Origin of the sequence: Flavobacterium sp. JAS, assembly GCF_020991455.1 — a bacterium.
Classification (GTDB): Bacteria; Bacteroidota; Bacteroidia; order Flavobacteriales; family Flavobacteriaceae; genus Flavobacterium.
Genome location: NZ_JAJMOX010000018.1, coordinates 1 through 57,671, shown reverse-complemented (window position 1 = coordinate 57,671; position 57,671 = coordinate 1). Strand labels below are relative to the sequence as shown.

54 protein-coding genes (1 of these 54 running past the window's edge) are annotated in these 57,671 nt (G+C 33.9%); 34 read left to right on the top strand and 20 right to left on the bottom strand.

What is annotated here, in order from left to right; translation table 11 throughout:
* The 6 genes in view from LPB88_RS22320 to LPB88_RS22295 are tightly spaced (at most 53 nt apart) and all read left to right on the top strand, a layout consistent with a single transcriptional unit that may run on beyond the window.
* Positions 1-254, top strand: the final stretch of a protein-coding gene (locus LPB88_RS22320) for a DUF6268 family outer membrane beta-barrel protein (RefSeq protein WP_230717876.1). Its footprint begins 664 nt before the window's first position; 254 of the gene's 918 nt are visible here — the last part of the coding sequence; its start codon lies beyond the left edge, outside the window; its stop codon occupies positions 252-254.
* Between the two features lie 43 nt (positions 255-297).
* A complete protein-coding gene (locus LPB88_RS22315; protein ID WP_230717875.1) occupies positions 298-711 on the top strand; it encodes a DUF2141 domain-containing protein in 414 nt (137 codons plus the stop codon).
* Positions 712-764: 53 nt separating this feature from the next.
* Positions 765-1,487, top strand: coding sequence for an ABC transporter ATP-binding protein (locus LPB88_RS22310; protein WP_230717874.1), 723 nt, complete (start codon positions 765-767; stop codon positions 1,485-1,487).
* 14 nt (positions 1,488-1,501) lie between these two features.
* Entirely contained in the window at positions 1,502-2,437 is a 936-nt protein-coding gene (locus LPB88_RS22305; RefSeq protein ID WP_230717873.1) for an HlyD family secretion protein, read from the top strand.
* A 17-nt stretch (positions 2,438-2,454) separates the two neighbouring features.
* Positions 2,455-3,594: an FtsX-like permease family protein gene (locus LPB88_RS22300; RefSeq protein WP_230717872.1), complete on the top strand. Its 1,140-nt coding sequence runs from the start codon at positions 2,455-2,457 to the stop codon at positions 3,592-3,594.
* Positions 3,595-3,603: 9 nt separating this feature from the next.
* Positions 3,604-4,956: a TolC family protein gene (locus tag LPB88_RS22295; protein ID WP_230717871.1), complete on the top strand. Its 1,353-nt coding sequence runs from the start codon at positions 3,604-3,606 to the stop codon at positions 4,954-4,956.
* A 103-nt stretch (positions 4,957-5,059) separates the two neighbouring features.
* On the opposite strand, the gene LPB88_RS22290 is transcribed toward LPB88_RS22295, so the two are convergent.
* The 6 genes from LPB88_RS22290 to LPB88_RS22265 form a co-directional block, all read right to left on the bottom strand.
* Positions 5,060-6,061 carry an aldo/keto reductase gene (locus tag LPB88_RS22290; RefSeq protein ID WP_230717870.1) on the bottom strand — a complete coding sequence of 334 codons (1,002 nt, stop codon included), beginning with the start codon at positions 6,059-6,061 and terminating at the stop codon, positions 5,060-5,062.
* Positions 6,062-6,151: 90 nt separating this feature from the next.
* Positions 6,152-7,048 (bottom strand): AraC family transcriptional regulator, encoded by an 897-nt coding sequence (locus tag LPB88_RS22285; protein WP_230717869.1) that lies wholly within the window; start codon positions 7,046-7,048, stop codon positions 6,152-6,154.
* 45 nt (positions 7,049-7,093) lie between these two features.
* Entirely contained in the window at positions 7,094-8,167 is a 1,074-nt protein-coding gene (arsB, locus tag LPB88_RS22280; RefSeq protein ID WP_230717868.1) for an ACR3 family arsenite efflux transporter, read from the bottom strand.
* 5 nt (positions 8,168-8,172) lie between these two features.
* Positions 8,173-8,784: a low molecular weight phosphatase family protein gene (locus LPB88_RS22275; protein ID WP_230717867.1), complete on the bottom strand. Its 612-nt coding sequence runs from the start codon at positions 8,782-8,784 to the stop codon at positions 8,173-8,175.
* Positions 8,785-8,831: 47 nt separating this feature from the next.
* Entirely contained in the window at positions 8,832-9,305 is a 474-nt protein-coding gene (locus LPB88_RS22270) for a DUF6428 family protein (RefSeq protein WP_230717866.1), read from the bottom strand.
* Positions 9,306-9,390: 85 nt separating this feature from the next.
* Positions 9,391-9,723, bottom strand: a complete 333-nt coding sequence (locus tag LPB88_RS22265) for a helix-turn-helix transcriptional regulator (protein ID WP_230717865.1) — start codon at positions 9,721-9,723, stop codon at positions 9,391-9,393.
* A 376-nt stretch (positions 9,724-10,099) separates the two neighbouring features.
* Between LPB88_RS22265 and LPB88_RS22260 the strand changes: the two genes are divergently transcribed.
* From LPB88_RS22260 to LPB88_RS22235, 6 genes are all read left to right on the top strand, one after another.
* Complete coding sequence (locus LPB88_RS22260) at positions 10,100-10,798, top strand: DUF1826 domain-containing protein (protein WP_230717864.1); 699 nt, start codon at positions 10,100-10,102, stop codon at positions 10,796-10,798.
* Between the two features lie 157 nt (positions 10,799-10,955).
* Complete coding sequence (locus LPB88_RS22255) at positions 10,956-11,609, top strand: hypothetical protein (RefSeq protein ID WP_230717863.1); 654 nt, start codon at positions 10,956-10,958, stop codon at positions 11,607-11,609.
* Positions 11,610-11,783: 174 nt separating this feature from the next.
* The gene (locus LPB88_RS22250) at positions 11,784-12,488 is read left to right on the top strand and encodes a DUF2225 domain-containing protein (RefSeq protein WP_230717862.1); all 705 of its coding nucleotides are present in this window, start codon (positions 11,784-11,786) and stop codon (positions 12,486-12,488) included.
* An 85-nt stretch (positions 12,489-12,573) separates the two neighbouring features.
* Entirely contained in the window at positions 12,574-12,981 is a 408-nt protein-coding gene (locus tag LPB88_RS22245; protein ID WP_230717861.1) for a hypothetical protein, read from the top strand.
* A gap of 166 nt (positions 12,982-13,147) precedes the next feature.
* Positions 13,148-14,125 (top strand): toxin-antitoxin system YwqK family antitoxin, encoded by a 978-nt coding sequence (locus LPB88_RS22240; protein WP_230717860.1) that lies wholly within the window; start codon positions 13,148-13,150, stop codon positions 14,123-14,125.
* Between the two features lie 325 nt (positions 14,126-14,450).
* Complete coding sequence (locus LPB88_RS22235; protein WP_230717859.1) at positions 14,451-15,875, top strand: amino acid permease; 1,425 nt, start codon at positions 14,451-14,453, stop codon at positions 15,873-15,875.
* Positions 15,876-15,985: 110 nt separating this feature from the next.
* Here the strand turns inward: LPB88_RS22235 and LPB88_RS22230 are convergent, their stop codons facing one another.
* On the bottom strand, positions 15,986-16,609 hold the full coding sequence (locus LPB88_RS22230) for a GNAT family N-acetyltransferase (protein WP_230717858.1): 624 nt from the start codon (positions 16,607-16,609) through the stop codon (positions 15,986-15,988).
* A 262-nt stretch (positions 16,610-16,871) separates the two neighbouring features.
* On the opposite strand from LPB88_RS22230, the gene LPB88_RS22225 reads away from it, so the two are divergent.
* A complete protein-coding gene (locus LPB88_RS22225) occupies positions 16,872-18,074 on the top strand; it encodes a DUF6600 domain-containing protein (RefSeq protein ID WP_230717857.1) in 1,203 nt (400 codons plus the stop codon).
* 220 nt (positions 18,075-18,294) lie between these two features.
* Here LPB88_RS22225 and LPB88_RS22220 read toward each other — a convergent pair whose 3' ends face one another.
* Genes LPB88_RS22220 through LPB88_RS22190 form a run of 7 tightly spaced genes read right to left on the bottom strand, consistent with a single transcriptional unit; the run spans position 18,295 to position 23,689 of the window.
* The gene (locus tag LPB88_RS22220) at positions 18,295-18,816 is read right to left on the bottom strand and encodes a 4'-phosphopantetheinyl transferase superfamily protein (protein ID WP_230717856.1); all 522 of its coding nucleotides are present in this window, start codon (positions 18,814-18,816) and stop codon (positions 18,295-18,297) included.
* Complete coding sequence (locus LPB88_RS22215) at positions 18,813-19,067, bottom strand: acyl carrier protein (protein ID WP_230717855.1); 255 nt, start codon at positions 19,065-19,067, stop codon at positions 18,813-18,815. The genes LPB88_RS22220 and LPB88_RS22215 overlap by 4 nt, the downstream gene beginning before the upstream one ends.
* 4 nt (positions 19,068-19,071) lie before the next feature.
* Entirely contained in the window at positions 19,072-20,346 is a 1,275-nt protein-coding gene (locus LPB88_RS22210) for a beta-ketoacyl synthase (RefSeq protein WP_230717854.1), read from the bottom strand.
* Positions 20,343-20,780 (bottom strand): 3-hydroxyacyl-ACP dehydratase FabZ family protein, encoded by a 438-nt coding sequence (locus LPB88_RS22205; protein ID WP_230717853.1) that lies wholly within the window; start codon positions 20,778-20,780, stop codon positions 20,343-20,345. Before LPB88_RS22205 ends, LPB88_RS22210 begins: the two co-directional genes overlap by 4 nt.
* A gap of 18 nt (positions 20,781-20,798) precedes the next feature.
* A complete protein-coding gene (locus LPB88_RS22200; protein WP_230717852.1) occupies positions 20,799-21,851 on the bottom strand; it encodes a type III polyketide synthase in 1,053 nt (350 codons plus the stop codon).
* Positions 21,848-22,561, bottom strand: coding sequence for a methyltransferase domain-containing protein (locus LPB88_RS22195; protein ID WP_230717851.1), 714 nt, complete (start codon positions 22,559-22,561; stop codon positions 21,848-21,850). Before LPB88_RS22195 ends, LPB88_RS22200 begins: the two co-directional genes overlap by 4 nt.
* Positions 22,562-23,689, bottom strand: coding sequence for an NAD(P)/FAD-dependent oxidoreductase (locus LPB88_RS22190; protein WP_230717850.1), 1,128 nt, complete (start codon positions 23,687-23,689; stop codon positions 22,562-22,564).
* A gap of 519 nt (positions 23,690-24,208) precedes the next feature.
* Between LPB88_RS22190 and LPB88_RS22185 the strand changes: the two genes are divergently transcribed.
* Positions 24,209-24,955, top strand: a complete 747-nt coding sequence (locus LPB88_RS22185) for a YoaK family protein (RefSeq protein ID WP_230717849.1) — start codon at positions 24,209-24,211, stop codon at positions 24,953-24,955.
* Between the two features lie 43 nt (positions 24,956-24,998).
* Here the strand turns inward: LPB88_RS22185 and LPB88_RS22180 are convergent, their stop codons facing one another.
* A complete protein-coding gene (locus LPB88_RS22180; RefSeq protein ID WP_230717848.1) occupies positions 24,999-25,694 on the bottom strand; it encodes a Crp/Fnr family transcriptional regulator in 696 nt (231 codons plus the stop codon).
* A 163-nt stretch (positions 25,695-25,857) separates the two neighbouring features.
* Here LPB88_RS22180 and icd point away from each other — a divergent pair, with 163 nt between their 5' ends.
* From icd to LPB88_RS22160, 4 genes are all read left to right on the top strand, one after another.
* The gene (gene icd, locus LPB88_RS22175; RefSeq protein WP_370635903.1) at positions 25,858-27,090 is read left to right on the top strand and encodes an NADP-dependent isocitrate dehydrogenase; all 1,233 of its coding nucleotides are present in this window, start codon (positions 25,858-25,860) and stop codon (positions 27,088-27,090) included.
* A 189-nt stretch (positions 27,091-27,279) separates the two neighbouring features.
* On the top strand, positions 27,280-27,555 hold the full coding sequence (locus LPB88_RS22170; protein WP_230717846.1) for a DUF983 domain-containing protein: 276 nt from the start codon (positions 27,280-27,282) through the stop codon (positions 27,553-27,555).
* Between the two features lie 309 nt (positions 27,556-27,864).
* Complete coding sequence (locus LPB88_RS22165) at positions 27,865-28,317, top strand: response regulator (RefSeq protein ID WP_230717845.1); 453 nt, start codon at positions 27,865-27,867, stop codon at positions 28,315-28,317.
* 95 nt (positions 28,318-28,412) lie between these two features.
* Entirely contained in the window at positions 28,413-31,766 is a 3,354-nt protein-coding gene (locus LPB88_RS22160; protein WP_230717844.1) for a CheR family methyltransferase, read from the top strand.
* A gap of 296 nt (positions 31,767-32,062) precedes the next feature.
* Here the strand turns inward: LPB88_RS22160 and LPB88_RS22155 are convergent, their stop codons facing one another.
* Together LPB88_RS22155 and LPB88_RS22150 are read right to left on the bottom strand one after the other, a co-directional pair.
* Positions 32,063-32,341: a type II toxin-antitoxin system RelE/ParE family toxin gene (locus LPB88_RS22155; RefSeq protein ID WP_230717843.1), complete on the bottom strand. Its 279-nt coding sequence runs from the start codon at positions 32,339-32,341 to the stop codon at positions 32,063-32,065.
* Positions 32,334-32,579 (bottom strand): CopG family transcriptional regulator, encoded by a 246-nt coding sequence (locus LPB88_RS22150; protein ID WP_230717842.1) that lies wholly within the window; start codon positions 32,577-32,579, stop codon positions 32,334-32,336. Before LPB88_RS22150 ends, LPB88_RS22155 begins: the two co-directional genes overlap by 8 nt.
* 512 nt (positions 32,580-33,091) lie before the next feature.
* On the opposite strand from LPB88_RS22150, the gene LPB88_RS22145 reads away from it, so the two are divergent.
* Positions 33,092-36,175, top strand: a complete 3,084-nt coding sequence (locus LPB88_RS22145; protein ID WP_230717841.1) for a SusC/RagA family TonB-linked outer membrane protein — start codon at positions 33,092-33,094, stop codon at positions 36,173-36,175.
* Between the two features lie 11 nt (positions 36,176-36,186).
* Positions 36,187-37,692: a SusD/RagB family nutrient-binding outer membrane lipoprotein gene (locus tag LPB88_RS22140; RefSeq protein ID WP_230717840.1), complete on the top strand. Its 1,506-nt coding sequence runs from the start codon at positions 36,187-36,189 to the stop codon at positions 37,690-37,692.
* A gap of 250 nt (positions 37,693-37,942) precedes the next feature.
* Here LPB88_RS22140 and LPB88_RS22135 read toward each other — a convergent pair whose 3' ends face one another.
* On the bottom strand, positions 37,943-38,920 hold the full coding sequence (locus LPB88_RS22135) for an NmrA/HSCARG family protein (protein ID WP_230717839.1): 978 nt from the start codon (positions 38,918-38,920) through the stop codon (positions 37,943-37,945).
* Between the two features lie 111 nt (positions 38,921-39,031).
* Between LPB88_RS22135 and LPB88_RS22130 the strand changes: the two genes are divergently transcribed.
* The 6 genes from LPB88_RS22130 (at position 39,032) to LPB88_RS22105 (ending at position 46,058) form a co-directional block, all read left to right on the top strand.
* Positions 39,032-39,427 carry a helix-turn-helix domain-containing protein gene (locus LPB88_RS22130; protein ID WP_230717838.1) on the top strand — a complete coding sequence of 132 codons (396 nt, stop codon included), beginning with the start codon at positions 39,032-39,034 and terminating at the stop codon, positions 39,425-39,427.
* 506 nt (positions 39,428-39,933) lie between these two features.
* Positions 39,934-40,980: a cellulase family glycosylhydrolase gene (locus LPB88_RS22125; RefSeq protein WP_230717837.1), complete on the top strand. Its 1,047-nt coding sequence runs from the start codon at positions 39,934-39,936 to the stop codon at positions 40,978-40,980.
* 779 nt (positions 40,981-41,759) lie between these two features.
* Positions 41,760-42,743 (top strand): AraC family transcriptional regulator, encoded by a 984-nt coding sequence (locus tag LPB88_RS22120; RefSeq protein ID WP_230717836.1) that lies wholly within the window; start codon positions 41,760-41,762, stop codon positions 42,741-42,743.
* 305 nt (positions 42,744-43,048) lie between these two features.
* The gene (locus LPB88_RS22115; protein ID WP_230717835.1) at positions 43,049-43,972 is read left to right on the top strand and encodes an NADP-dependent oxidoreductase; all 924 of its coding nucleotides are present in this window, start codon (positions 43,049-43,051) and stop codon (positions 43,970-43,972) included.
* A 27-nt stretch (positions 43,973-43,999) separates the two neighbouring features.
* Positions 44,000-44,917: an NAD(P)H-binding protein gene (locus LPB88_RS22110; protein WP_230717834.1), complete on the top strand. Its 918-nt coding sequence runs from the start codon at positions 44,000-44,002 to the stop codon at positions 44,915-44,917.
* A gap of 61 nt (positions 44,918-44,978) precedes the next feature.
* Entirely contained in the window at positions 44,979-46,058 is a 1,080-nt protein-coding gene (locus LPB88_RS22105) for an alkene reductase (protein ID WP_230717833.1), read from the top strand.
* 640 nt (positions 46,059-46,698) lie between these two features.
* Here the strand turns inward: LPB88_RS22105 and LPB88_RS22100 are convergent.
* Together LPB88_RS22100 and LPB88_RS22095 are read right to left on the bottom strand one after the other, a co-directional pair.
* Positions 46,699-48,306, bottom strand: coding sequence for a M48 family metallopeptidase (locus LPB88_RS22100; protein ID WP_230717832.1), 1,608 nt, complete (start codon positions 48,304-48,306; stop codon positions 46,699-46,701).
* Positions 48,307-48,465: 159 nt separating this feature from the next.
* Positions 48,466-49,341: a class I SAM-dependent methyltransferase gene (locus tag LPB88_RS22095; RefSeq protein ID WP_230717831.1), complete on the bottom strand. Its 876-nt coding sequence runs from the start codon at positions 49,339-49,341 to the stop codon at positions 48,466-48,468.
* A 457-nt stretch (positions 49,342-49,798) separates the two neighbouring features.
* On the opposite strand from LPB88_RS22095, the gene LPB88_RS22090 reads away from it, so the two are divergent.
* The 8 genes from LPB88_RS22090 to LPB88_RS22055 form a co-directional block, all read left to right on the top strand.
* Complete coding sequence (locus tag LPB88_RS22090) at positions 49,799-50,587, top strand: SDR family oxidoreductase (protein ID WP_230717830.1); 789 nt, start codon at positions 49,799-49,801, stop codon at positions 50,585-50,587.
* 224 nt (positions 50,588-50,811) lie between these two features.
* Positions 50,812-51,618, top strand: coding sequence for a phytanoyl-CoA dioxygenase family protein (locus tag LPB88_RS22085; protein WP_230717829.1), 807 nt, complete (start codon positions 50,812-50,814; stop codon positions 51,616-51,618).
* Between the two features lie 153 nt (positions 51,619-51,771).
* Positions 51,772-52,458 carry a CDP-alcohol phosphatidyltransferase family protein gene (locus LPB88_RS22080; RefSeq protein ID WP_230717828.1) on the top strand — a complete coding sequence of 229 codons (687 nt, stop codon included), beginning with the start codon at positions 51,772-51,774 and terminating at the stop codon, positions 52,456-52,458.
* Position 52,459: 1 nt separating this feature from the next.
* Positions 52,460-52,891 carry a GtrA family protein gene (locus tag LPB88_RS22075; RefSeq protein ID WP_230717827.1) on the top strand — a complete coding sequence of 144 codons (432 nt, stop codon included), beginning with the start codon at positions 52,460-52,462 and terminating at the stop codon, positions 52,889-52,891.
* A 210-nt stretch (positions 52,892-53,101) separates the two neighbouring features.
* Positions 53,102-53,680: a DUF4833 domain-containing protein gene (locus LPB88_RS22070; protein WP_230717826.1), complete on the top strand. Its 579-nt coding sequence runs from the start codon at positions 53,102-53,104 to the stop codon at positions 53,678-53,680.
* A gap of 149 nt (positions 53,681-53,829) precedes the next feature.
* Positions 53,830-54,252 (top strand): GNAT family N-acetyltransferase, encoded by a 423-nt coding sequence (locus LPB88_RS22065; protein WP_370635900.1) that lies wholly within the window; start codon positions 53,830-53,832, stop codon positions 54,250-54,252.
* Positions 54,253-54,617: 365 nt separating this feature from the next.
* Positions 54,618-55,370 carry an MBL fold metallo-hydrolase gene (locus LPB88_RS22060; RefSeq protein WP_230717825.1) on the top strand — a complete coding sequence of 251 codons (753 nt, stop codon included), beginning with the start codon at positions 54,618-54,620 and terminating at the stop codon, positions 55,368-55,370.
* 900 nt (positions 55,371-56,270) lie between these two features.
* Positions 56,271-57,671: immunoglobulin domain-containing protein (locus LPB88_RS22055; protein ID WP_230717824.1), on the top strand; the 1,401-nt coding region annotated here is incomplete at its 3' end.

Below are 57,671 nucleotides of genomic sequence, written 5' to 3'. Positions count from 1 at the left end.
GGACGCTTCATAATTTACAAAACTACAAGAACTATGAGGGAGCAGAGGTTGATTATGCTCAATTTTCGGCTATTCATGGTGGGGTACAAATTAACCAACGTCTTTTTGATGTTTTTTGGTTTCAGTTGCAAGGAGGGCTTGGTTTTGCAAATAAGTACACATTGTATAATTCTAACAATGATACCATTAGTAACTACAAAGCAAAAGAAATGCCTTATGTAAAAATGATGCTAACCTACCGTTTTGGAAAATAAAAATCTAAAAAAACAATTCAATAATAATTTAAAAAAAGAGAAAATGAAAAAAATGATTCTAAGTGGTATGGTATTAATGGTATCGTATTTTGTTAATGCACAACAGGTAAAAATGAATGTTGAAGTGGCTAATATTCAAAAGGGTAAAGGTGCTATAGTACTGAATGTATATGACAAAAAAGAGAACTTTCTTAAAAAAGTGTATTTGACTAAAAATCAAAAGGCAAACCAGGAAAGTTTAAAATTTCAAATTGATTTGCCAAGAGGAACTTATGCGATTACCGCTTTTCAGGATTTAGATAGTAATGGAAAGTTAAACAGTAATTGGTTTGGAATGCCCAAAGAGCCAGTAGGAAACAGTACCAATTTTAAGCCGGATGGAGGAGCGCCAACATTCAATGATTGCTCAATTTATGTTTTGAAAAATGACGCTACAATTACAATAGACCTCTATTAGGAATTTGAAAACGACTTTAAGAAAAACCTAAACTTTAATCATGACATTAAATTATGAAAGAGGCAGCTTTGAAAAATAGAGTTATTGCAGAAGTAAGAGGTGCATGCAAAGAATATCAAACAGGTGATACATTGATTACTGCTTTAAGACCCACAACTGTTCAGTTTAAAACTGGTGAACTCACATTAATAATAGGGCCTTCGGGTTCAGGAAAAACCACATTGTTGTCCTTATTAGGTTGTGTCATTTATCCAACAAAAGGAAATGTTTTTATAGATGGTCAGCAAGTAAATACACTTTCGGCTAAACAATTATCGACTTTGAGGTTGAGCAAAATTGGTTTCGTGTTTCAAAGTTTTAACCTTTTGGCACCACTTAACTCTTTAGAAAATGTAATGATGCCGTTGCAACTTATGAATTTAAGTGATACTGAAGCAAAAATAAAAGCCGAAAAAGCACTGGAATTGGTAGGGATGAAAGATAGAATGAAAAACTTGCCAAAAATGCTGAGTGGTGGTCAGCAACAACGAGTTTCTATTGCACGGGCATTGGTAACAAATCCACCAATTATGCTTTGTGACGAACCAACGGCTGCATTAGACATTAAGAGTGTTGGTTTGGTAATGGATGAATTAAAAGCACTTGCCCAAAATGGTAAGAGTGTAATTGTGGTTACACATGATATGCGACTTAAACAATTTGCAGATAGAATTATTTATGTAGATAATGGAATCGCAACCGAGAATGAAAATGTAACTTTTTTAGAGAATCATTAATAAAATTATAAAGAATGAAATATACCATAATTTATCTAATAGCCTTAATTTTTAGTAGTTGTAGTAAGAAAGAAGAAAAAAAACCGGATCAGGTATCGGCTCTAAAAGAAGTTATTTCATCGGGTATTGTGGGACTCGGACGGATAGAACCTGATGAAAAATTGTCTTCATTGGCAACAGAAGTAGGCGGTATTGTCGTTGCTATTCATAAAAAGGAAAATGATATAATTGCCAAAGGTGATTTAATTATCGAATTGGATCATTCTGTTCAAGATGCCAAAAAAGTACAAATTAAGAGTAGAATTGAAACACAAAGAATCGAAATAAATATTGCACAACTAAAATTAAAGGAGAACAAAATAAACCTGGTTAACAAACAAATAGAGTTACAGCGATTGAAAAACTTACATGAAAATGGAGCAGAAACAAGACAAAATGTTGATAATCTGGAAACAGAAACGAAAATTTTTCAAGCCAATGTGGAGCAACTACAAAGTCGGGTTATGATGGAAAATTCCAGACTTGAAGAAGTTAAACAAGAGTTAGAAGTTTCAAATAAGGAATTACAACAGTATTGGATAAAAGCATTAAGCGATGGGCAAATTATGACAATGAATGCAACAAAAGGAGCCGCATTGTCGCCAAACCAAGCATTTGCAGATTTTATTCCGAAAAGCAAATTGGTTGCTACTTGTGAAATTGATGAGCTGTTTGCAGATAAAATTAAAAAAGGACAAAAAGCAATTATTCGTCAAATTGGTTCTAATAAAACTGTCGGTTCGGGTGTTGTAATCTTTGCTTCATCTGCACTTAAACGCAAATCGCTTTTTTCTGAAAAAGCAGGTGATCAGGAAGATAGAAGAGTTAGGGAAATAAAAATCCTATTGGCAAACCAAACGCAATACTTAATCAATTCCCGAATTGAATGTGTTATTGAAACCATCAATTAAGAACAAATGAACAAGACATGAAATCTATTATTAAAACTGCCTGGAAGTTTATTCGTTTTGATAAAACTAAAAGCATAGGTGTGGTTGTTGGAATTGTAATAAGCACTTTTCTTATTGGTCAGCAAATAGGAACATTCAATTTTTTGACAGGATTAATGAGTGTGTTGGTAAAAAATACAACAACAGATATTTGGGTTGTTGATAATAAAACGACTGATGCTAATCAACTTAGTTTGATAGACAGGAGAAAAGAAAAAGAAATTAAGAGTTTGGCAGGAGTTAAAGAAGCATTTCCTATTGTTGTAACAAATAGTAAAGCAAAATTTCCTAATGGAACCAGCGCTATTGTAAACATTATCGGGAGCGAATATCCTTATTTTAAAGCGGGCCCGGATAGCTCGAAAATAATACAGGGGAAACTACCGGATTTACTGCAAGAGGCAGGCGTATCTGCTGATTACTTTGATCGAAGTAATTTTGGAGGTTCGTCAAATGTTGGAACCTATTTTGAAATAAACGGGAAAAGAGCCGTTATTACGCTACAAACTAAAGGAATACGAGGTTGGGGCGGTTATTTAATGTACACTACAGTAGATAGGGCAAGATATTATGGTAATATTTCTTCGACTAATATAAGTGCTTTAATGGTAAATGTAAAAGATGGGGAAGACGTAGATCGTGTTGTTGCTCAAATCAATAATTCAGTTTATGGAGTAAGAGCCTGGCGTACATCATCTTTAAGCTCATCGACTATAAAGAGTGTTTTGGCTTCTACAGGTTTAGGCGCCAGCACAGGATCTCTGGTTGGGTTTGCCATTATTGCAGGTTTCTTTATTATTGGTCTTACGATGTATTCGTCGGCACTTGACAGGATTAAGGATTATGGAACTTTAAAAGCAATAGGTGCTACCGATTCTTATATTAGAAATCTGATACTTACTCAGGCTACTTTATTTGCTATTGTTGGATTTATCGTTGCCCTTGTTTTCTTAATGGGTTTTAAAAACGGAATGTATCAAACTGGAATATTGATAGATTTTAGCCCAATAATACTCTTCTTGATTCTAATTGTTACTTTTTCTATTTCGCTTTTTGGAGCCGTGTTCGCTATTAGAAGAATAAAAAATGTAGAACCCGCTTCAGTATTTAGAGGCTAAAAAGTTATTATGATGAAGAATAATTCAATGAATATAGGTTTTATAGGATGTCTTATACTGTTTTGTCTTTTTAAAATGAATGCACAAAGCCCGGTATGGACATTAAGTAAAGCAATCGAAGAAGCACAAAAGAACAGAAAATTACTGGCTTCGTTGGCAACAGAATCAAAAATCAATCAGTTAAAAACAAAAGAGTTAAATGCAAAGTATTTGCCCAGAGTATCATTAAATTACAACTACCAGTATAATCCTATTATTGCCACAAGTGTTTTACCTGCAAATGCATTTAATTCTGGAGTCTCCTCAGATGTTATGATTCCCATAAAATTAGGGGCCAATTATACCCAAAATGCTGGTGTTTTGTTGCAACAGCCTTTACTGGATATCTCTATTTCAAAGTTAATTACTGAGTCTAAGTTACAAGAAAAACTAGCAAACTTAAATGAAAAAGAGGCTAGGATAGAGCTTACTTACGAAGTCTCAAAGGCCTATTTTAATACATTGGTAGGGCAACAGCAAGTAAAAGAAGCTATTGGTGATACTGCCCGCACGGCTTTAAGTATGAATACTATAAACCAAAAATACAGTAATAAAAGAGTTTTGAAAGTTGATGCAAACGATGCTAAGGTAACGCACAATAATGCTGTACAAAAATATCATAATGCTGTAAATAATGTTTTGGTTTTAAAGCAATACCTTTTATATATTACTGGAAATGAATCTTTACTTGCTGCTTCAATCGTATTAGAAAAGTATAATATGGATGGAAATATTACTGATCTTGATGAAGATCTAATTCATACATTACCCCAAATAGAAATTTTGAAAACACAAAATGAAATTTTAGAAAATAAAAAGAAACTGGAAAGAGCAAAACACAGTCCAATGATTAATATCAACGGTTATTTAGGAGCAGATCAGTTTACGGCAAATATGAATCCTTTTCAGCAAGATAGCTGGTACGGAAATAGTTATATTGGAGTATCATTAAAATTACCTCTTTTCTTTGGTGAAAATACAGCAAAAAGAATAGAGCAATTAAAATTTGAGCAAGAACAAAATGATAACCAAATCATAGAGGATATTAATAAAAATAAATACAATGCGTTGAATGCTACTATTGCTTATAATAATGTCTTGCAACAGTTAAAAACGGTGTATGAAAATACCCGGCTCACTCAGGAGATTGTAATGGTTTACCAAGAACGATATAAGTTTGATCAAATATCGTTTAATGAACTAAACGATAAAGAGATTCAATTGCAAAATTTAGAATTAGTATATAATGAACTTCAACAGCAATTGATAGTGTCATGGCTTGATTGGAAGAAAGCTGCGGGAAAACTAGTTTTACAATATTGAAGTTATGGATTTTACTCCAAGAGTAATCAAGAGTACCACAAAAAAAATACAAGCCTCCAAAGTCATTTGATTTTGGAGGCTTGTTTATTAGGACCTTGCTATTTTAATGATTGACCATTTTCATAGCCTCTTCACTATATCGATCGCCTATGATAGGATATTGCTTAAGGAGTTTGTCAATTGTCATCAGATCGTCATTTGTTATGTTGACGTCAACTGCCATTGCATTCTCTTGCAGGTATTTTCTTTTTTTGGTGCCTGGTATTGGGATAATATCATCACCCTGAGCTAATACCCATGCAAGGGCTAGCTGTGCCGGCGTGCATTCTTTATTCTGGGCCATTGCAGCAAACTCACGCACTAGAATATTGTTGTTATTTATATTCTCTTGTTGGTAGCGCGGTAAGGTTCTTCTAAAATCATTATCGGCAAAAGTGTCTACATTAAGCTCATTAGTAACCAAACCTCGGGCTAAGGGAGAATAGGGCACCAGTGAGATTCCAAGTTCACGGGTAGTTTGTAATATCTCTGTTTCAACATCTCTGGTTAGTAACGAATACTCACTTTGGAGAGCAGCAATTGGATGTACAGCATGCGCCTTGCGGATCGAGGCTGGTGAGGCCTCACTCAGACCAAGATAACGTACCTTTCCTTCTTTTACCAAATCTGACATTGCACCAACAGTTTCCTCAATTGGAATATTTGGATCAACACGGTGTACATAATATAGATCAATAGTGTCTGTTTTCAGACGTTTCAGACTGTTTTCGACTGCAACTTTCATCCAGGCAGGCGAACCGTCAAAGTAGGTACCAACTGCACTGCTGGGTCCTGCAATACCGTCTTTAAAACGGAATCCGAATTTCGTTGCGATAAATATCTTATCGCGGTTGGGTACCAGTACCTTTGATATAAGTTCTTCATTGGCGCCATTAGCGTACATATCGGCTGTGTCCCAAAAGTTGATTCCCAGATCAAGGGCTTTTTCCAGCGTAGCTAAACTTTCTTTATCATCTGTAGGTCCGTAAGCGAAGCTCATACCCATGCACCCCAAACCAAGTGCAGATAGGCGTTCGTCAGTTTTTCCAAGTTTTCTGTATTTCATTTTATATCTTATTTTGTTTCAACAAATTTAGATTAGCAAACTCAGTAGAATTTATAATGATCAAACTGATAGTTATAATATTCAAACAGACTACCTCAGCTGTGAGGGTGTCAGACCTGTATGCTTTTTAAAAAAAAGAGTAAAATAGGAAGGATATTCAAAGCCAAGGCTGTAGGCAATATCGGCTATGTTCCAGTTAGTATGTCGTAATAATGCCTTTGCCTCTTTTATAATGCGTGCAGTGATATGCTCAGTTGTCGTCTTACCGCTTACTTGTTTTACCGCACGATTAAGGTGATTGATGTGAACCGATAAGGCAGCAGCATAATCTGCAGGAGTTTTCAGTTTGAGTACAAGTGCTGGCGAATCAATTGGAAACTGTCTTTCGAGCAATTCCAAAAATAAAGTACAAACCCTTGATGAAGCATTAGTGTAGGTATGAAAATTGGTTGCAGGATTATTTTTCATGGCCTCATGAATTATCAGGTGCAGATAGCTGCGAAGTACATCATACTTATGTGGATAAGTGGAGAGCATTTCGGCCTGCATCTTCATATATAGAGACGAAAGTTCCTTCAATTGAATAGCATCGGGAAAGAATATAGGGTTGCAGCCAATTTTGAATAAAGGGGAATCCTGTAAACTGCCCAGGCGTTCGCTATGCTGAATAAAATCTTCAGTAAACAAGCAATACCAGCCTGATTGCTGTTCAGACTCTGCTTCCCAGGAATATGGTACTACAGGATTGGAAAAAAGTAGTGCTGGTTGGTCGATCTGTATCCATTTATCGGCATAATAAATTTTACCCTTGCCAATAATCAGGGAAACTTTATAAAAATCCCGGCGGCTGTAAGGACTTACTACCGCGCAGCTATCTCTGCTGAATATATTAATATGTCCGATGCCCGCATTATTAAGTGGTACACGTGCTGGTGCATGGCTAGGAAGTCGTTTATAAAAATCGCTAACGCTTTCGGCTTGTTTCATAGCGTAAATTTATAAAAATAAAACAGACCTCAGATATGAATATTTTTATAAGGTTTGAAAACTATAGTATTTTTTTCTAAACCAAAAAGCTACGTTTACAAGTGCAATTAAGGCGGGTACTTCTACCAAAGGACCAATAACTCCTGCAAATGCCTGACCGCTGTTTATTCCAAAGACGCCAATCGCTACTGCTATAGCCAGCTCAAAATTGTTTCCTGTTGCCGTAAAAGCTATTGCTGTTGCTTTTGAATAGTCAGCACCAAAGTATTTTCCAACAAAAAAACTAATGATAAACATGATGATAAAGTATATTACCAATGGAATTGCAATGCGCACAACATCCATAGGAATCTGAACAATCAACTCTCCCTTAAGGCTGAACATCACTATGATAGTAAAAAGTAATGATATTAGTGTAATGGGAGAAATAAACGGTACATATTTAGTCTCAAACCATTCAGTTCCTTTTATTGCAATTAGGGTATAGCGGCTTACAATTCCTAGTGCAAAAGGAATTCCCAAATATATCCCCACACTTTCGGCGATCTGACCAATACTTATGTTAACTTCAAATCCATTATAGCCGAAATAAGGAGGAAGAATCGTTATAAAGATATAAGCATATACGCTGTAAAGTAAAACCTGAAAAATGCTATTAAGAGCAATAAGACCTGCAGCATATTCCCTGTTTCCGTCAGCCAAATCATTCCAAACCACAACCATTGCAATACAGCGCGCCAAACCTATCAAAATGACACCAATCATATATTCGGGATAACCATTTAAAAAGAGCAGAGCCAAAGAAAACATTAAAATAGGACCAACAATCCAATTTAAAAATAGAGAAGCACCCAGGATTTTTGTGTTTCTAAAAACCTGTCCCATCTGCTCGTATTTCACTTTGGCAAGTGGCGGGTACATCATAAGAATAAGTCCCACAGCTAAGGGAATATTAGTTGTTCCGCTTGAGAATGAATTTATAAAATTACCACTCGACGGAATGAAATATCCTATCGCCACACCAAGAGCCATAGCCAGAAAAATCCAGAGCGTTAAAAATCGATCCAGGAAACCTAATTTCTTACGTCCCACAGCAGGCGCACAGTTATTTACTGACATTTTTATTATTTGATTTGTGAGAATACATAAAACATTTCAGTTCCAATTTGAAGGCTACGTTCCTTGTAAACTTCCTTTTGCTGAGGCGTGCCGTCTGAAACCTTTGGATCTTCAAAAGTAATAGGTACACGCTTTTCTGCCCCGGCAATAAAAGGACAACCTCCATCAGCCTGTGAACAAGTCATTATAGCAACAAATTCACTCTCAGGATTAAAGTCATCATCATAGGTTTTAGAAAAGCCAATAACGGGTAGTTCATTTGCAGCAAATTTTATAGAATAAACAGGGTTTTGACCTTCTGAAATAGTTTTAACTTTAAATCCGGAGCCTTGCAGGGTTTCAGCCACCATTGGAAAAAGGGCAGTAGCTTCTGTACCTCCTGAATAACAGGTAACATTTTGTACCTTATAATGTGCAGCAGCAGTTTGCGCCCAAACCTGAGACAAGTGGCTTCTTCTGGAATTATGAGTACAGATAAGATTAAGTCTAATCTGGAGTTTGTTATCGACTTTATTCTGAATATAATCTACTAATGGCTGCAGGATAGTTTTGCGTTCTTCAGAGATCTGATTAAAATCAAATGAGTTAATGGTGTTTTTAATTTCAGTAAATAACATAGTTTTTGTCGGGTATTTAGAATAGATGTTTAATTGTCATTTAAAAATTAACAACAACCTGAACCAGGTGTACATGAATTTGCACTATCAGCATTTAACTGAGATAATTTTATTTTCGATTTATCTGAAGGTATTCCGCATTGTTCCTGAGCAAGACAAGCAGTCTGTTTGTTTAATAGAATAAAATTTTCACCATTAAAATCTAAATCATATTTACCAATGGTAGTATCTTGATATTCAACTTCAATTTCATGATCTTCGATACCAAGAACCTTTTCTGAAAGTTCAATAATATGAATCAGTTTTTGTGGTTTCAATCTATGCTCATAATCATTAGCATCCCAAAGCTGAAAGTTTACAACAGTTTCTTTTCTTACTGTTCCACCGCAATCAATGAAGTTTTTTGTGATCAGACCAACTTCTGTTACATGGAAATATTCAGGAACAAAATTTCCGTTTGGCAATTCAAAATTTACAGCTTCAACTGTTTTTAGTACTTCTTTAATTTCTGAAAGTTTCATAATTTCTGTGTTTTAGTTTTTTTTATGTGCTTACCACTACGACCAATCCGTATCTAATAGTTTTCTGATTTTCATATTGGTTACTTTAACAGCATTCGTTTCTCTTTTTTTCTAAATGAGCAGTGATATGTTCGAAAAAACCTTTTATTTTTTCTAATCCCGGTTCATTGATACAGTAACAAATAGAGTTACCGTCAATGCTTCCTTTTATTAAACCAGCATTTTTAAGTTCTTTAAGATGCTGGGATACCGTTGGCTGAGATAGCGGCAATTCGTTAACTATATCTCCGCAGATACAGGTATCTACTTTTAGTAGATATTCCATAATAGCGATTCGGGCTGGATGACCCAAAGCCTTAGCTAAAACCGCAAGTTCGTTTTGATTGTCTGTAAAATGATCTGTTTTTGTAGCTCCCATCGTTTTATATTTATATTGCAATATTACGATATAGTTTTGAATAATGAAGAAAAAAAGTAATTTTTTTTTCGAAGATAGAATATTGTTTTTTTGAAAGAGGAGAAAGTTCAGAAGGGTAAAGTGTTGTATATAAGTTTTTTGGTAAATAAAGTGTAAAAGTATGGACGATTGTTTTATTTAGTTTTAAAATGATTTTGCAATAAAACAGGATTAGATAATTTGTAATTTATTTACTTAAAGTAAAAAGAGACTGCCTTAACTTTTTGCGGTAAAAAAGATAGTAGCTACAAAAGTTTATAGCGATAAAAATGCCGCAACTGATTACTATTACATAATTTTGCAACGCACGAAGTAACTGGCTTCGTAATATTATACTATGAGCAATACATTTTCTGACAGCAGCCAAATTGGAACAGTATCTACTTTCTCTGAGCTTGTGCATACCGATTTCAAGGGAGAAATGAATGCGCTATGCTGGTACAGAAATTTGGGTGGCGATTTTAACGAGATTGTGACCAAATTATGTCTAAAAGAAAATGTAACTGAAGTTTCTCCTGAAGATCTAATCGCACTCCAACTATCTGAAAAGGGGAGTATAGCAAGGGAAATAATCTTAAATGATTTACAATTATTAACTGATTTTGGAGCTTCGCCATCGCTTAATTTGCTGAAGTGTTATGAGCGTGATGATGAATTTGATTTCATATCGACAGATGTGTATTCGTTTCATGTTGATCGTTCGCCCATTGCAACTGATACTTATTTATGTACCTATCACGGAGCAGCAAGTGATATTGTTTCTAATTCGCAGGCGGAGCAAAAAATTCTAATTCCAGAAATCCGAACAAAGCTAAAAGAGCTGCATGATGGGTCATCGGAAGAATTCGAAGATTTTTTAAAAGAAAATTATTTTGATTTACATTATCAGACACATGCGGATGCAGAGCCTATTAATTTAGGATTGGGACATCTTTGGCGACTTGCCGTAGATCATCCAAAACAACAAGTGCTGCCCTGTATTCATAGAGCTCCAATAGAAAATGAAGGTGAATATCGGTTGTTGTTGATTTGTTAAGGGAATTGTTGGAACAATGTAGTTGAGGGAAGATTTTTTTAATCTTTGAAAACCGAATTAAGTCCATCACCGAAGAGTCCTTTTGGAAAGCTGTGCGAATATCTCCTGACTTCGCACCCACAATCTTGATCAGGTGAACAAAAATAATTCTGAATTTATGGGAAACCGTAATGCCTATTTCTTTTTTTTATTTAGTATTGTATCAAAAATGAAGCAACTAAATATCATAATTATATTTTTGACTTTCATCTTTTTTGGATGTGAAAAAAAAGTCTCTGAATTGGAATTTGAGCAAAGCGTCTTTGACGAAGTATTCGTAAAGATTGTAGATTCAACTTACATCGACAAAAGGCTTTATACCTGTTTTCCAGAACAAGGAAAACCTATCTATGACAAAAAGGGTAAGTGGATAGGATTAGATTCAATTGGACACAAGCAAAGAGATATAGAGTGTGAAATAAAAAGGACAGCACTGAAAAAAGACACACTAAATCTTGTAATTGTAATTGGAAATGAGGGCATAATAAACAGCCAAACTAACATAGAAAAATACAACAATAAAAAATTTATTTTTAAGCATTTTACTGAACTTCCAAAAGTTGAAGAGTATATAAATTGGGAATCTAAATATCCGAAATTTGCTGGCGCTATGTCTTTTTCTCATATTAAATTTGATGCTAAAAAAGAATCAGGTATTTTAGAAGTCAGTTATAGTTGCGGCGGAAAATGTGGCTTAGGATATTCAGTAGTCATAAAAAAAATAAAAGGAAAATGGATTATTGCTAAAGTTAAAGAAACCTGGATTTCATAAAGATAAAACTGCTAATAGCCACTACAACGAATTTGAACAAGTAGAAAGTTGGTTTTGTATCTAGGATGATTTGGCAAATCTTAAGAATGGCTTAATTTTAGTCCCATACCCGCTGTAGTCCCAGAACGTTGGCAGACAGCTTAAAAAATAGACCTTCAATAATATAAAGTAAACATGAAAAATTTAATTTTAATAGTAGTAATCATTTTAGTAGGACAAAATTTTGCAAATGCGCATACTTGTGAAAATGAAACTGTAAAATGTCCAATAGATGGAAAAAACGTAACATTTTGTGTAACAATGAGTATGACAACTTTTGGTTCTTTTAAAGATTTTCAAAAGCAAGGTGCAATTGGAGATCATTACGAAGAACTAATAAATACTTGTCCGAAATGTCATTTTTCGGGTTATATTGATGATTTCAAAGAAAAAATAAGTGAAGAAGAAAAAATCAAGATTAAAGAATATCTAACAAAATTTGATAACACGAAAATTGATGATGCAAAACAATGTTTGATTGCAGGCGAAATTAAAGAATTGCAAAAGAAATCAAATAAAGAAATTGCCTTTTGCTATGTTACAGGTTCGTATTTATTACGTAGCAATGATAAACAAGTTGAATTTAGAAAAGAACTCCAATCAAAAGCTAAAGATTATTTGATTTCTGCTTTAGATAAAAATGAATATGAAGACAAATCAGTAATTGCAAACATTAATTATTTAATTGCTGAAATGGAAAGAAGAATTGGAAATTTTGACGAAGCAATAAAACATTATGATTTAGCAATTAACGATTCAAATAAAAAAGATTGGGTCGAAGAAGTTGCTAAGGAGCAAAAAGAATTAGCAGTAAAGAAAGATGAAAACAATAAAATATAAAAGCCATCTGCCAACAGTTACTACAACGGATTTGGACAATTGGCTTGTATTAACAGAACGTTATTAGCAAATTTAAAAAACGAAAGTGAAAGAACTTATCAAAAGAATATTCAGAAAATCAACATCAGAAGAATTTCTGAATGTCGAAATTGAATTAACCGAAAATTGGATCAAATACAACAATGGAAATTCAATTGGAAAGAAAGGTTCTGAGGGAGGTAAGATTTTAAACGATCAAGAGAATATAAATGGTGCGAGAATAACGATTGAAGCCAATGGTGGAAGTATTCCCTTTGCAATTACATTTGGAATTTATGGACTAATGTTTCACACAGAATTCTTTAGTGAAATAGAAATTGCTATTGAATATTTCAAAAGGAAAAAAATAGAGATCGACAGATTTCTAAATATGTTTGAAATTCCAGAAGATAATCAAAATACAGAATGGGAAAATAAAAAAGATGAGTACTTAGAAAAATTAATGTATGAATAAAGTCTGCTAGTAACAGTTGCTACAACTGATTTGTGCAATTGACTTAATGGAAAGTTAGTTTTGTATTTGGGATGATTTGGCAAATCCGGAAATAGGAATTAATTTAGCTCTAAACCCGCTGGAGTACTAGAACGTTAGCGGTAATTATACCTAGGATGAAAACCATATGACAAAAAAACTAATTATAATATTTATTTCAATTTTAATTTATGGCTGTAATAATACTGACATCAACGATAAAGACAAAAGAAATGAAAATTGGGTATATTGGATGGACACAAAGACTGGTGAAGCATCTTGGGTTCCCGTTGGACATGAAACAACAATAAAAGATGGAAATTTTACATCATTTTATAATAATGGGAATATTTATCAAAAAGGTAAACTGAAAAACGGTAAGCGTATTGACATAATATATGATTATGATCTCAATAATAATCTTATAGAATATGAAATCCTTAAAGCTGATACTTTACTTCATTATTACATTAATGATGGACCTTACATTTCATATCTTCAGAACGGAAAAATTCTAGAAAAGGGAAATGTCGAAAATCATAAGATTGGTAACGAATGGACGAAATATTATGACAACGATAAAATCGAGTGGACTAAAAAGCTTATACATGGAACTGGTTGGTACCGTTGGTATTATGATAATGGACAAATATCAGATATTAATTATCATCTAAACGGGAAAACACACGGTGAAGTTAAAACCTGGTACAGAAACGGCCAAATTAAAGAAATTTCACATTGGAACAATGGCTTACAAAATGGTTTATTTAAATTTTTTTATGAAAATGGAAAACTAGAAGAAAGAACAATTTGGTTGATTGGTAAACCCGAGAAAGCCGAAAGTTGGTATGAGAATGGTCAAATTAAAAACATTAAACTTTATAAAGCGGGACTCATTAATGGAATTTATATGCAATGGTATCCTAGTGGTAATGTTCAAATAAATGCAAATTATTCTTCGGGAAAAAAAAATGGAAAAGCAACTATATACTACGAAAATGGAAATCTTCAAGCTGAACAATATTATAAAAATGATCAACGAAACGGAGTTTGTATTTGGTATGATGAAAATGGAAAAATGATAAAAAAACAAACTTACGTTGACGGAAAAATTGTCAATGAGTAAAAATAACTACCGTTAAAAGCTACTACAAGCGATTTGGATGAATGGCTTAATAGGAAGTTGGTTTTGCATTTAGGATGATTTGGCAAATCCAAATAACATGCTTAATAATGTTCCAAAACAAAATAAAGAGACTTTCGAGTCTCTTTGTGAAATTATATATCTTACATAAATGACTATTTATTGAATAATTTTTCAAGTCTTGACATCCTGTAACGAAATAAAATATCCCTTTAGCATAACGCATGTTTTGTACGATTCCTTTTTTAACTTATCTTCGCTGTTTATACATTTGTGAGTACATTCTACTCCTTTAAAAATCTAATTTGTGAAAGAAATACAGGAAGACGCACGAGAGAATCAGCTTAAACGTGGGCTGACTAACCGCCACATTCAGTTAATTGCCTTAGGCGGATCAATAGGAACAGGTCTTTTCCTAGGTATTGGTCCAGCGGCTGTATTAGCAGGGCCATCGGTTATTTTAGGATATGCTGTTGCCGGAATTATCGCTTTTTTTATTATGAGACAACTTGGCGAAATGGTTGTCGAAGAACCTGTATCAGGAAGCTTTAGTCACTTTGCCTATAAGTATTGTGGTTCTTTTGCAGGTTTTGCATCAGGCTGGAATTATTGGATTTTATATATTTTGGTTAGTATGGCTGAACTTACAGCCATTGGGGTTTATGTGCAGTTTTGGTGGCCTGAAATTCCGCTGTGGGCATCCAGTTTATTTTTCTTCCTGGTTATTAATGCTTTGAATTTTGCCTCTGTAAAAGTTTACGGAGAAACTGAATTTTGGTTTTCAATCATTAAAGTTGTCGCAATTATTGCAATGATCCTCTTTGGTACTTATTTGCTAATAAGTGGTACAGGAGGAGAACATGCTACAATTCATAACTTATATAACGATGGAGGTTTCTTTCCAAAAGGTTTCTTTGAAAAGACTTCAACTGGTGATTTTCAAGGTTTACTAACGGCAATGGCTTTAATTATGTTCTCCTTTGGTGGTTTAGAACTCATTGGAATTACCGCTGCTGAGGCAGAAAATCCGGAAAAAAACATTCCAAAAGCAACAAATCAGGTCATCTATAGAATCCTTATATTTTATGTTGGTGCATTGGTAATTTTATTTGCTTTGTCACCTTGGCGACAAATTACGACAGATAGTAGTCCATTTGTAATGGTTTTTCAAAATTTAAACGGAATGGAATTTGAGTTGTTTGGCAACAAAATATTTTTTACAAGCCTTATTGCCAATGTGCTTAATTTAATTGTATTAACCGCAGCTTTATCCGTATATAATAGTAGTGTATATAGCAACTCACGTATGTTATATGGTTTAGCAGATCAAGGCAATGCTCCTAAGTTTTTAATGAAGCTAAACAAACAATCGGTACCAATTAATGCCATTTTAATTTCTTCATGCTTTGCAGCTATCTGTATTTTAGTAAATAAAGTAATTCCAGAAGAGGCCTTTAGTATTTTAATGTCCTTAGTGGTGTCTTGTTTAGTGATTAACTGGGTTATGATTTCGTATACGCATCTAAGATTTAGACGTTCGAAAGACAAGGAAAACGTAAAAACGAAGTTTGCTTCATTGTTTTATCCGTTAAGTAATTACATCTGTTTTGTGTTTTTATTGGGTATTTTATCCATCATGTGGATGACTAATATGAAGTTATCCGTAGAATTAATTCCTATTTGGTTGGGTATTCTTTTTGTATGTTATAAAGTTTTTAAAACAAAAAAATAAGTAGTTTTTACTACATCATTCATTACCAGGCATTGATTGTCAACATATAGTTGATTTTCAATGCCTTTTTTGATACTATGGTTTTGTTTTTAGTGCCAACAGAAGGTCAATTAATAATTGTAATCAGAGTGGCTGGCTTTTATCTCAATTTGTTTTTTAATACTTTGTCTTACATTTTCCCAATCATTATCCAGAATACTATAAAAAGCAGTATTTCTAGGTATTCCATTTGGTTCTATTTTATCTTTTCTCAAAATTCCTTCAAAAACGCCTCCAATTTTTTCAATTGCTTTTCTTGAGCGTAAATTATTATCTTTTGCTCTAAATTGAACTCTGTTACTTTTTAAAGTCTCAAAACAATAGTTAAGTAATAATAATTTGCACTCCAGATTTACAGTTGTCCCCCAATATTCTTTCATTATCCAGGTAACTCCTATTTCAACTTTTCTGTCATTGGGATATATTTCAAGAAGTCTTGTAGTGCCAATAATTTTGTTTGATTGTTTATGAACTATAACAAAAGGGTACACAGTTCCTTTTTCTCTATCATTGATTGCATTATTGAAATTTGGATAAAATATTTCTTCAACTGAATAGTCTACAGATGTGAGTTCCCATATTTCTTTGTTAGATGCGGCAAGAAATAAATCTTTTAAATGTTCTTTTTCCAAAGGAAGTAGTTCAATTTGATCTCCTTTCAATAGTATAGGATGATTAATCCAATTGTTTTTCATAATTCTATTTTTGTTCAGTACTGATTATTTTATGACAATCAAAAATAGTTAATATGGACTGAGTTGCATTTGGTTTTTATGTTAAAAATTGGCTTTAGTTTGATCGAATATCATGGTTGTTTTTATTAGAAAAGTGAGTCATCTATGAAGTCGCTTATTTTAAAAATTACTTAACATTTTTTGGTTATAAAATGCTTACCTTTAATGAGATACGATATTAGTTGTGTTTTTTAAATCAACTGATAATTAAACAATTACTATTATGAAAGCAACGGCTAAATTTTTTATTCTGCTCCTTGCTGTCAATTTAGTTATTTTGATAGCACCTCAAAGAGCAACTGCACAGGTATCCATCAATTTCCAGATCTTTTATGATGATTTAAGTCCATACGGAGACTGGATTAATAGCCCTGAATATGGATACGCTTGGGTTCCCGGTATGTCCTCTGCTTTTATCCCTTATAGAACTAACGGTCATTGGGTATTTACCAATGTAGGTTGGACTTGGGTTTCTAATTATTCATGGGGATGGGCGCCTTTTCATTATGGGCGTTGGTACTATGATTCTTATTATGGATGGATATGGGTCCCGGGTTATGAGTGGAGTCCAGCATGGGTGATCTGGAGAAGATCCGAAGGCTATTATGGATGGGCACCTATAGGACCAGGTATTAGCATCACTATTGCCTATGGCAGTGGTTATCGTCTGCCTTATAATTATTGGACATGTGTAAGAGACAGAGATTTTGGAAGAACGGACATTTATAATCATTATGTTTCTTCTTCAAATAATGTTACAATCATTAAGAATTCGACAGTAATTAATAATATGAGGAGTGACAATGCAACCCGGGTTAGATACAATGCAGGACCTGATAGAACTGAGGTGCAAAAAAGAACCGGTAGAACAATTTCCTCAGTAACTCTAAGAGAAAGAAAGAGTCCAGGTCAGAATCTAAACAAGAAAGAATTGCAGCTCTATAGACCACAGGTAGAAAAAAACAGAACTACCGGACGAGAACCAGCTCCGTCTAAAGTGACGCAATTGAAAGATGTGAAACCTGATGTGCAAAGAAATGCCAGAACTCAGCCGCAGAGAGAAAATCAACCAGTAAGACAGCAGCAACCTCAACAGCAACGCAATGATCAGCAACGACAACAAAATGATCAACCAGTGAAACAACAGCAACGCAATGATCAGCAACGACAACGCAATGATCAACAAGTGAAACAACAACAGCAACAGCAAGCAAGAGAACAGCAGGGAAGACAACAACAGCAACAACAGCAACAGCAAGCAAGAGAACAACAGCAACAACAGCAGGGAAGAGAACAGCAGGGAAGACAACAACAACAGCAAGCAAGAGAACAGCAGGGAAGACAACAGCAACAACAACAACAACAACAAGCAAGACAACAGCAACAACATCGAGATAATCCACAATCGCAACAAAAACAGAAATGAGATAATTAGCGGAAATCAATAGCAAAATTAAAAATCAATCATTTTTGATTTATTGCTTGTTTCAATGAAAGCTTGTTATTATAATAGTGTTTCAGATTAGATATAAACATAAAAAAAACTCCTTAAAAATTAAGGAGTTTTTTTGGTTGTTCTTAATTTGCAACTATTTATAATTTAATATGCTAATGATTTTGGTACAAAAAAAGAGTAGCATTTTGTGTCAAAAAAAGGCAGGAACTCCAAGATCTAATGTTACCACTTTTTCAAATCTGCCGTGATGACTAATAGAAACATCCTGAAATGTATTAGATAGAGAATTATATAAGTGTGGAATACCATTATTGTCTTTAATAATGCCTTTTTTTTGGATCTCAATTACATTTTTTAAGTCATCTAAAGAATTAGCTGCTAAAGTATGGATGCCTTCTTGTAAGAGAATTGTTTTAGTATGATAAATATTTTGGGCATAATTCACTTTCCCGATAATATAATTGTTGTCTTGTGATACTATAGAACAAACTAACTTTTTAGGAATATATTCTCTTTGTTTTGTTTGCCTGTTGTAAATTTTATAAGCAGCTTCTTTCATACTCCAAAACAACCAGACCATGATTTCAGGATCTAATGCATTTGAGATCATTAATTGCTCGCTGGCAGTAAAGAGTTTTTGTATGAAACCTTTGCGCTGCCAATTGCTTTCACAGCGAGATTGAATGATATCTATGACATCGTTCCCGATCATTTTTCGGTAAGTTTTGTCTCTATAATTTCTACCGCAGCTTTAACATTAAGCATACGTTCCATATCTGTATTATCAATTACAATGTTAAAAGTTTCTTCGATATCAAGTACAATATCTACTAGATTAGCTGAATTAATAGCAAGATCATTAATGAAATCAGTGTTTTCTGTAAGATTGTCATAAGCTTCAGTATTTGTTGTATACGGCTTTATGATCAATTTTAGTTTAGATATAAGTTCTTCTTTGTTCATAGTATTATTTTTGAAATTTTTTAAAGATGATACAAGCATTTACATCACCAAAACCAAAACTTGCTTTGGCAATTATATTTGGGTTGCTGTTAATTGTTTTTAGAGGCACTTTTAAGGGATCAATAAGTGCAGTTATTTCAGGGTGAAGATCATTACAGTTTGTGTTTCCAAATACAAAACCTTCATGAAGCTGTAAAACTGCAGCAATACTTTCAACACTTCCGGCAGCGCCCAGACAATGACCGGTCATGCTTTTTAAAGAGTTGATATATGGAAAATCAGTGCCACTTCTTCCTAGTGCTTTAGTCCAGTTTTCGATTTCGAGACTATCTTTTGTAGTTGCAGTAAGATGACCGTTTATGGCATCAATATCATTTGCTGAAATACTGGAATTATGAATAGCACTACTAATACATCGTTGTACAGCAATACTATTTGGTGCTGTCATACTACCGTTTCCGCGCTGTCCGCCGGAGTTTACATTTCCGCCTAATATTTCGGCATAAATGGTGGCACCTCTTTCCAGAGCAGTTTCTAAATCTTCTATAACCAATGCTCCGGCACCACTACCTGGTACAAATCCTGCTGCGGAGGCACTCATTGGGCGAGAGCCATTTTCCGGATTATCATTATATTTAGAACTGCAAACACGTAAAGCATCAAATCCGCCCCAAATATAAGGCCCGCTATCACTAGTACTTCCGGCCAGTATTCGTTTCGCTTGTCCGGATTGTATGCGGTCGTAAGCCATTAAAATTGCTTCTGTACCAGTTGTACAGGCTGACGAATTTGTGGTAACTTGATTCCCTAAACCTAGTTTGCCGCCAAGATAAGCGCTTACACCACTGTTCATGGTTTGTGCTACAACAGTGCTGCCAAGTTTTCGAACTTGTAATTCGTCTATTTTATAAATGCTTTCGCGAAATTTATCGATGCCGGAAGTGCCCGATCCAAAAATAGTTCCGCTGTCCCAATCGGGTTCCTCATTTAGTTCTATGGATAGTCCGGCATTTTTCCAGGCTTCCATACCTGCAATAACACCATATAAAATACCGGTACTATTGAAACCCCGTAATTCAAGTTCTGTAAAATATTGAGAAATAAGTTCCTCCGTTAATTGTGGTTTACCAGCTATTTGACAAGAAAATTGTAATTCCTGCAATTGCGCATCATACCGAATTCCTGATTCTCCATTTTTTATAGCTCTGGTAAACGCAGGAATTCCCACTCCGTTTGGAGCCACAACACCTAAACCTGTTATTACAATTCTTTTGCTCATAATTTTGTAGTAATCATACCTGCTAAAATGCCTTTGCAAACTTCCTGACCGGCTTCGTTTTTCATAATTACATCACACTTGAGTTTACCAAATCTGAAAAATGATTTTTGAGCAGTTACCGTTACTTTTTCATTAGGATATACGGGTTTTAAAAACTGCATATCTGCCGATGTAAAAGCTATCACGGTATCTTTATTAAATTTATCACCCAATAAATAAATTCCAAGGCAAACCATACCAATCTGTGCCATGGTTTCGGTCAGGATTACGCCTGGAGTTACAGGGTTATCTTTAAAATGGCCTTTATAAAAATCAAGATCTTCATTAAAAGTATAGGTTCCGCTAACACTATTTTCATCTACATGCAACAATTCATCTACAAATAAAAATGGTTTGGTGTAAGGCAGCTGCGCTATAATATCGGTCAATTTCATATTTTATTTATTTAAAAATTACCATTGTAACAAAACCCGTTGTGCCGAAAATCCCGGACCAAAACTAAGCATCAATCCTTTTTCTCCCAACTTTGGATTGTTGTCCATAATACGTTCTAGAACGTACAAAACGGTAGCGCTCGACATATTACCATATTGTTTGAGAACTTCTTTAGTGTCGTCAATATTTTTGCCTAATCCCAAGAAAAGTGATTCTACTGTTGTGACTATTTTTTTTCCACCGGGATGAAATATCATATGGTCGATATCTTGAATTTCTAAATTGTTTTTTTGTAGAAAAGGATGAATAATATCTCCAAAATGTGATGCAATAGTATCGGGAACTTCAATGTCTAATACCATTTGTAAACCTGTATTGGTGAGTTTAAATCCCATCATATGTTCTGCATCATAAAAATGATACATTTGTTCGTCGAGTATCTCAGGGCCATTATCTTCTTCATACGATGATAAAAGACAGCAGGCAGCACCATCGCCAAAAATAGCAGCGCTTACAATATTTGGCATCGAAAAATCATTCAGCTGAAATGTTGCTGTAGGCGATTCAATTGCTATTACTGCAGCACGTTTTTCGGGATTAGCCTTAAGAAAGTTTTTAGCGTATATAATACCCGATATTCCAGCGGCACAGCCCATTTCGGTTACCGGAAGGCGTACGATGTCTTGTCTTAATTTCATTTTATTGATAAGATAAGCATCTAATGACGGTATCATAATTCCTGTACAACTTACCGTGATAATATAGTCCAGTGTTTGTGGGTCCCAGTTTGTTTTGGCTAGTGCTTTCTCTAATACTTGTTCGCCCAGAATAATTACTTCCCGACTATAAATATCATTTTTGTCTTCAAAAGAGGTCGCGGTAAAGACTTCAGCAGGATCCATGATAGAGTAGCGTTTGTCTACAGCTGCACCTTCGAATATTTTTTTTACTTTTTTGATAAAGCGCTCGTCTTGTCCGTGCAGCCATCCTCTCAACATTGGGAGTATTTCTGCCGTTGTACGTGAATATTTTGGTAGTTGCTTGGCAACAGTTATGATTTTTACACTCATGTTTTGGCGATTACCCACTGATAACGAAAAGCCCATTTCCAGTTTATGGTATAGTTTTTTAAATTTACTTTATTTGAAAAGCTTTCTAATTCTTTTTTCTTAAATCCTCTCAAAATAGATACAAGTCCATCCTCGCGTGACATTTTATTTAGATTAAAAACAATACTAATCATTTTAAAAAGCCGATACGCTAATTTACTGCGATGCAAATCGTTAATGATAATACCAACTTGGGCATTATTATTAAAGATAGTGATTAAATTTAATATTTCCTCATTTGTAAAATGGTGTAGGGTAAGAGTACATAAAACAATATCATATTTAATAGCGGTAAACTCATCGCTAAAAATATCCACACATACATACTCAATATTTGGGTATTCAGTTGAGAGTTTTTTAGCATAATTTATTGTAAAGGTATTTGCATCTATACCTATAAGTTTAAAATTAAGATTGTTCCTTTGACCGTATTTTGCCAGCATGCGCAACATATCTCCATTGCCACAACCTGTATCCGCAATTACTATTGTTTTATGAGTATTGGATTTCTTTAATAATGTTTTTATACCGTGAAGGGTAAGTTTATTACCTCCTAACAACTGATTGATATTGGCAATTTGATCCAATGCACCTTGTAATTCTTTCCCTTCAAGAGAAAAATCATCCATTATTTCTGGATCTAATGTCCTAAATTTAGTGCTTATTCCCATTTAATTGATTGCTAAAGATTTACCGTGAGTTTGTTTAATTATCCTTGACATTAATCCCGGAAAAGATGCTACTATTGCAACAAGTATATTAGTAATGGTTTTATTGGTTAAGATTCTCGCCAGAATCCTGCCCATAAATAATCTCTTGCTAAAATGTTTATTCCATTGATTTGTATAGGCTCTTTCTAATAATTCGCGTGAGATTATTTTGCCTGAATAATAATCAATTATTAATTCTGACGCTATTTTTGCACTGTGAATCGCCATAGCCATTCCGTTGCCACAAAGCGGATGAATTAGCCCGGCTGTATCACCAATCATTAATAAATGGTTTTCTACAGGTTGCTTTTTATCAAAAGAGATCTGACTTATGGTTATTGGTTTATCAAAAAGAAGTTTACTATTTTCAAAAACAGATTTTAAGTGCTTGTTTTTATAGAGAATATTCTGCTGATAATCCTCTATGTTTTTATATTGTTTAAAGGTGGCATAATCAGCCAGATAACAAATATTTATAATGTCATTCTCTACTTTAGAAACACCACAATAACCACCATTAAAGTTATGTAAAGCAACAAGATTATTATCTAAATCACCTGAATAATGCGCCTTAACAGCCAGCCAAGGTGATTTTTTAGAGATAAAATTACGGGCTAAAACCTGATCGATGTTAGACCGTTTACCAAAAGCACCCAATACAATTTTGGCCGATAAAATTTGGTTTGGAGTGGTAATTGTAAAGACATCATTGCAAAAAGAAAGATCAGTAACGTTTTCTTTAATAATGGCGCAATTGTTTGCTAATGCTTTTTGGTATAAAAAATTGTCAAGCACATAGCGGCTAATGCCAAAGCCTCCTAACGGAAGTTTTGCAGTTACAATTTTTCCATTACTTGATGTAAATTCAAACTTAGAGATATTGGTGGGATGCAGTTCTGAAACATCTACACCAAGTGATAACAAATAGGGCAGAATCTCATTAGAAATATACTCTCCGCAGACTTTATGCTTGGGATAGTCTGATTTCTCGATTAGTATTACTTTTAATCCTTTTTGAGATAGATCAATAGCCGCTGTCAATCCGGCAAGTCCGCCACCAACAATTATTACATCTGTATCTGTTTTCATTCTAGTAATTTAGATATAAAATTTTGGATATGCAAACAGAAAAGATATAAAAAAAATCCCATTTAGTAAGAAATTGGATTTTAGTTTTGTGACCTTTTCTGAACAATTTACAAACCATTTTTGAATGTTTAAATTATTCTGTAAATTGGCGGGTTAGCTTTTAAATTACTTAAACTCTTATATTTGATTCTCACAGATGCGACAGAACCAACAAACCCAACTATAAATTAAATTTTAATTTCTAAGAGATATATTCAAATTATACGTATTTTGTATCAGGGTGATAAATTCTATATCAATTTTTTTGAAACACTGGTGAAGTATGAGAGTTTATTGCAGCATTTATCAATAAAGAAAATCTAACAGATACTATTACATTTTTGGCTAATAATTGAGACCAATAGATCGTTTATCTGTGATCCCATTTTTTGCTGATGGTTTTTATCTTAACTTAGTGTAAGGCGGATCTTATAGTTCAAGAATAATTATAATTTAAGGATTATAAAATACTAAAACACAATGTTCAAACATCAGGGAAACAAAAGGAATCTAAGACATAATCTTAAAATTGCCTCTTTATTATCGTTTGTGGCCGGACTGGTAAATGTAGCGGGTTTTTTAGCAGTTCAAAAATTAACAACCAATGTTACAGGGCACTTTGCTTTTTTTGTAGATGAGATTTTTAAACTTAATTTCAAGCAGGGATTTATTTACTTTTTATATATTTTCTTCTTTTTTCTGGGATCTTTTTTTTCAAGTTTACTGGTAGAGTTTCTCTTGCGAAGAAATGAAAAATACAGTTATGTAATTCCAACAGCAATTGAAAGCATAATTTTGTTCGGGATTGCTGTCTTTGGAGACCATTTAATTACACAGAACCCTGATTTTATAGCCTATACCTTATTGTTTGCAATGGGTTTACAGAATTCTTTGGTAACAAAAATATCTAATGCTACTGTAAGAACAACACACCTAACAGGGCTTTTTACAGATCTGGGAATCGAATTGTCCCAACTGTTTTTTTATCATGAAGATTCCTTTAGAGAAAAGCTGTTTGTATCGATAAAACTACGAATGACCATTATCAGTTTTTTCTTTGTAGGCGGAATAACAGGTGGAATTTTTTATTCGAATATGGGATTACAAGTTTTATTAATTGGAGTCATGGCTTTGCTTTTGGGACTCTTATATGACAGAATCAGGTTTAATGCTGTTTTATTGGAAAGGAAGTACAGAAGGCGTATAATACAGTTTAAAAGCAAATAGTTTTAGTGTATGGTATCAGGTTTAACGGTACTGCAAGTAAAAATCAGTCTATTTTTACTTGCAGCAATTGTTCTAATTGCTTTTTGTCTTTAATATAAATATTTCTTTTATCTATTTCAATACAGCCTTGTTCTTTAAACTGTTTAAGGCTTCTGCCCAGGCTTTCTTGTGATGTTCCGATAAGGTTAGCCAGGTCATCACGTGTTAAGTCAATGCCTTTCATTATTGTAGAATTTCGATTGAATCTGTTTTCTAAAAGCAGTAAAAATAGAGCCAGTCGCGCATTTTGATTCTTTTGCGCCAATACGGTAATAAGGTTTGCCAGTACACCAAATTCATGACCTATGTTTTTAATAAGTGTTTGCTGTAAAGCAGGAATTTCTTTGAGCAGTGTCAAAAAGTCCTCCTTGGCAATAAAGTTCACTTTTGAGTCTTCCAGAGCTTCACAGGAGTCTTGATATCTTTCTTGTCCAAGCAAGGCGTGATATCCCAGTACATCATCTTGTGTATAGATATAAAATATTTGCTCATCACCGGTAAAACCGCGTTTGAATTTTTTGGCTTTACCACTTTTTATTTGATAAATACCTGTAGGTATGCCGCCTTCAAAAAAAAGCATACTTCCTTTTTTAATACTAAGGGGTTCCATAACGTTTTGAATTGCCTGATTTTCTGATTCAGTCAGGTTCTCAAAAAGCAGATTGCTTTGGAAATCAAATTGAGAAAAGAAATCTATCATAAAACAAATATAACATTTATTAATTAAATATATAACATTTGTTATATATTTGTAAAACTACTTTGTATATTCTTTTAAAAAAAAAGGAAAAGAAAATAGTAGAGGTTAAGTAACGAAAATTATGTTGAATCAAGGAAAGTCTGCGTGAAACTTTTTTTCAAAAATTTACAAAATGATGAACGAAAATAAAATAAGTATTCAAAACGGAAGGCTTATTGTGCCTTCTCACCCTATAATTCCTTTTATTGAAGGAGATGGTATAGGGGAGGATATTTGGAAAGCTTCGAGATTAGTTTTTGATGCTGCGGTTCAAAAGGCATATGGTCAGAGTAGAAAGATCCAGTGGAAGGAAGTATATGCTGGTGAAAAGGCTTTTGAAAAAACAGGAAATTGGCTTCCGGATCAAACCGTTAGAGATATTGAGGAATTTTTAGTTGCCATTAAAGGGCCATTAACCACTCCTGTTGGCGGTGGGATGAGATCACTGAATGTTGCTCTGAGACAAAAATTGGATTTATATGTCTGTGTCAGACCTGTAAAATGGTTTAAAGGAGTTCCTTCTCCGGTTAAAGCACCCGAAAAAGTGGATATGATTATTTTTAGAGAAAATACAGAAGATATTTACGCCGGTATAGAATGGATGGCAGGAACACCAGAACTCGAGAAGGTAAAAGATTTTCTTATTGGTGAGATGGGGGTTAAAAACATTAGATTTCCCAATACGGTATCCATTGGAATAAAACCAGTTTCCAAAGAAGGAAGCCAGCGGCTTATCAGAGCGGCTTTCAAACACGCCATTGATTTCAGGAAAGATTCTGTGACTATTGTACACAAGGGAAATATCATGAAATTTACCGAAGGACAATTTAAAGAATGGGGATATGAGCTGGCCAGAGAAGAATTTGGGGCCAAAGAGTATGAGGGAGGCCCATGGCTGGTAATGGAAAAATACGGACATAAGGTGATTATAAAAGATGTAATAGCAGATGCGTTTTTACAGCAAATTATCCTAAGACCTGAACAATATGATGTGATTGCTACACTAAATCTTAATGGGGATTACATTTCAGATGCCTTGGCAGCTATAGTGGGAGGAATTGGAATAGCACCAGGAGCCAACATTAATTACGTGACAGGAGTTTCTATTTTTGAAGCTACCCACGGTACGGCTCCTAAGTATAAAGATCTGGATAAAGTAAATCCATCTTCTGAAATCCTTTCAGGGGTAATGATGCTCGAATATATGGGATGGCAGGATGCTGCCGATCTTATTGTAAAAGGTTTAAAGGGGGCTATTCGCAATAAAACCGTAACGTATGATTTTGAGCGTTTAATGGAAGAAGCGACTCTGGTTAAGTGTTCGGAATTTGGTCAGGCTGTGGTTGATAATATGTAGTATGTTTCATTAGTTGCTTAATCCAGGCAATCCGACTATTAGGATTGTTTGGATTAAATTATAATAATTATCTTATCGATGAAAAAAACAACAAAATTGTATAACATTTTTTCACTAAAATGTCCACGATGTTATAAAGGGAATTTATTTACCAATCCAGGGCTTTTTGTGTTTAAATCCATTTTAAAAATGCCAGAGAGATGCTCACATTGTCATCAGGATTTCAGAATTGAGCCAGGGTTTTATTCGGCTTCATTATGGATAAGTTATCCAATAGTGTTAGTTTTACTCGTGCCCCTGATTTTTTTCGGGTTTATTTTAAAAGAAACTTATGCGCTTTCGTTTGAAATAGTAATAGGGTTATTTATAGTTATTTGTTTGGCATTACAAATTCCGATAATGCGTATTTCCAGAGCTCTTTTACTCCATTTAACGATTCATTATATGGGTGGCGGTAACAGATAAATGACTTTAAAACGGATATAATAATTATAAGCCAATCTTATTGATTTTACTGCAGCTGGGAAAAGCTTTTTTTTAAAGAATAATTATATCTATTTTAAAGATTTTAAGTAGCTAAAAGACTATTTAATTTTTAATTTTCCAAAAATAGCTGTCATTGAAATAGAATTATTATTATCAATGATACTACGTATTTAAATTGTTCTTTTTTAAATATAAAAATAATCTTATTAAAACAAAACGAATAAATCACTTTGTTTGTCTCTCAATGTCTATATAAAACGTACATTTGAAGTAAATGGTAAATTACTAATGAATAATAGACAGAATATAAGGGTTTTATTAACGGATGATGATGAAGATGATAGAGATTTTTTTGCTGATGCAATAGCTGATCTTCAACTCAATTTTCCCGTCGAATTTTGTAAAAATGGTTTAGAGCTTTTAAATCGTCTTTACGATAAAAATCTTCATGTTCCGGATATTATTTTTTTAGATCTTAATATGCCGGTAATGTCGGGTTTTGAAACTTTGCAACAAATTCGAGAGGATGTACAGTTTAAAAATATTCCGGTCATTGCTATTTACTCAACCTCAGCAACTTCAGATAGTATAAAAAGTACTTTTGGTTTAGGTGCCAACGCCTACGTAGTAAAACCTATCTCTTTTGATGATTTAAAGAAATTATTAAAAAAGGTAATTGAAATGGATTGGAATGGAAAATTGAGTAATTCTCAGATTGAATCTTTTATTATTACAATTTAGATTAAAAAAGACTACGCATTTGTATTACAATAACTTTTGATAGTGACGTATTGATTTACTTCAAATTGTACTATTAAATGCAAACAAAAGAAATCATGCTTACGAAAAAAAACATCCTGCCGTTGGCTACACGCCAAGACTTTCCTATTGTAGGTATTGGTGCTTCGGCTGGAGGTCTTGAAGCCTTTAAGGAGTTTATAGATGCAATTCCGGATAATTCTGATATGGCTTACGTCATCGTTCAGCATTTACATCCTATGCATGATAGTATGCTTACAGAACTTCTTTCAGGTGTTGCCAAAATTCCAATTAATGAAATCAGTGATGATATTCATTTGGCTCCGAACACCATTTATGTAATCCCTGAAAATAAAATGCTTACTTCTTTTGATGGCGTTTTAAAATTAAGACCTCGCATAAAAGACACAAAAAATCAGGCAATAGACATTTTTTTTACCTCATTAGCAGAAGTTCATTTTGATCTGGCTTATGGTGTATTACTCTCAGGAAATGGATCTGATGGAACAGTTGGTTTAAGAGCAATAAAAAAATACGGTGGAGTTACTTTTGCACAAAACCTCGATGCTTCTAATAATGAAATGCCACAAAATGCTATTAATGCAAATGTTGTTGATTATGTCATGTCTCCAACTAAAATAGTAGAAAAACTCGTTGAGATATCTAAAGCCAGGAATAATAGTAATGCAAATGATGAACAAATATTTAAAGAAATAATTAAAATTCTTCATCATCATAGTGGAGTTGATTTTAGTTATTATAAGCAAACTACCATTCGCAGACGTATTGCCAGAAGAATGGCATTAAACAAAATCATTAATCTAAGGGATTATCTTAAAGTATTGCAAGGGGATAAATTAGCACCCGAAGATTTATTTAATGATATGCTGATACCAGTGACGGAGTTTTTTAGAGATACTAAAATATTTCAAACCTTGCGAGAGAAAGTATATCCATTATTAAGTAAAAGAGTAACCGAAGGTTGCGCAATACGAGTATGGATCGCGGGATGTTCTACTGGCGAAGAGGCTTACTCGCTGGCTATTTCGCTTCATGAATTTTTAGGAGAAAATCTCGAAGGAAAAGAGATTCAGATTTTTGCTTCTGATATTTCAGAAGTAGCTATTGCAAAAGCAAGAATTGGATTTTATAGAAAAGCTCAGATGAAAAACGTATCTGAAACGATTCTAACCAAATATTTTACAGTAAATACAAATGGGTATAAAATTAAAAGACAGATAAGAGATTTGTGCATTTTTGCAGTTCATAATTTTTTGACCGACCCTCCCTTTGCAAAAATGGATTTAATTAGCTGTAGAAATGTATTTATTTATATGGATTCATTTTTACAAAGAAAATCACTCACTACTTTTCATTATGCCTTAAAAGAGAATGGTTTTTTACTTTTAGGAAAATCTGAAACCGCCGTTCCTGCCGGTGAGCTTTTTCAGCCATTTGAAAAAGCAGGTAAAATTTATTCACGTAAACAAGTTTCAGGCAGGTTTGTACATTCAGGTATGGGATCAAATGATAAGTCTACAAATTCACGAACAGATATTCAAAGGAAAGAAGTTATTAAAGAAGATTTCAGAAAAAGTGCCGAATCAGTTTTGCTTTCGAAATATACACCAGCGAGTGTCATCGTAAATGACCAAATGGATATTGTACATATTAACGGTTCTATTGCAGAATTTATTGAACTTTCGCAGGGAAAACCAACCTTTAATCTTCTAAAAATGGCACGTGACGGGCTCGCTTTTGAGCTTCGTAATGCATTTCATAAAGCAAAAGACATCTCATCACTTATTATAAAAGAGGGGATTCAGATTAAAAATAAAGGGGATATAAGTGAAATTACGATTGAAGTGCAACCTCTACCAGATACTTTAGAACCTTATTTTTTAGTAGTATTTTACAAGACGATCATTCAAAAGCAAAATATATTCTCAAATGAATTTACTGCCGAGGAATTGCATGATAATATCAATCTAAGAAGAGTATCGCAACTCGAAAGGGAACTGGCAAAAATCCACGATGACGTAAATGCCATTAGCGAAGAGCAGGAAACATCTAAAGAAGAATTACAAAGTGCCAATGAAGAATTATTAAGTGGGAGCGAAGAGCTACAAAGTCTTAATGAAGAATTGGAGACTTCTAAAGAAGAATTACAGTCCAGTAACGAAGAGCTTTTGCAAATAAATCAGGAACTTTTAAATAAACAACAGCAAATAAATATTTCAAAAAATTATACTGAAGCTATTGTGGCTACACTTCGGGAACCTATTGTAGTTCTGGATACCAATCTAAGAATAAAAAATATCAACAGGGCTTTCTCAAAAAAATATAATATTGAGAAAGAAGAAGCTACAGGTAAACTAATTTATGAAATTCAAAACCATCTTTTTGATAATATCCCCATGCGTGCGATGCTTGAAAAGGTACTTCCAGAGAAAACACAGCTTGACGATTATCAGATATCAGTAAATCTTTTGCCTTATGGAGAAAGTATAATGCTGCTTAACGCCAGACAAGTAACCAATGAAACCAGTAAAGAACAATTAATTTTGCTGGCGATTGAAGATATTACAGAGCGAAGAATTATTGAAAAAAGATTGCAGGTACTCTCAGATGGTTTTGAGGCTAAAGTTCAGGAGCGTACCGCCGATTTGTTAAGTGCTAATATTGAACTGGAGGCTTCTGTTAAAGATTTGCATTATGCCAATGTTCAATTACAAGAATATGCCTATGTGGCAAGTCATGATTTACAAGAACCTTTACGTAAGATATTAATGTTTATTAGCCGAATCTTAGGAATGGATGAGAAAATTTCGGATGAAGCGCTTAATATGCTTGAGAAAATCAGTAAATCATCGATAAGAATGAATACACTTATCAAAGATTTACTAGCCTATTCGTATCTTAATAATCTAGATGCACAATTTGTCAGTACAGATTTAAATGTAATCCTTGAGAATATTCTTTTTGATTTTGAATTACTGATTGAGGAGCGAAAACTTAATATTAAACTCGGAAAATTACCTGTTATCAATGCTATTCCGTTGCAAATGAATCAGCTTTTTTATAATTTGATTAGCAATGCTCTCAAGTTTTGCAAAAATGATGGTTCGGTATCTAAAATAGAGATAAATTCACGTAAACTTACAGCAGCACAGATTAAAAAGTATCCATCTTTAGACCCAGCTTCGTCTTATTGTGAAATAGTTATTAAGGACAATGGTATTGGTTTTGACGAACAATACAAAAACAAAATTTTTACAATTTTTCAACGACTTCATAATAATGAGATTTACACAGGTACCGGTATTGGGTTGTCTATTGGTAAAAAAATTGTGGAAAATCATAAAGGGATTATCTTCTCGAAAGCAGAAGAAAATGTAGGAGCAGAGTTTCATGTTATACTACCGCTATAGTAAGTTGTTTTGCAGTCTTAAGAGTAATATTTTTGTACTAGTTGATCTGTAGGGTTCTGTCGCATATGTAGTTAAGTTTTACCTTCGCCTTCTTTTAAATTCTAAAATGGCTTATATATACTTGAATGTTCCAATAAATTTTTTAATTAATTTGAGTTTGTGAATATCATATTATTATTAACTCCATTGGATATACCCTAATTAGAAACTAAGCTTTGAATCTTTTTTTAGTTAGTGTATTCAAGTATATAATTATCTAAATTATTTTTATTACGAAAAACTAAATTTAACTGCTACTAAAAGTCTTGCCTTCCAATAATGGTAATAATCTCTATCCGTTTATCTCCATTGATTTGATAGTAAATAGTATCAACACCACAAACACAATAACGGTATCCTTTTTTAATGTGGTCGGCTGATGGAAATAAAAAAGGATTGCTTTCTATTTTATCAAAACAATCATAAAACATATTAAAATAGTCATCCCCTTGATTGATGTCAAACTTACTAACACCATAATAATAAATTCTTCTTAAATCTTCTTTGGCTTCGCTACTTAAATAATAGCTATACATTAGGCAAATCTTTTTTAAATTCTGCTAACATTTCTTCTCTAGTTTGTTTTTTTGCAAAACCACTTTTTTCTCCTTTATCTATTTTAGCTCTCACAAACTCATAATATTCTTCTTGTGAACGAGCTTGCTTAATCAAATAATTAATAGCTTCACTTTTACTACTAAACTCTTCTGTGTTAACCTGATTTTTCAACCACTCTTCATTAGGAGCAGTTAATGATATACTTTGGCGTGTCATAATAATTAAATTTTACTTTGGTGTAAATTTACACCAAAATTTTAAAATGAAAAGCCTATTTCGAGATGAAATAGATTTTTTTTAATTGTTTGATAAGTTTTATTTTATAAATATTTAATGATTGGTAAATTCCATGTACGGGAACAGGACTCGATCTGTTAACGAAAAAAAAGAACTAAAATAAAAACAGCGTATAATATATTTTGAACCAAACTGCTGTATCTCCCATCAATACTGGATTTCTAATTTTGAAAATAAGAATGTGCTACGATTTTGCCAAAAAACTTTTGAGTATTTTTATAAATATTAAAAGTGCCATAAAACAAAAAACCTAGTGGCAATTTAAATTGAAAATCAGTGTTTGATACATGATTTTTACATATTTAACATTAATTTGATAAAACAATAAAGGCTTGTTAAAGATTTCTTAAAATCAAAAAGTTTACTAATGGTAAATTTCACATCACATTTGTGGCTTGAAAATTTACTAATAGTAATTATTTAATCAGCCGATGAAAAAAGTCAAAACTTTAATGATCTTATTGATGATGTTCGTATCATCGTTAATCGTTGCCCAAACTTCTACTTTTAAAGGAAAAGTACTAGATGAACTAAATGAACCATTACCTGGAGTATCGGTCCTTATTAAAGGAACAACTTCTGTAGTTACAACAGATCTTAATGGAAGTTTTGAAATTGAATTACCAAAAGGTAATGAGCAGCTTGTCATTTCTTATATGGGATATGTAACAATTAATTTTAATCCGCGAAGCAAAAAATCAGATATGATTTTTTTAAAACCAGATTCTCAAAATTTAGATGAAGTTGTTGTAACTGCTCTTGGTATTAAAAAAGAAAAGAAAAAATTAAGTTATTCAGTTCAGGAAGTGCAGGGCGATTTAACCAAAGGAAGAGATGCGAATGTTATGAATTCTCTATCGGGTAAAGTTTCTGGATTGGTAGTGGCAGCATCGCCAGAGTTTTTTAGCAGTCCGAACTTGTACCTGAGAGGTAAAAAGCCTTTAATTGTAGTAGATGGTGTGCCTTTGGGTACTGATACCTGGAATATAAGTCCTGATGATATCCAGAGTATAAATGTATTGAAAGGAGCAAATGCTGCTGCACTTTACGGATCTGTTGGAGGAAACGGTGCTATTCAGATTACTACAAAAAGAGGCACACAAAATAAAAAAAATTATGTAGTAGAATTTAATCATAACACCATGTTTCAGGGAGGTTACAATGCGATACCAAAAACACAAAATGCTTATGGTCCGGGTTCTTACGGAAATTATGCTTTTGTCGATGGTAAAGGTGGCGGTATCAATGATGCTGATTATGATCAATGGGGCCCAAGATTTGACGGTCAGTTAATTACGCAATACGATAGTCCATTAGACGCTAACGGAAAATTAATTGCAACTCCGTGGGTAGCTAGAGGAAAAGACAATTTTAAAAATTTCATGGAAACCGGTCTTTTAACGACCAATAACTTAGCACTCGCCTCAAACTTCGAAAAAGGAAATATAAGATTTTCACTTTCAAATACCTATCAGGAAGGAGTCAACCCAAATACAAAATTAAATATCTACAATTTTAATTTAAGCGGAAGATACAACCTAAGCGACAACACGTGGGTCGATGCAAGTTCTAATTTTAGCTTTCAAACTTCTCCAAACAATCCAAATGTGCAATATGGACCTAATAGTTACATCTATAATATGCTAATATGGGGAGGTGCTGATTATGACATTAGAGATTTAAGAGACTATTGGCAGAAAGGAAAAGAAGGCATTCAACAAAAGAATTTTGAATATACTCGTTATAATAATCCTTATTTCATGGCTTACGAATGGTTAAGAGGATATTATAAAAATGATTATTCAGGACAAATAAGCCTTAATCACAAATTTAGCAGTGACTTTGATATGATGATAAGAACCAATATGGCTGTAACGAATTTGTTTGAAAATGAAAAATTCCCGTATTCGATGACTACTTATAACAGAGAAAAAGCGCAGGGAGATTATAAAGAAGAATACAACTACGGATTCAAAAATTATTCTGATTTAATGGTAAATTACCACAAAACAATCAACAATTTTGAGGTAAAAGCAACTCTTGGTGCTAACATTAATATTGATAAAGCCCGTAATTCTACTGCTTCTACAAATTATTTGATCATACCGGGATTATACAATTTAAGCAATTCTCAAACTCCGGTACAGCCTACAAATTTCAACAATCATTTTCAGACTTACAGCTGGTATGGTTCTATGGATTTGTCTTATAAATCATTTTTATTCTTAGGCGCAACAGGAAGGTTTGATACAGATTCAAGACTTCCATCGCAAAACAATACTTTCTTTTATCCATCAGTTGGTTTAAGTGCTGTTTTAAGCGAAGTAGTAAAAATTCCGTTAGTAGATTTCTTAAAAGTAAGAACCTCTTATGCAAAAGTGGGCGGATCACTGGATATCTACAGCAATTTAGACACTTACAAGCTTAGAGATCCTTTTACAGTAGGAGGAAAAACGTATAATGCAGCTTATGTTTCTGAAATTTTATCGAATAAAAATTTAGAGCCTGCCTTTAACTCATCAGTAGAATTTGGTATGGAAACCAGAATGCTTAAAAACAGATTTGGTTTTGATGTTACCTATTACGAAAATACAAACGGACCGCAGATTTTTGACTTAAAATACTCAGAGACTTCAGGATATAAAGGAAGTAAGCAAAACGGAATTACTACAAAAACAAAAGGTATTGAAGTTTCATTATTTGTAAAACCTATAAAAAGCAATTCTTTCAACTGGGATTTTAACGTGAACTGGTCAACTTATAAAGAATACCTGAAAGAAGTTTATAAAGGAATAGAGAACAACGGAAGAATTAAAATAGGAGAGCGAGTAGATGCTTTTTATATTAATGATTTCATGAGAACAAATGACGGTAAACTTATCGTAGGAAATGACGGAAAACCGCTTATAAATCCGTATCAGACAAAAGTGGGTTACAAAGCTCCAGACTGGTCAATGGGTATCACAAATAATGTGAGTTACAAAAATGTAGCGCTTAATTTTACTTTTGACGGAAGATACGGAGGTAAAATTGAAAACTATGTAAACCAAAAAATGTGGCAAAGTGGTAGACATGAAGACAGTAATACTCCAGAACGTGCCAATGATGTTATTGGTGTAAAATCATATATAACAGACGCTGTGGTAATAACAGGTGGAGAATTGATTACAGACGGACAAGGAAACACGATTAGCGATACTAGAACTTTTGCTCAAAATACGACTAAAATGTATTATCAGGATTATGCAAAATCATATCACGGTAATTATGCAGCCAATATTATCGATAAAACTTTCTTTAAGCTAAGAGAAATAAGCTTAACGTATACTTTGCCAGCCTCTTTCACAAAACAATCGTTTATAGAAAATGCTTCTATCTCGTTAGTTGGCAGAGATTTACTTTATTTCTCTAAACACAAAAACATCGATTTAGATCAGTTTTTAAACGAGAGCGAATCGCCGCTTCAAACTCCAACCGTAAAAAGTTATGGTATCAACTTAAACTTAAAATTTTAATACCAGTAAAAATGAAAACAATAAAACTATATAAAGTTATGTTGATTGTTGCAATGCTTTTTATTGCAGGATCTTGTACGAATTTTGACAATTTAGCCGATGATCCAAACAAAGCTACGAGTGTCCCCCCTTCAATGCTTTTAACTGAGACTTTAAGAGGAATGAATAATCTTGATGAAGAAGGGCCGTGGTCGGGTGCACAAAGAGACAATCAGTTTTGGGCAATATCGTTTGATTATTATGGAGAACAGGATTATAACTGGAAATCAGATTCTTTGCGTTATACCACTTTATCGAATGTTAAGGCAATGGACAAAGAAGTTGCAAAACTGGATACTAAAAATAAATACGGTGCATTATCAAAGTTTTTCAAGGCTTATTTCTTCGACTATATGTCAAAAAGAGTGGGAGATATTCCAATGTCAGAAGCATTAAAAGCAAATAGCAGCACACCTGTTACACAGCCAAAATACGATACTCAGAAAGACGTGTACATTGAAGTTCTAAAACTTCTAAATGAGGCTAACGATCAAATTACAGCAGCAAAGGCCGAAGTTGGAACCGGTAATGTTGAAGGCGATTTTCTATACAATGGAGATCTGGACAAATGGCAAAAAGCAATCAATGTTTTTCATTTAAGAGTATTAATAAGCTTAAGCAAAAAAACAGATGAAATAAACGTTGCCAATGAATTGAAGCAAATGATCGAAAATCCGTCTAAATACCCTTTAATGACAGGAATTGAGGATGATATGAAACGAAATTTTTCAGATGAAAACTTAAACAATTTCCCATTAAATCCAGGAAATTTTGGTCGTAACAGAAACAGAAATATTATGGGCGGAACTTATTTGAACATCTTAAAAGCAAATAATGATCCAAGGATATATAAAGTTGCAGACCCTGCTGCTTTTTATTTTAACAGCGCAGATCCTCAAAACATCAATGCTTATAAAGGTGCCAATACAGGCGATGAGCAAGGGCCAATGCAAGTAGCATCAGATCAGGGAAAATTGTCTTATCCTAGCGAAAAAAGATATTACAGCTCTTATGTTGGAGAATCTTATACCTTAATTGGTTATGCAGAACAACAGTTTATCATTGCAGAAGCCATAAACAGAGGATGGCTTGCTGGTGATGCTGCAGATTTTTATAACAAAGGAATAAAAGCTTCAATGGATTTTTACGGGGTAAGCAGTACAGATCTTACAACTTTCTTAGCTAGTCCAAATGTGGCTTATAAAGGAAATAATGCAAACGGTTTAGAACAAATCTTAACGCAGAAGTACGTAGCCTTTTTTCAAAATTCTGAAAGAGAAGCTTACTTCAATTTCAGAAGAACAGGAATTCCTGCTTTTAATGTTGGTCCGGCTAATAAAAACGGTGGAAAAATTCCGTTGAGATGGAAATATCCTCAAGGAGAATTTGATAACAACTCCGAAAACGTAAAAGCAGCATTAGCCAGACAATACGGAGGAACAGATGATATTAACGCTGTCATGTGGCTTCTAAAATAAAAGCAGAATGAAACATACCAAAAACAAAACCATAGCGAGAATATCGCTATGGTTTTGTTTTTCTCAAAATAAAAAAAAACGTTATTGATTTTGGAAGTTTTTTCATTTCATGCTAAAGACTTATTATTTTTATTTCAATTTCTTTAATTGATTCATTTTCATGAAATGCAACCAAATAGCATTGTTTGTAATAATAGAACACGATTAATTTTCTTTTTTATTGAAAATCCTACCATAATATTTTCAACGGTCAGTACGAAAGCTTTTCTCCTTTCCAGCCAGTAGTACGTAAAAACTGTTCCCAAGTGAGTGTATTGGGATTTGTTTGCCTGCTCCACGTCAGGTTATGTTCTTTTCTGAAATACCCATATTCAACGGCATACTCTGCCATCCCTATAATCTCACGTACTAAAGTTTCATTTGAACCAAATTCGGGGAAATGCTTAATTAATTCCTCTTGTGAAAATGCAGAACTGTAAATAGCCTTTTTACCTGTTACTTCAATAAACGTATCCACCATTTCCTGCGGTGAGATAATGTCCCCAATCACAGGCAATGATTTGCCCGCATACTTACTTGGATTTGAGAAAATTTCCAAAACAGCGGGGCCTGTTGCAGTAAGAGGATCAACAAATGGCGCACGGAAATCCTTTGGCAAATAAATCGGAAATACAAGTGTATCGCCTTTCATAACAGGTGTATAAAATTCTATCAGATTGGTATAAAAGAAAGACATGTAAATAAATGAACTTGTGATAGGGAGTGTCCGAATATATTCTTCGACTTTGGCTTTGTCAGTAAAATGGGGAGCGAACTTTTTCCCTGATGTAATTTTATCCACATTTTCCAAACTGCTAAATACAATATGCCGTACTTCTGCCTCAACGGCAGCATCTGCTAATTCTTTGCCTAGTTCCATCTCGTGAGTTGCAGGCGGAGCAATACTGGGTGTCATCATAAAAACGCCATCTGAACCACGAAAAGCTTTTACATAATCTTTCTTATATCCAAGGTCAAGTGGTAAACTCACAAGTTCGAGCCCTTGTTTAGCCAAATTAATCGCTTCTGGTGAATTAATACGTCGGGTAATGCCCTGTACTCGATAACGTCCGCTTCCTAACAGGCTGCGGGCAACACTAAGACCTTGCTTACCCAAAACCCCAACAATAGTGATCAGTGGTCTATCATCCTTTGTTTCGCTCTGATTCTCTTTTAAATTTGATGCCATTTTTTTTTATTTAGTAAATTTATAAACTATAATTATTATAGTTGCAAAACTAATTTTAGGAGATTACTTTTGCAATAACTATCAAAATGGATAGGTTCAAAAACTTGAAATATGAGAACAGAGTGTCTTGGTGATTTTGTAAAACTAAATGAAAAAACTTACCCTTGTACCGTAAGCCTTACAATGGATTTAGTGGGTGGAAAATGGAAAGCTGTGATCCTTTATCATCTAAAAGATGAGCCAAAAAGATATAGCGAACTTCGTAAAGAAATACCGTCTGTCACTGAAATGACTTTGAGTTTACAATTAAAACAATTAGAGAAAGACGGTCTTGTGTCAAGAAAAGTATACGGCAAAAAACCGCCTATTAAAGTTGTTTACAGCTTAACTGATTTGGGTAAAAGTTTTACTCCTGTTTTAGAAGCTATTACTAAATGGGGAAATCAGATTGTTAGCGAAAAAGGAGAGTTTGTTTCTTCCGAAAAAGAACCTAATCAAACATCTTAGTCCTGATTTGACTTTTCGAGAAGTTTAAAATTATAATTTAAATACTTGTTTTTATACTACCTTGATATAATAACTGATGATTTGATAATTATTTAGTACGTAAAAAATAATATATTTTATTGTGTATTAAATTTTATTTATCTTAAAAAAATATCAAATTACCATTATGACCACCTATTTTTTCCAATTTGTCCCTGTTTAAACATGTAGGATAAGCATTACTTTGTGTTATCGTTACGAATAATACATTATTATCATGCGATACTTATTTACTAACTAAAAACCATAAACCGATGAACAGACCTTATGATTAATGGTGGGGAAATGCTTTTATATTGCAAATAGAATCTCAATTAATCTTAGAAGAAAAAAAGCAAAGAAGATTCTAATTATTGTAATTGCATTTTTTGACGATTACCCAAAATACATTAAAAATAAATTTTATAATGCATAACACCCCCTAGTAGGAACAATATTCAAAATATTAATTTAACAATCTTATATCAATGAAAAAAAGATATTTACTGATGTTAAGCATCATTGTATGTGCATGTTCAAAAGATGAAGTTATTGAAGTTAATCAGACAAGTGCGGTAGAAAAAGAAGCCGTCATCGAAAATAATACCTCTACTGCTAAAGTTGGAGCCGCATCGATTGCGGGACTAAATTGGGCAGACGGGCGAGATAATTTTGTAGATGGCTGGGTTATTCCATCAGGTTTAGAAGCGGGTGATAATTATGCTACAGTTGTGGCAAAAACAGATGCAGTATTAAATGGTTTTGCAAGTAAAATAAATGGAGTAAATACGATACGTATTCCAATTAATCCGCCTTCAGTTTCAGAGAGTTGGTGGGCTAGTTATCAAGGTGTGATAGATAAGGCGACCAGTAAGGGATGGAAAGTAATTATTGCCTGTTGGGAATCTTCATCATCAAAAGATGGTATGATTGATAATACGACAGCTTTTTGGACGATGTGGACTACAGTTGTAAATAAATATCAAGGTAACGCCAATGTATATTTTGAACCGTTTAATGAGCCTCACGGATATTCTTTAGCTCAGCTAACAACTATTTATGCTCAGTTTCTTTCTACTTATCCGAGTGTTCCAAAAGGACGAATAATCTTGGGCGGAACAGGATATTCGGAAAATGTTACCGGAGTTGGAGCAGATACTCGTTTTAATGGCTGTTTGCTTGGATTGCATAATTATGCTTTTTGGGCTACTAGAACTGTGACCCAGTGGAGAGCCGACTGGCGCAGCCGAATAGGAAGTTATGGTAGTCGTACAGTGATAACTGAATTTGGGGCTACAATGAACTCAGGGAAAGATTATCAAAATGGTAATCAGTCTGATAATGAAATTGCCTATATTGTGGCCACCAGTGATGTATGTAGAACAGACAATATTGCCAGTGTATATTGGCCAGGTCTAAGAGATGGAGATTCTTATAGTTTATTTACCAGAGGAGGAAGCGGAACAAATATTACTATTAACACCGTTAACAGTTCTGGTGTATTTCGTATAAGATACGGCTGGGGTGAGAATTAATTTAAAAATAAAATAAACTTTAGTCTAGAAGAAGGTCGTTAATGACCTTCTTTTTTTATTTGTAATTTCAATAGTTTTATGATATTTGAGTCCGTAATTGTTGCAAATATGGACTTTCATAAACTCTTTTAAGAACTAGAATAAGAGGTTCTATAATCTGGATATTCATGGGGATTTATCAGATAAAAGAAGCCTGATTAGTTTAATTTATCCTGAAAATTTCCCGATTCAAGAAAATAAAATACAAATCGCTAGAGTGAACAAAATTGTAGAATCTATTTGTTTGATTAATATTGAGTTAAAATAAAGCATAAAAAAAACGGGACAAAAGATAATTTTTATCTTTTGTCCCGTAGAGTGACCTCGACGGGACAAATTTCGCATCATTTTATGGAAAATTTGAAGAGATTGGCGTATTATATTTAGTATCTGTCTTTCATTGACTTTGTAAATTTGGTTTGGATGTCCTGTTGAGGATTGGTGTAAAATTTGTATCTAATTTTTTTTGATATGATAGCTTATATAATAGGAACCTAGACCTCATTGTCAATAATTTACTAAATTTTTAATTGTTCAAAATACCTGTGCCACGATTCCGTCACAAAAGTTAGAAGGTGAAATATCTTTAAAAACCGCCTTAACCTTTTGCGGCAATATGGGAGGCAGCTCCAGTCGCATTAGTATAGATATTTTTTCAAGTTATTGTATAAAAAACAGATCTGTGAAATCTTTTTATTGCAGTTTTGCAGTAATTTAGTAATTAAATATATTTTACTGAAATGATCTTCGAATTTACAACAGCTTTCGGTTTTGATTTTATTACATTTTTTGCAAAACATATTAATGGTACTGTAAGAGATAATTTCATGGAAATCCCAAATTCATTGGGAGAAGGCTATGTGCGTAAAGTTGGATTTGGAAGCGATTTTAAATTAACGATACATCGTTATACATTAAAGGAAGATTTAATTATCAAGCGGAATCCCTCTCCAGAGACAAGCAGTGTGCGCACTTTTTTCTTTTATAATACCATACAGGATCTTGAAGTAAAATATGAGGATGAAGAGAATATACCATTTTCTCAAAAGAATGATGCTTCCATACTGTTATCTACAAATGACTTGAGGACAGAAATACATTTTCCGGCCAACATTAGTATTCAATATGTCGTAGTCGCGATTGCTGCTGATAGACTGCGTGCCATTCTATCTATTGAAAACCCCAATAGCACGATAAAAACTATCACAGCGGAAAATGCCTCATTTCTTTTTTTCGAAAACCTGGATACTGAAATGCAATTGCTTTTGAAAAATATTGTATCTGTTGATATGAATAACTCTATGAATAATTTCTATGTCCAAATTAAGGTACAGGAATTAATGTATCTGCTTTTCAGTAAGCTGTCACTTAGGGAGAATACAACTTTTAAAAGTATAAATAGTAACGATGCAGAGAAGCTACTGAATGTTCGCAACGAAATATTGAAAGACCTCAGCACACCACCTGTTTTGAATCAATTAGCTACTATTGCTTCAATGAGCGAGACAAAACTTAAACAGCTCTTTAAGCAGACCTTTGGAGATACAATCTATAATTATTACCAAAAGGCAAGAATGGAAGAAGCTGCTTTTTTACTAAAACAGGCAAAACATTCCGTTTCAGAGGTTGGCTACGAACTAGGATTTTCTAACCTTAGCCACTTCAGCAGACTGTTCGAGAAGCAGTATGGTATCACGCCTAAAAAATTCTCATACACTTCATGAAAATTCTTTTCTATAAATTTATAACTGTCGGATAGGACTATTTTTGTGTCTTTTATGGTTATTTTACCTATTGAATAGCTTTTAAATTTGTCCATGTAATTAAGCATGACAAAATGAGAAAGATATTTATCCACATTACCTAAGGCTTCTGAAAATTAATAAAGTATCTGGTGATGGCACTCATAACCAGAAAGCGGCTTTGTTGACTATTTCGAAAAAATATTTTCCTCAATCATTTTGACAGCAGCACATTGTATTCTTTAAAAAAGAAGACTACACTATTTATTCAATTTATAATTAAAATAATGAAAGCAATCCAATACAGAACTTATGGAAGTTCAGATGTTATCGAACAGGTTGAAGTTCCAATTCCTTTGATACAAAGTGAAAATGACGTTTTAATCAAGGTTAAGGCAGTAGGTATAAATCCAATAGATATGAAAATACGCATGGGATTTATGAAGCAGATCCGTCCCGTTGAGATGCCCTTTGTACCTGGCGGTGAAGCTTCAGGAATAATTGCTGCAGTTGGCGCGGGCGTTACAAAATTTAAGTTAGGTGATGAGGTGATCGCCTTTACAAAGAAAAATTCATATGCGCAATATGTGACTGCGAACGAGAATTTCGTTTTGCTTAAACCTGAGGATTTGTCCTTTGAAGAAGCAGCTTCAATAGGTGTCAACATAGGCACAGCACAATCTGTCCTGTTTTCAGAAGGAAAATTAGAAAAAGGTCAAAAAGTTTTAATCCAGGGTGGTGGCGGCGCTGTTGGCGGTGCCATGGTACAGATGGCAAAAGCTGCTGGTGCATATGTTATTGCTACAGCGTCAGGTGAAGGTGTGGCTTTGGCAAAAAAACTAGGTGCTGACGAAGTGATCGATTATAAATTAAATGATATAGCTACTATAGCTAAAGATATTGACTTGGTAGCAGATACAGCCGGGGGTGACGCTCAGGTAAAGCTTTTTCAGGTTTTAAAGCCAGGGGGAAAGCTCCTCAGTATCGCCACACAGCCATCACAGGATCTGGCGGGACAGTACAATGTGATGGCCTATTTTGTAGCTTCGGATATATCGCCGGAAAATTTAAAGCAGGGGATTGACCTTATAGAGGCTGGTAAATTTGTTCCGATTGTTTCGAAAACATTTAAACTGGAGCATGCAGCAACAGCACAGAATTTTTTGGCGGCCGGAGGTGTGAATGGTAAGGTTGTTCTTTTGGTTGAATAACAGTATTAATAATTTAAACATATAAAAATGAATACTAAAAAAGTAATCGTTGCCGGGGCAACAGGATTTCTGGGCAGTCAGATTGTGAAAGAGTTGCTTGTGCAGGGAGCAGAAGTTACTGCTATGGTTAGAGCCAGTAGCAATAGAAGTGAACTTACCAAAATGGGAGTTAAAAATTTTGTAGTGGGAGATATGATGGATGCGGCCTCTTTAAGGCAGGCTCTTTCTCCTAAGCATGGTTTTGATGTAATAGTTGCCAGCGCAGCAGGTTATACACGTCGTAAAAAAAGTGACAGTGCAGCAACAGATACAATCGGTTATCAAAATTTGGTTGATGCGACCAAGGAAGCAGGCATTCCCCGTTTCGTGCTAATCTCTATTCTTGAATCTGATAAGGCGAGATCGGTACCTCACTTTCACAATAAATACCTGATCGAGCAATATCTTAAAAAGAAAAATCAGCCTTTTATAGCGCTCAGGCCAGGTGCATTTCTTGATCAGACGCCTGATTTTATAATCAATAAAATCAAAAAAGGAATACTGCCAACTTTCCTAAGCGGAAGCTATGGAATTATTTACACACCACAATTAGCCAGATATACAGCTTTGGCTGCAGTTGTTTTATCCAATTCAGAATTGAACACTTTCATAGATGTTGGTTGGGACAGACCAGTAAACGAGCAGATACTGGCAGCAGCCTTTTCAAGTGTTCTTAAAAAAGAAATTAAAACTGAGCCGGTTATCCCTGCATTCGTACTGAAATTTATTCTTCCGTTAGTGGCACGTTTTAATGACAACATTAAAGACATGGTTGAAATGATAAAGTGGATCGATAAAGGTATTTACATAAGCACAAATCCGCAAAGGCAAAAAGAACTTTTCGGCGAGCTGCCAACTCCTGAGCAAAGCGTAAGAGAATACTGCCGTGACAAAGGATTGATCTAAAGAAAGATATTTTCAACATGATAAAGTACACTGTACATCTAATATTAAAAAATAATACACTATGAAATTACTAGAAAAGGTAACATTAGGAAAACAAACATTAAAAAATGCAATGGCGATGGCGCCTATGACCCGCAGCAGAGCTAACAGCGCAGGTGTAGTATCAGACCTGACTGTATTGTATTACACACAGCGTGCGAGCGCCGGATTGTTGCTGACCGAGGCTATAAATATTTCGGAGCAGGCTTTGGGCAGTCCACTGACACCAAGCCTCTATAATCAAGAGCAAATCGATGCATGGAAGAAAGTAACCAAGTCAGTTCATGATAACGGAGGAGTAATCTATGCGCAGCTTTGGCATACCGGTCGTGTCGGACATTCAGTGGATAGAGACGGAAAACTTCCTGTAGCACCATCGGCGATTGGAATAAAAGGGCAGCAGCATTTCACTTCTCAGGGAATGAAAGATTATGAAACTCCTCAGGAGCTGACTATATTAGAGATCAAACAGATTGTAAAAGATTACGGTCAGGCCGCCAAAAATGCAATCGAAGCGGGTTTTGATGGTATCGAACTGCATGCCGCATTTGGATATCTGCCTAACCAATTTTTATCTGAAAGTGCAAACCTTAGAACTGATGATTATGGTGGGAGTGTAGAGAACAGGAACCGTTTTGTGCTGGAAGTAATGCATGAATTAGTTGCTGCTATCGGAAGCGATAAAGTTGGTATAAAGCTATCGCCAACTGTTTATTACAATAATATTGAGAACAGTGATCCTGAGGCACAATTCAAACCATTAATAGAAGCCTTGAATGCATTACCACTGTCATATATTCATGTTATGAATGGGATGCTGCCGCTGGATAATCATCCAAACTATCCTAAAAACGCAGTGGAAACTTTTGGAAGTATAAGCAAACATCTGGTAATTGCAAATGCAGGGTTCAATAAGGAAACCGGGGAGGCAGAACTTGAAAAAGGAATTGCTAAAATAATTGCGTATGGTTCACTTTTTCTTGCCAATCCTGATCTGCCAAGAAGATTTGAATTAAATGCAGAGTTTAATCAACTTGATCACGCGACAATGTACGGTGGAAGTGAGCACGGATACACAGATTATCCGCATCTGAAAGATTGAACCTTAAGCTGCCCATCACCAAGTGGCAGTTACGAGGAGATTTTAAAAGAATAAAATCAATTGGATATTCTGGAATGGCGCTCACGCCTTAGGCGGTGTGAATCCATTTTAGCTTTTATTGCTTTAATCCAAATAAAGAGATAGTATGGCTTTCTTCAAATTTCATTAAGTAAACTTTTATTAAGATAGAAGTAAGAAAACTCAATAAGGTTTCTAAATTGTTAGTATTTACAGGCTGAAACTAATTAAATTGGCATAGAAAAAACATAAAAAAATCCCATTTCGTAATGAAATGGGATTTTAGTTTTGTGACCTCAACGGGGCAAATTTCTAGAAATTTTATGGAAGATTTGAAGAGATTGGCGTATTTTATCGCAAAATCATTTAAAACTAAATAAATTTTTCTATCAATCCCCCAACAGCACATCCAAACCAAATTCATAAAGCCAATGAAAGACAAACACTAAATATAATTAGATAATTTATTTACATGATTTAAATTGCACCTTTAAAAAATAATTATAGCTAACTAGTTTTTAGAATTCACTTACTGTGAGTAATTTAAAATTAACTAGCTCACTTTGACAGTTTTTGACAGATTATTTTTGTAATACTCATCTCTTTTTATCGGAATTTATTTTTACAATATTCTTGAAGAAGTAATTTTAATATCAGCATATTTCCAGGCATTATTAAAGCGAATTGTTACTTCTTTAGATTTTTTCTTGTCATCTAACTTTTCGAAAGCATTAATGAGTCCTTTCAATGCCCAGCCGTTATTGGGGAAGTTTTTTAAATCATCCTCATATATTTTTACAGCATCTTTATATTTTCCTGCACTAATCAAAACAGCACCTAAATGATGACGTACAGAAAAAAACCAATCTGGCGGCTCATTATAATTTAGGGCATCTTCTTTTGCTACAGCTTCTTTCAAAAGTAGAATTGCCTGATTATATTTTTTTTCTTTGGCATAAATTTCTCCTTCCAAAGTTTTCGAGGCAATTTCACATAAATCATATACGCTGTTGATACCCCAAATTGTCAAATCTTTTATTTTAGGATCGGTCATTATTTCTCTCATAGAGGCAAGGTGTTTTTTTGCTTCGACTGTTTGACTTTTAGATAACATTGCCATTCCTTGTGCATAATGCCAAATTACTGATGGGTATTTTAACTCTTTTTCAGGCGGAGGAGCATTTAGGATCTCTTGCCATAAACCAAGTTTTACCTGAACATACCAAGGTATAGCGTAATAATGTTGTAAAGTGGACCATGCAGGGTCGCGAAGTAGTTTTTTATGGGCATGATTAGCCGTCGCAAATGCTCCTTTTATGGCAAGTTTACTTTCTCCGCTTAGTGTGGCACAAGCCGAAAGAAAATGATAGTTATGTGGATAATAGGCAAGGGGATATGCTCCCTGAGCATGGCATGCATCAATGTACAGGCTGTCAATTTCAACTGCTTTTTGATTAGCAGTGACACCATCATGGTAACGTCCGGTTCTTATATAAATATGCGATGGCATATGTACCAAATGTCCAGAACCTGGAACTAAATTACAAAGTAAATCGGCACTGATTTCTGCATTTTCAGGGTGTTGAGACATTTCTTCAGCATGTATATAAAGATGGTTTGCGCCAGCATGTTTTGGTTCTATTATCATGCATTCTTTGAGAACTGTTATTATTTCTGGTGTCCAAGGCCGCGGTTTTCCGTCTTTATTCCATAAATCCCAGGGATGTTGATCCATTAAGGATTCTGCAAAAAGAGCACCTATCATAACATCTTTAGGGTATTTTTTATGTACTTTTCGCATGGCGGCAGCATAAGATGAATCAAGTACGGATCGTACAATTGTCGTGTCTTTAGAATAGCGATGTGTTAAAGCATCAATCAAATCTTTTTCTTTTTCAGTACAAGATGCCGAATATACTTTTGCTTTTTTTACAGCGTCGAAAGCCCGTGTAAAATTATCTTTTTCCATGCCGGCATTGTAATTTGGGCCAAGAACATAGGCATAACCCCACCATCCCATCGCGCACTGAGGTTCCTGACGTGTAATCTCAAAAAAAGAACGCGCTGCTTCGGCATGATTAAACCCAAAGGAAAGCATTAATCCTTGATTGAAATATTTTTGGACTTCTGTATTTTTTGTAGATATTAGAAAATTAAATCCATCTAGCCCTCTAAACAAAGGTGCTTTTTTACCTGATGAGTACCAACTTTTGTCTGAAACTTCGGGCATGCTGCAGTTGTAATTAGTGGTTATTCTACTGGCTTTAGTGGTTTTGTTTTTTGCATCCCGATTGCATGAACAGCAAATTAAAATTGAACAAAATAAAAAGAAGATGTTTCGCATGATTTTATTTTTTAAGTTCTTGAATTTATAAAAGACTACTAAGAATTAATAATTCATTTTTTTTTCTCCCATTGCCACAATCATTTCACAAGGGCCAATAAAACGGTTATCGGATTCAAAACTTTTAAGTTCATTCTCGATCTCAAGCCATACAGATTCTTTCTCCGTATCTGATAAACTGCTTAACATTTGATGCAAGGCGCCAAAAGATTCTTTTTCAAACTGTACACATTCAGCGGCAGAAGATAAATGTAATGGTGAATCAACAAGCTCAGATCTTACATTAATAAATCCGGCATCACTAAATGCTTTCTCTATAACACCTTCAGAACCTAAACTAAAAGGGCCAGGTTGACCTAATAGTGGTGGAGGCAATTTAGCGCGGTTTCGAATAATGGAAACAGGGATAGAGAAAAATTTATTTTTTTCTGGGGTTGAATAAACTATTACTGCTACTTTTCCACCGGGTTTTAGTACCCTTAAAATTTCTTTCAATGCTTTTTGCTGATTGGGAAAATAGATCAAACCAACCCTTGAAATTACAGCATCAAATGATGCATCATCCAGTTCCAGATTTTCACCATCCATTACCCTTGTTTCAACATTATTTAAGCCATTTTCACTGACCATTTTTTTTGCATACTCGAGAATATTTGGAGAAATGTCGGTAGCCAAAACATAACCAGATATTCCAACTTTCTTTGCAGTTGCAATGGATTGTTCCCCAGCTCCGGCAGCGATATCTAGAACGTGGTTTCCTTTAGAAATATCAGCAAGCTCGAGCATTCTGTCAGTTGAAGGCCCAAGCCACTGATGAAGCGTATTACTCCATCTGTACCATGCATTGGCGGCTTCTTGCCATTGTTCCCGGGTTGTGGTTTTATACTTGACAGGATCGAATTGTGTGTTGTTAGTTTCCATAATATCAGTATTTTATATTAAAGTTACACTATATTGCTTATAACTGGTTTATAATAGCCATAAAATGGTTTGAATCATTTAAAATTAGATTGGTATTGTTCTATTCTGTAAGGTTTGTTGTGTAAATATTGGTTGTTAGTAAACCTAATAAACGAGTACTCAAGAGACAATTCTCTATCCATTTTTATGGAAGATTTAATGAGATTGGCTTACTACAAGTAGTGCCTGTCTTTAGATGTCTTTAGTACTTTGCTTTGGATGTACTGTTGGGAATTGATAGGGTATTATAAAATAAGTAATTAGGGTTGGATAATTAGCTTAGGCAACAACCTGCCTGCTTAAAGGATGCAGAATGCAATAAATCCCTGAGGATAGGGTGGAAGAGGATAACCATTATGTACGTTGCACACCCAACGGTTTACAATTAATCTTTATATTTGATGATTAAATTAATAAAATGAGCGAAAAAACTAAACCGTATGCCTTAATAACTGGCGCCAGCAAAGGCATTGGAAAAGCTATTGCTTATGAATTGGCTAAACAAGGTTATCCATTATTGCTTGTTGCAAGAAGTAACGAGGAATTAAAAACACTATCTGATGATCTTCAAGTTAAATACGGCATCAACGCTTTTATTTTATCAATTGATCTTTCGACAAATGATGCATCGCTAAAAGTAACCGATTGGATAAAAAGGAATAACTATCCGGTTGGCATTTTAGTTAACAATGCTGGTTATGGGGTGTGGGGCGATTTCAGCCAGTCTTCCCTAACCGATCAGCTGGGCATGATGCAACTTAACATGAATGTAGTTGTAGAACTTTCGCATTTATTAATACCCATACTTTCACAAGAAAAACAAGCCTACATTTTAAATATATCGAGTACTGCTGCATACCAGGCTGTACCTACGCTAGCTGTTTATTCAGCTACAAAGGCTTTTGTTTTATCGTTTACCCGTGCCTTGCGTTTCGAACTTGCCCAAACTTCAATTTCAGTTACCTGTTTTAGTCCGGGCCCGGTTGATACTGGTTTTGCTGCAAGAGCTGGTTTAAGCGCTTTTAGCAAAATGGCTGAAAAGTTTAATATGCAGCCTGATGAAGTTGCAAAAATTGCAGTAAAAGCCATGTTCAACAAAAAATCAGAAGTTATTCCGGGTTTTACAAATATCATTTCGGTTTATGCCAATCGTATACTACCAAAGGCATTTATCGAAAAAACTGCAGCTGGAATTTATAAAATTTAATTTTTTCGAAAAAAAAATAAAAAAAATATTCTTTGCAAAAGAAAAATTATATTATGTTTGTATTAAATTCTACTAATTCTATAGGGTATGTCAAATAAAAGAAAAAATATGTTTAATTTTCCTAAAGGTCGAATGCACTCAAACATGCTATTATATTGCTGTTGTTGCTGTCTTTTAGATAAAATTCAAACTATTATTCTTTCATTTTTTAAATCTATATTATCATGGTATCTTCTTATAAAACCTTTACCCTTACTGAGCAATTAACTAATGAGCAAATTGCGTTTTTTAACGAACATGGTTTCATCCATTTCAAAAAATTTATAAATCCGGAAGCTGTTTCATCGATTATTGATGCGTCAAAACAAGTGCAGCAAAAATGGATTGACAATGATCTTCAAAAAGTAAATGGTGTTCCAATTAAATATGGAAAAGATTTAGATGGTTCTCCTATTGTACAACGTTTTGCTTTTATCAATCAACATCATCAAACTTTAAGCGGTCTTTTACTTGATCCAAGATTTAATGGATTACTACCATTGGCAGGCGAGGGTGCAAGATTAGGTACTGAAGAAAAAGACGGAATGGTTTTCAATCATTATATCAATGGGCCAGAAAGTAAGTTTACTAAAATGGGCTGGCATACAGATGGTTTGAGAGATATTTTTTATGGTGCAAAATTAAACCCGATGCTAAATGTGGGTATCCACTTAAGCACTTTACAACCCGAAAACGGCGGTCTTAAAATCATTCCGGGTACTCACAAGCAAAGTGTTTATCAAATGCTTTTTCGTAAAAAATACTTTTTAGATAATAAAGCCGATCCACAAGAGGTTTCCATTAATCCGGAAGCTGGAGATTTAACTATTCATGATGGCCGTTTGTGGCACAGAGTTGCAGAATCATCTATCCGTGGTGAAGAGAGTAGAAGGAGAGTTATTTATATTCCAATTATAGCAGGAAAATATGCTCCTAAAAATGAGAATAGTCCAACTGTTTTCTATCAACGTTTTGCAGGTATTGTTAAATAATATGCTGATTGTCCTCGCATTTAGTTATCTGGTTAGATCAGGTAAGCTAAAAAGAACCACCGATTTTTTTAAAAATACGCAAAGAAAAATAAAATTTAAAATTATAAAAGTAGAACTGGCTGTACTATCAGGTTTACAAATATTGCGCTATTAATGGGAAAAGAAACACAGGTTGAAGATCATAGTGCAATTGTACAACGAACATTTTCTGACCGTAAACGTACTAATATTTTAAAAAGAGCAGAACAGTCAACGATTGTATTTTTGCTTCCAAAAGTACCTAAATTTATTTCGCCAAACTTACTCACCTTAATGGGGATACTTGGTTCGGGATTTGTTTTTTTAGCTTTTGTTTTAGGTAATTATTTAGTAAACTGGTATTTGCTTTTGGGTATTATCGGTTTGTCTATAAATTGGTTAGGCGATTCCTTAGACGGAAGATTGGCTTATTATAGAAATATTCCACGCCGTTGGTATGGTTTTGCACTCGATATTATTGCCGATTGGATAGGTATTGTACTTATAGGCTTAGGCTACTACATTTATGCTAAAAATGGCACACAAATAGTAGCCTTTGCTTTTGTCGCATTGTATGGCTGGTCTATAATCATCAGCCAGTTACGCTACAAAATTACAAATGAATACAGTATAGATTCTGGCTTTGTTGGCCCAACAGAACTTAGATTTATTATTGCATTAATTTTAATCATAGAGGTTTTAGTTCAGGGATCAATTACATATTTGGCTGGCTTAATCACTGTTATTTTATTTATAATTAATACTATAGATAGCTTAAAACTTTTAAAGTTGGGCGATTTAAAAGATAAAAACCAAGACTGATATGTTCAGTAAAAAATCCATTTTTACTTTTCTACGGGCACAAGTTGCGGCATTTGTAGGTGGAATTACCGATTATGGCTTAATGGTTTTATTAACAGAAGTATTCAAATTGCATTTTACCTTTTCTATTCTAATCTCCGGAACTGTTGGCGCAATTATCAATTTTAGCATCAATAGATTTTGGGTATTTAAAAATCAATGTGGTTATAGCAACCACATCAATCGTCAGCTTTTCAAATTTGCGTTAGTTGTATTGGGAAGCATTTCCTTAAAATCATTTGGTACACTTATTTTGCAGAAAGTATTTCAAATTGATTATAGAATCGGAAGATTAATCACGGATAGTTTTGTTTCTTATGGATTTAATTATCCACTAATTAAATATTGGGTTTTTAGAGCAAACGATAAACACAATGTAACCGAATCAAATTAATCCATTGAGTGTAATTCAAAAAAAAAGTAATTTAACACATAGAGACATAGGTTTTAGATGCGTAAAAAGAATATAAAAAAAAGAAACTAGTTTCTTTACACATAGCTATGTTTGTTTTAAACAAGTGAAACGCCTTTTTTAAGCGTTCTAAATCTATGTCTCTATGTGTTAAAATAATCTAAACCAACGAGTTATATAAGAATTTCGCTTATGAATAAATTATCATTTAAATATTTTAAAAAATCACTAATCGTTATAACGATCTTAGTAAATATAATTTCTGGGAATCTATTGGCACAATCCAAAAATCCGTCACCATTAAATTTCCCAACGCCTAAGAATATAGATAATATGCTATTTTACATTCAGCGCGACCCAAATATAAACACGGCTATTTATGCCATAAACTACCAGGAAAATGGAAAAATAGACAAAAGCAATCCTATAAAAGCCTATTGGATTCGATATGCAGAGAAAGGAGAAAAAAAAGATTTGAATTATATGCAACGCAAATTCGCATACGGAATAGAAAGTAAAACCCTAAATAATGAGGAGTTTGAGCTTCAATTTGTATCGTATAAAAAGCTACCCTTAACCTTGAAAAAGATAGATTCAGATCAAAAATATCATGTTTTTGTAAGTGTAAATCAGAAAAGAATACAAGTAGAAAAAATATTTGTGCGCATTGAAGGAGGTTCTTTTTGGTTGCCAAATGTAAAGTATGCCGAAGTTACCGGAATTGAAACTTCCTCAAATAGAACAATTACGGAAAGAATGTTATTGAAATAAGATTCTTATATATCAAAATACTGAATTTACTAAGTGGAATGGTTATTTTATATTTATTATGATTTTGCAAATTGTCATAATAGTCTTAATTTAGTCAGAACGTTAGCTGTTAGGCTAATACAAGCCGCACAAAAACAAGAAACTTAAAAATGGAATCACTTTATTTCCCATCCTTAAAAACGCAAAGACTTATATTTAGACAAATAACACCAGCCGACATTCAAAATATTTATAAAGGGCTTTCAAATCCTAAAGTAATTAAATATTATGGAATTAGTTTCGACTCTTTAGAAGCTACTGAAGAGCAAATGATTTGGTATAGAAATTTGGAACAAAATGAGACGGGAATTTGGTGGGCTATTTGTTCTCTTGACAATAGTATTTTTTATGGAGCAGGAGGATTTAATAACTTGAATAAAGAACATAAAAAAGCCGAAATTGGATTTTGGCTATTACCCGAATTTTGGAGACAAGGTTTTATGCAAGAGGCGTTTCCTTTGATGTGTGATTACGGATTTAACAAACTCGACTTAAATATAGAATTGAAGGATTTGTTGATAGTGAAAATATAAACTGTAAAAAAGCTGTAGAAAGACTTAACTTCAAATTTGAAGGGACAATGCGAGATTGTGAAATAAAAGAAGGGAAATATTTAAGTATAGATATTTACTCGAAATTGAAAAATGACTAAATAAAAAGCCCGCGTTCTCCGAAGTGTTCTCATGAAAAGCTGCAAATGTCTCTGACTTTAAAACTAATTTTCTTAGAATATTTTTCCTGAATGTAAAAAAATCTAAGATAACAATAAGAACTAACAGAAAAAAGTCGGGAGACTTCTATCAGGTTTATAATTTCTACGGAACAAAAAAAATTGCACAAAGTCAGAGACATTTGCCTTTACTTTGAATTAGATAAAAAACTTTTAAATTTTATTCAAATGAAAATTACAAGACTTTCCTGGGCCGGCTTAATGATAGAGAGCCCTACAACAACATTGTATATTGATCCTTTGCAAAATGTTGCTAATATGGAGCCGTTTTTAGGAACACCAAAATTCCCAATATTTCCTGTTCCTGAACCTAAAACAGGAAAAGCGCATGCTCTGATTACACACATTCATCAGGATCATTTTGATAAACCCTTTTTAAAAGAACTTTTATCAAACAATGGAGAACTTTGGGGGCCTGAACCTGTTTATCTTGAAGCTTTAAAAATTAATATTGGAGCAAAAATTGCCAAATTGCATGAAACTTTTATCATAGGTGATTTTACAATTACGGCTGTTCCTGCTGTAGACTGGATTGGTGATGATCAGATTTCTTATGTAATCAGCGATGGTAAAAACACAATTTTTCATGGTGGTGATACCAACTGGCATGGCTATTGGTGGCAGGTTGCTAAAAAATATGGACCATTTGATGCTACATTTTTGCCAGTAAACGGAGTAGTAGGAGCAGTTCCGCAAGTCACTCCGGCAATTGAAATGTTCGGAACAATGACTCCGGTGCAGGCCGTAAGTGCGACACGCATTTTGGGGTCAAAACAATTAATTCCAATGCATTATGCCCAGTTTTTTAATCCACCATTATATAAACAGTTTCCTGATATTGAAAATGCTTTGGATAATTCAGGCAAGGATCAGGAAATCATTATTCGTCGTTTAAAAGACGGAGAAATTTTAGAATTATAACCTTTTTAAATTGTTTAAAAAAAATAACCACTTGATCAAGTGGTTATTTTTTTGGTTCTATCGCATCTGGAGTTAAATTTTACCTTTGCCTTTTTTTTTAATTCAAAAAATAATGAATATCAAAGGTTATTGTTATCCAAAATCTATTATTCTTCAGGCGGTATATTTCAAATTAAGATTTACACTTAGTTACCGGGATGTTGAAGAAATAATGAAGATTAGAGGAGTGATTGTGGCCTAATGCCTGAAAATGTATTTTTAACGGCTACTTTAATATTTTCTGTACGACATTTCTATCTGTTTACATGGTTTTTGTTCATAGTTTTTAAGAATATTTGTAAAAAGTAAGGCCATGTTTAATCGTATATATAAGGTTGAATAAAAAAAAACAATAATTTCTGAATTAGTATGTTTTTTATCGGATATATCTGTTTTTTATCAGGTTTGTTATTGTTTTTCTAAGAATATCTAGCGAGTTGATTAACTTTGATATACAAAAATTAATAATTAAATTTAAAGCTATTTTGTAAAATAGTGGACTGGTAAAAAAATAATTTAGTTATTGCTCCCCACAATAGAATATCCTTTTGACGATGGCGTTCTTCATGAATTTATTGATGAAGGTGTTGTTTTACAGTAAGTTTTAGTGCCTCAGATCAGTAAGCTTGCTGCTTTTTCCTACATGTACTTATTTATTAATTTTAAAGTAAGGTTTTTATCTTTTTAAAGCCCTCATTTGGTTGATAAAAGTTTGTTTATTCCCCCAAAATAAAATATCCTTTTGATGATGGAGTACTTCATGAATTTATTTGTGAAGGTGTTGCGTTTATCTCTAAGATTTCCTTCTCAGTCTGCTAATTTCCTACTTCTTAATAATTATGGTTTTAAAACTTTATTATTATGGAAAATAATATACTTCTGACGTTTTTCGGGGTTTTATCAAACAAAATAAGAGATAGTTTTTTGCCGAAAAACAGGGTTTTTAGATTAAGATTTTTAAAATTGGAGGATTATGGCATTCTTGAATCTTTCAAAGAATTAGGTAAAATAAAGGTAAAGGCTTTAGCTTTTTTTGCAACGTTTTTTTTATTATATAATAGTTTAGGATTTGTAAAAGTATTTAATCGTAATTTCTATTTACTGTTTTTTAGTATTTTATCTCTAACTGCATCTGGTCAAATAACTACAGCTGATCCAGCACCACTAACCAGAGCTTGTTGGGGAACTAATTGTGTTTCTGGAGATTTTACCCTTAATAAAATTTATCTTGCGTCTGATTTAGCTGGAACTCCTTTGACTACAGCATCCTGCTCATCTCCCGGTAGTCTTGTAAATGTATATCTCGCCGTAAGTATAACTAATACTACTAGTTCATCTAGAAGCGGTATCTATTTGACTGGAACCATATCTTCTTCTAGTGGCATTACTACGAATTTTGCATATTGTTTTGATATACCAGTTGACTCCCATGTTACCACAATTGCTGTCGATCCAACTCCTTTTAGTTGGACATGCGGCGACGCTCTTATGTTGACTAACGCATTCACGGGTTGGAATAGTGCTAGTGGTACTACATGTACGGTTGATTGTTCTGGAGCCACTACATCCAAGTGTAAAACATACCCTGATTTTATTATTATTACTCCGTTAGTTACAAACTTTACTTCTCAAGCTAGTTGTCCAGGAGGAACTGCATTTGGAACAATAAGCTTTGCAAGTACTACAACGGGAGGTAATAATAGTTATTCTTATGTTTGGGAGTATTCAACAGATGGGTCTAGTTGGACACAATTTTCTACAGAAATAAATCCACAATTTTCACCTGGAAATAACAATCCATATTATATAAGACTAACGGTGACGGACTCCTCCAGTCCTCAAAATTCAGATTCTGAAATTAAGTCTGGAATAACGGCGGGAGTATGTTGTGTTGCGCCCACAATAACTTCTCAACCTTCTAATCAAACAAAATGTGTTGGAGAAAACGCATCGTTTTCAGTTTCATATACTGGAGGCAATCCTGCTCCTACGATACAATGGCAGGTTAGTACAAACGGAGGTGCAAATTGGGGTGACCTTGCAACCGAAACAAATGCAACATTAACATTAAATGGTGTAACTGTCTCAATGAGCGGTAACTTGTATCGTGCAGTTTTAACAAGTGGTAGTTGTACTCCAGTAAATAGTGACTCAGCTACTCTTACTGTTGGGAATTTTCCAACAGCCTTGATACTAACGGGTCATGATTTCTGTTCTTCTTCAGCCAATAGCGGAAGCATTACTTCTTCCACTTCTGTAAAT

Coding starts and splice junctions, on each gene's coding strand:
- LPB88_RS22315 (WP_230717875.1), top strand. CDS start 298: ATGAAAAAAATGATTCTAAGTGGTATGGTATTAATGGTATCGTATTTT.
- LPB88_RS22310 (WP_230717874.1), top strand. CDS start 765: ATGAAAGAGGCAGCTTTGAAAAATAGAGTTATTGCAGAAGTAAGAGGT.
- LPB88_RS22305 (WP_230717873.1), top strand. CDS start 1,502: ATGAAATATACCATAATTTATCTAATAGCCTTAATTTTTAGTAGTTGT.
- LPB88_RS22300 (WP_230717872.1), top strand. CDS start 2,455: ATGAAATCTATTATTAAAACTGCCTGGAAGTTTATTCGTTTTGATAAA.
- LPB88_RS22295 (WP_230717871.1), top strand. CDS start 3,604: ATGATGAAGAATAATTCAATGAATATAGGTTTTATAGGATGTCTTATA.
- LPB88_RS22290 (WP_230717870.1), bottom strand. CDS start 6,061: ATGAAATACAGAAAACTTGGAAAAACTGACGAACGCCTATCTGCACTT.
- LPB88_RS22285 (WP_230717869.1), bottom strand. CDS start 7,048: ATGAAACAAGCCGAAAGCGTTAGCGATTTTTATAAACGACTTCCTAGC.
- arsB (WP_230717868.1), bottom strand. CDS start 8,167: ATGTCAGTAAATAACTGTGCGCCTGCTGTGGGACGTAAGAAATTAGGT.
- LPB88_RS22275 (WP_230717867.1), bottom strand. CDS start 8,784: ATGTTATTTACTGAAATTAAAAACACCATTAACTCATTTGATTTTAAT.
- LPB88_RS22270 (WP_230717866.1), bottom strand. CDS start 9,305: ATGAAACTTTCAGAAATTAAAGAAGTACTAAAAACAGTTGAAGCTGTA.
- LPB88_RS22265 (WP_230717865.1), bottom strand. CDS start 9,723: ATGGGAGCTACAAAAACAGATCATTTTACAGACAATCAAAACGAACTT.
- LPB88_RS22260 (WP_230717864.1), top strand. CDS start 10,100: ATGAGCAATACATTTTCTGACAGCAGCCAAATTGGAACAGTATCTACT.
- LPB88_RS22255 (WP_230717863.1), top strand. CDS start 10,956: ATGGGAAACCGTAATGCCTATTTCTTTTTTTTATTTAGTATTGTATCA.
- LPB88_RS22250 (WP_230717862.1), top strand. CDS start 11,784: ATGAAAAATTTAATTTTAATAGTAGTAATCATTTTAGTAGGACAAAAT.
- LPB88_RS22240 (WP_230717860.1), top strand. CDS start 13,148: ATGACAAAAAAACTAATTATAATATTTATTTCAATTTTAATTTATGGC.
- LPB88_RS22230 (WP_230717858.1), bottom strand. CDS start 16,609: ATGAAAAACAATTGGATTAATCATCCTATACTATTGAAAGGAGATCAA.
- LPB88_RS22225 (WP_230717857.1), top strand. CDS start 16,872: ATGAAAGCAACGGCTAAATTTTTTATTCTGCTCCTTGCTGTCAATTTA.
- LPB88_RS22220 (WP_230717856.1), bottom strand. CDS start 18,816: ATGATCGGGAACGATGTCATAGATATCATTCAATCTCGCTGTGAAAGC.
- LPB88_RS22215 (WP_230717855.1), bottom strand. CDS start 19,067: ATGAACAAAGAAGAACTTATATCTAAACTAAAATTGATCATAAAGCCG.
- LPB88_RS22210 (WP_230717854.1), bottom strand. CDS start 20,346: ATGAGCAAAAGAATTGTAATAACAGGTTTAGGTGTTGTGGCTCCAAAC.
- LPB88_RS22205 (WP_230717853.1), bottom strand. CDS start 20,780: ATGAAATTGACCGATATTATAGCGCAGCTGCCTTACACCAAACCATTT.
- LPB88_RS22200 (WP_230717852.1), bottom strand. CDS start 21,851: ATGAGTGTAAAAATCATAACTGTTGCCAAGCAACTACCAAAATATTCA.
- LPB88_RS22195 (WP_230717851.1), bottom strand. CDS start 22,561: ATGGGAATAAGCACTAAATTTAGGACATTAGATCCAGAAATAATGGAT.
- LPB88_RS22190 (WP_230717850.1), bottom strand. CDS start 23,689: ATGAAAACAGATACAGATGTAATAATTGTTGGTGGCGGACTTGCCGGA.
- LPB88_RS22185 (WP_230717849.1), top strand. CDS start 24,209: ATGTTCAAACATCAGGGAAACAAAAGGAATCTAAGACATAATCTTAAA.
- LPB88_RS22180 (WP_230717848.1), bottom strand. CDS start 25,694: ATGATAGATTTCTTTTCTCAATTTGATTTCCAAAGCAATCTGCTTTTT.
- LPB88_RS22170 (WP_230717846.1), top strand. CDS start 27,280: ATGCCAGAGAGATGCTCACATTGTCATCAGGATTTCAGAATTGAGCCA.
- LPB88_RS22165 (WP_230717845.1), top strand. CDS start 27,865: ATGAATAATAGACAGAATATAAGGGTTTTATTAACGGATGATGATGAA.
- LPB88_RS22160 (WP_230717844.1), top strand. CDS start 28,413: ATGCTTACGAAAAAAAACATCCTGCCGTTGGCTACACGCCAAGACTTT.
- LPB88_RS22155 (WP_230717843.1), bottom strand. CDS start 32,341: ATGTATAGCTATTATTTAAGTAGCGAAGCCAAAGAAGATTTAAGAAGA.
- LPB88_RS22150 (WP_230717842.1), bottom strand. CDS start 32,579: ATGACACGCCAAAGTATATCATTAACTGCTCCTAATGAAGAGTGGTTG.
- LPB88_RS22145 (WP_230717841.1), top strand. CDS start 33,092: ATGAAAAAAGTCAAAACTTTAATGATCTTATTGATGATGTTCGTATCA.
- LPB88_RS22140 (WP_230717840.1), top strand. CDS start 36,187: ATGAAAACAATAAAACTATATAAAGTTATGTTGATTGTTGCAATGCTT.
- LPB88_RS22135 (WP_230717839.1), bottom strand. CDS start 38,920: ATGGCATCAAATTTAAAAGAGAATCAGAGCGAAACAAAGGATGATAGA.
- LPB88_RS22130 (WP_230717838.1), top strand. CDS start 39,032: ATGAGAACAGAGTGTCTTGGTGATTTTGTAAAACTAAATGAAAAAACT.
- LPB88_RS22125 (WP_230717837.1), top strand. CDS start 39,934: ATGAAAAAAAGATATTTACTGATGTTAAGCATCATTGTATGTGCATGT.
- LPB88_RS22120 (WP_230717836.1), top strand. CDS start 41,760: ATGATCTTCGAATTTACAACAGCTTTCGGTTTTGATTTTATTACATTT.
- LPB88_RS22115 (WP_230717835.1), top strand. CDS start 43,049: ATGAAAGCAATCCAATACAGAACTTATGGAAGTTCAGATGTTATCGAA.
- LPB88_RS22110 (WP_230717834.1), top strand. CDS start 44,000: ATGAATACTAAAAAAGTAATCGTTGCCGGGGCAACAGGATTTCTGGGC.
- LPB88_RS22105 (WP_230717833.1), top strand. CDS start 44,979: ATGAAATTACTAGAAAAGGTAACATTAGGAAAACAAACATTAAAAAAT.
- LPB88_RS22100 (WP_230717832.1), bottom strand. CDS start 48,306: ATGCCCGAAGTTTCAGACAAAAGTTGGTACTCATCAGGTAAAAAAGCA.
- LPB88_RS22095 (WP_230717831.1), bottom strand. CDS start 49,341: ATGGAAACTAACAACACACAATTCGATCCTGTCAAGTATAAAACCACA.
- LPB88_RS22090 (WP_230717830.1), top strand. CDS start 49,799: ATGAGCGAAAAAACTAAACCGTATGCCTTAATAACTGGCGCCAGCAAA.
- LPB88_RS22085 (WP_230717829.1), top strand. CDS start 50,812: ATGGTATCTTCTTATAAAACCTTTACCCTTACTGAGCAATTAACTAAT.
- LPB88_RS22080 (WP_230717828.1), top strand. CDS start 51,772: ATGGGAAAAGAAACACAGGTTGAAGATCATAGTGCAATTGTACAACGA.
- LPB88_RS22075 (WP_230717827.1), top strand. CDS start 52,460: ATGTTCAGTAAAAAATCCATTTTTACTTTTCTACGGGCACAAGTTGCG.
- LPB88_RS22070 (WP_230717826.1), top strand. CDS start 53,102: ATGAATAAATTATCATTTAAATATTTTAAAAAATCACTAATCGTTATA.
- LPB88_RS22065 (WP_370635900.1), top strand. CDS start 53,830: ATGGAATCACTTTATTTCCCATCCTTAAAAACGCAAAGACTTATATTT.
- LPB88_RS22060 (WP_230717825.1), top strand. CDS start 54,618: ATGAAAATTACAAGACTTTCCTGGGCCGGCTTAATGATAGAGAGCCCT.